38 protein-coding genes and 1 pseudogene (2 of these 39 running past the window's edge) are annotated in these 57,671 nt (G+C 41.2%); 8 read left to right on the forward strand and 31 right to left on the reverse strand.

Annotated elements, in window-relative coordinates; all coding sequences use genetic code 11:
• The 16 genes from PBAT_RS09125 to leuC form a co-directional block, all read right to left on the reverse strand.
• Nucleotides 1-1,207 carry the 5' portion of a sensor histidine kinase gene (locus tag PBAT_RS09125; protein ID WP_084402947.1) on the reverse strand. Its footprint begins 500 nt before the window's first position, so the window shows 1,207 of its 1,707 coding nt (coding positions 1-1,207); the start codon lies at nucleotides 1,205-1,207; its stop codon lies off the left edge, out of view.
• A gap of 100 nt (nucleotides 1,208-1,307) precedes the next feature.
• Complete coding sequence (locus PBAT_RS09130) at nucleotides 1,308-2,993, reverse strand: response regulator (RefSeq protein ID WP_068649062.1); 1,686 nt, start codon at nucleotides 2,991-2,993, stop codon at nucleotides 1,308-1,310.
• A gap of 161 nt (nucleotides 2,994-3,154) precedes the next feature.
• Entirely contained in the window at nucleotides 3,155-3,610 is a 456-nt protein-coding gene (locus PBAT_RS09135; protein ID WP_246168266.1) for a GNAT family N-acetyltransferase, read from the reverse strand.
• The gene (gene purT, locus PBAT_RS09140) at nucleotides 3,600-4,790 is read right to left on the reverse strand and encodes a formate-dependent phosphoribosylglycinamide formyltransferase (protein WP_068649064.1); all 1,191 of its coding nucleotides are present in this window, start codon (nucleotides 4,788-4,790) and stop codon (nucleotides 3,600-3,602) included. Before purT ends, PBAT_RS09135 begins: the two co-directional genes overlap by 11 nt.
• Nucleotides 4,791-4,982: 192 nt before the next feature.
• Nucleotides 4,983-6,848 carry an ABC transporter ATP-binding protein gene (locus tag PBAT_RS09145; RefSeq protein ID WP_068648749.1) on the reverse strand — a complete coding sequence of 622 codons (1,866 nt, stop codon included), beginning with the start codon at nucleotides 6,846-6,848 and terminating at the stop codon, nucleotides 4,983-4,985.
• Entirely contained in the window at nucleotides 6,845-8,617 is a 1,773-nt protein-coding gene (locus PBAT_RS09150; protein ID WP_068648751.1) for an ABC transporter ATP-binding protein, read from the reverse strand. Before PBAT_RS09150 ends, PBAT_RS09145 begins: the two co-directional genes overlap by 4 nt.
• Before the next feature lie 261 nt (nucleotides 8,618-8,878).
• A complete protein-coding gene (locus tag PBAT_RS09155; RefSeq protein WP_068648753.1) occupies nucleotides 8,879-12,529 on the reverse strand; it encodes a dynamin family protein in 3,651 nt (1,216 codons plus the stop codon).
• Nucleotides 12,530-12,689: 160 nt separating this feature from the next.
• Complete coding sequence (locus tag PBAT_RS09160) at nucleotides 12,690-12,962, reverse strand: NAD/NADP transhydrogenase alpha subunit (RefSeq protein ID WP_068649066.1); 273 nt, start codon at nucleotides 12,960-12,962, stop codon at nucleotides 12,690-12,692.
• Between the two features lie 26 nt (nucleotides 12,963-12,988).
• Complete coding sequence (nth, locus tag PBAT_RS09165) at nucleotides 12,989-13,666, reverse strand: endonuclease III (protein ID WP_068648755.1); 678 nt, start codon at nucleotides 13,664-13,666, stop codon at nucleotides 12,989-12,991.
• An 89-nt stretch (nucleotides 13,667-13,755) separates the two neighbouring features.
• Complete coding sequence (locus tag PBAT_RS09170) at nucleotides 13,756-16,485, reverse strand: S-layer homology domain-containing protein (RefSeq protein WP_068648757.1); 2,730 nt, start codon at nucleotides 16,483-16,485, stop codon at nucleotides 13,756-13,758.
• An 86-nt stretch (nucleotides 16,486-16,571) separates the two neighbouring features.
• Nucleotides 16,572-17,189 carry a GerMN domain-containing protein gene (locus PBAT_RS09175; RefSeq protein WP_068648759.1) on the reverse strand — a complete coding sequence of 206 codons (618 nt, stop codon included), beginning with the start codon at nucleotides 17,187-17,189 and terminating at the stop codon, nucleotides 16,572-16,574.
• Between the two features lie 100 nt (nucleotides 17,190-17,289).
• Nucleotides 17,290-18,681: an N-acetylmuramoyl-L-alanine amidase family protein gene (locus PBAT_RS09180; protein WP_068649068.1), complete on the reverse strand. Its 1,392-nt coding sequence runs from the start codon at nucleotides 18,679-18,681 to the stop codon at nucleotides 17,290-17,292.
• Between the two features lie 253 nt (nucleotides 18,682-18,934).
• Nucleotides 18,935-19,603: a GerMN domain-containing protein gene (locus PBAT_RS09185; RefSeq protein WP_068648762.1), complete on the reverse strand. Its 669-nt coding sequence runs from the start codon at nucleotides 19,601-19,603 to the stop codon at nucleotides 18,935-18,937.
• Nucleotides 19,604-19,632: 29 nt separating this feature from the next.
• Nucleotides 19,633-21,126: an N-acetylmuramoyl-L-alanine amidase family protein gene (locus PBAT_RS09190; RefSeq protein WP_068648764.1), complete on the reverse strand. Its 1,494-nt coding sequence runs from the start codon at nucleotides 21,124-21,126 to the stop codon at nucleotides 19,633-19,635.
• 254 nt (nucleotides 21,127-21,380) lie between these two features.
• Nucleotides 21,381-21,983 carry a 3-isopropylmalate dehydratase small subunit gene (leuD, locus tag PBAT_RS09195; RefSeq protein ID WP_068648766.1) on the reverse strand — a complete coding sequence of 201 codons (603 nt, stop codon included), beginning with the start codon at nucleotides 21,981-21,983 and terminating at the stop codon, nucleotides 21,381-21,383.
• Nucleotides 21,984-22,010: 27 nt separating this feature from the next.
• Entirely contained in the window at nucleotides 22,011-23,432 is a 1,422-nt protein-coding gene (leuC, locus tag PBAT_RS09200) for a 3-isopropylmalate dehydratase large subunit (RefSeq protein WP_068648768.1), read from the reverse strand.
• 240 nt (nucleotides 23,433-23,672) lie between these two features.
• Between leuC and PBAT_RS09205 the strand changes: the two genes are divergently transcribed.
• Nucleotides 23,673-24,584 carry a LysR family transcriptional regulator gene (locus PBAT_RS09205; protein ID WP_068648770.1) on the forward strand — a complete coding sequence of 304 codons (912 nt, stop codon included), beginning with the start codon at nucleotides 23,673-23,675 and terminating at the stop codon, nucleotides 24,582-24,584.
• A gap of 43 nt (nucleotides 24,585-24,627) precedes the next feature.
• Here PBAT_RS09205 and PBAT_RS09210 read toward each other — a convergent pair whose 3' ends face one another.
• Nucleotides 24,628-25,431, reverse strand: coding sequence for a carbon-nitrogen family hydrolase (locus tag PBAT_RS09210; protein WP_248912423.1), 804 nt, complete (start codon nucleotides 25,429-25,431; stop codon nucleotides 24,628-24,630).
• Between the two features lie 164 nt (nucleotides 25,432-25,595).
• Between PBAT_RS09210 and PBAT_RS09215 the strand changes: the two genes are divergently transcribed.
• The 7 genes from PBAT_RS09215 (at nucleotide 25,596) to mtnB (ending at nucleotide 33,338) form a co-directional block, all read left to right on the forward strand.
• Entirely contained in the window at nucleotides 25,596-26,807 is a 1,212-nt protein-coding gene (locus PBAT_RS09215; protein WP_068648774.1) for a pyridoxal phosphate-dependent aminotransferase, read from the forward strand.
• A gap of 344 nt (nucleotides 26,808-27,151) precedes the next feature.
• Complete coding sequence (gene proB, locus PBAT_RS09220) at nucleotides 27,152-28,255, forward strand: glutamate 5-kinase (protein ID WP_068649070.1); 1,104 nt, start codon at nucleotides 27,152-27,154, stop codon at nucleotides 28,253-28,255.
• 392 nt (nucleotides 28,256-28,647) lie between these two features.
• Nucleotides 28,648-29,901, forward strand: a complete 1,254-nt coding sequence (locus PBAT_RS09225; protein WP_068648776.1) for a glutamate-5-semialdehyde dehydrogenase — start codon at nucleotides 28,648-28,650, stop codon at nucleotides 29,899-29,901.
• A gap of 22 nt (nucleotides 29,902-29,923) precedes the next feature.
• The gene (proC, locus tag PBAT_RS09230) at nucleotides 29,924-30,790 is read left to right on the forward strand and encodes a pyrroline-5-carboxylate reductase (RefSeq protein WP_068648778.1); all 867 of its coding nucleotides are present in this window, start codon (nucleotides 29,924-29,926) and stop codon (nucleotides 30,788-30,790) included.
• Nucleotides 30,791-32,002 carry a 2,3-diketo-5-methylthiopentyl-1-phosphate enolase gene (locus PBAT_RS09235; protein WP_068648780.1) on the forward strand — a complete coding sequence of 404 codons (1,212 nt, stop codon included), beginning with the start codon at nucleotides 30,791-30,793 and terminating at the stop codon, nucleotides 32,000-32,002.
• Entirely contained in the window at nucleotides 32,002-32,685 is a 684-nt protein-coding gene (locus PBAT_RS09240) for a 2-hydroxy-3-keto-5-methylthiopentenyl-1-phosphate phosphatase (protein WP_068648782.1), read from the forward strand. The genes PBAT_RS09235 and PBAT_RS09240 overlap by 1 nt, the downstream gene beginning before the upstream one ends.
• Nucleotides 32,682-33,338 carry a methylthioribulose 1-phosphate dehydratase gene (gene mtnB / locus PBAT_RS09245; protein ID WP_068648784.1) on the forward strand — a complete coding sequence of 219 codons (657 nt, stop codon included), beginning with the start codon at nucleotides 32,682-32,684 and terminating at the stop codon, nucleotides 33,336-33,338. The genes PBAT_RS09240 and mtnB overlap by 4 nt, the downstream gene beginning before the upstream one ends.
• 181 nt (nucleotides 33,339-33,519) lie before the next feature.
• Here mtnB and PBAT_RS09250 read toward each other — a convergent pair whose 3' ends face one another.
• The 14 genes and pseudogenes from PBAT_RS09250 to PBAT_RS09310 form a co-directional block, all read right to left on the reverse strand.
• The gene (locus tag PBAT_RS09250; RefSeq protein ID WP_068648787.1) at nucleotides 33,520-34,398 is read right to left on the reverse strand and encodes an NAD-dependent epimerase/dehydratase family protein; all 879 of its coding nucleotides are present in this window, start codon (nucleotides 34,396-34,398) and stop codon (nucleotides 33,520-33,522) included.
• 30 nt (nucleotides 34,399-34,428) lie between these two features.
• Nucleotides 34,429-35,571 carry a hypothetical protein gene (locus tag PBAT_RS09255; RefSeq protein WP_068648789.1) on the reverse strand — a complete coding sequence of 381 codons (1,143 nt, stop codon included), beginning with the start codon at nucleotides 35,569-35,571 and terminating at the stop codon, nucleotides 34,429-34,431.
• A gap of 23 nt (nucleotides 35,572-35,594) precedes the next feature.
• Nucleotides 35,595-36,053, reverse strand: a complete 459-nt coding sequence (locus tag PBAT_RS09260; RefSeq protein WP_068648791.1) for a hypothetical protein — start codon at nucleotides 36,051-36,053, stop codon at nucleotides 35,595-35,597.
• Nucleotides 36,050-36,598, reverse strand: coding sequence for an RNA polymerase sigma factor (locus PBAT_RS09265; protein WP_312036699.1), 549 nt, complete (start codon nucleotides 36,596-36,598; stop codon nucleotides 36,050-36,052). The genes PBAT_RS09260 and PBAT_RS09265 overlap by 4 nt, the downstream gene beginning before the upstream one ends.
• A gap of 217 nt (nucleotides 36,599-36,815) precedes the next feature.
• Complete coding sequence (locus tag PBAT_RS09270; RefSeq protein WP_068648793.1) at nucleotides 36,816-37,730, reverse strand: EamA family transporter; 915 nt, start codon at nucleotides 37,728-37,730, stop codon at nucleotides 36,816-36,818.
• Nucleotides 37,731-38,052: 322 nt separating this feature from the next.
• On the reverse strand, nucleotides 38,053-38,355 hold the full coding sequence (locus PBAT_RS24720; protein WP_476739344.1) for a four-helix bundle copper-binding protein: 303 nt from the start codon (nucleotides 38,353-38,355) through the stop codon (nucleotides 38,053-38,055).
• Nucleotides 38,356-38,463: 108 nt separating this feature from the next.
• On the reverse strand, nucleotides 38,464-38,931 hold the full coding sequence (locus tag PBAT_RS09275; RefSeq protein WP_068648795.1) for a 2-thiouracil desulfurase family protein: 468 nt from the start codon (nucleotides 38,929-38,931) through the stop codon (nucleotides 38,464-38,466).
• A gap of 82 nt (nucleotides 38,932-39,013) precedes the next feature.
• Nucleotides 39,014-40,459: a DUF4179 domain-containing protein gene (locus tag PBAT_RS25560; RefSeq protein ID WP_420848749.1), complete on the reverse strand. Its 1,446-nt coding sequence runs from the start codon at nucleotides 40,457-40,459 to the stop codon at nucleotides 39,014-39,016.
• Nucleotides 40,442-40,946, reverse strand: a pseudogene (locus tag PBAT_RS26370) (sigma-70 family RNA polymerase sigma factor); the annotation flags it as partial. The gene PBAT_RS25560 and the pseudogene PBAT_RS26370, both read right to left, overlap by 18 nt.
• 80 nt (nucleotides 40,947-41,026) lie before the next feature.
• Nucleotides 41,027-41,497 (reverse strand): GNAT family N-acetyltransferase, encoded by a 471-nt coding sequence (locus tag PBAT_RS09290; RefSeq protein ID WP_068649071.1) that lies wholly within the window; start codon nucleotides 41,495-41,497, stop codon nucleotides 41,027-41,029.
• Nucleotides 41,498-42,169: 672 nt separating this feature from the next.
• On the reverse strand, nucleotides 42,170-46,258 hold the full coding sequence (locus tag PBAT_RS09295) for a beta-N-acetylglucosaminidase domain-containing protein (protein ID WP_068648801.1): 4,089 nt from the start codon (nucleotides 46,256-46,258) through the stop codon (nucleotides 42,170-42,172).
• Nucleotides 46,259-46,349: 91 nt separating this feature from the next.
• Nucleotides 46,350-50,477, reverse strand: a complete 4,128-nt coding sequence (locus PBAT_RS09300) for a beta-N-acetylglucosaminidase domain-containing protein (RefSeq protein WP_068648803.1) — start codon at nucleotides 50,475-50,477, stop codon at nucleotides 46,350-46,352.
• Nucleotides 50,478-50,592: 115 nt separating this feature from the next.
• Nucleotides 50,593-56,178: an Ig-like domain-containing protein gene (locus tag PBAT_RS09305; protein ID WP_068648805.1), complete on the reverse strand. Its 5,586-nt coding sequence runs from the start codon at nucleotides 56,176-56,178 to the stop codon at nucleotides 50,593-50,595.
• Nucleotides 56,179-56,246: 68 nt separating this feature from the next.
• Nucleotides 56,247-57,671 carry the end of an alpha-L-fucosidase gene (locus PBAT_RS09310; RefSeq protein WP_068648807.1) on the reverse strand. 2,367 nt of this gene lie beyond the right edge of the window, so the window shows 1,425 of its 3,792 coding nt (coding positions 2,368-3,792); its start codon lies off the right edge, out of view — the gene reads right to left on this strand; its stop codon occupies nucleotides 56,247-56,249.

The raw sequence follows: 57,671 nt of genomic DNA on the forward strand, positions 1-57,671 counted from the left end.
TAAGACTGATTCGGAATAATTTAGACAATGATGTGATCGCAGTCACGACCTCATCGGTTTTCCCTCGCTCCACAAGCCTAATGACAGAGTTCAGCGTATTATATAAAAAATGTGGATTTATCTGCGCTTGAAGCACATCTAATTCACCTTTTCGTTTCGCTTCTTGTTCATGTATGATCTGAACCATCAACTGACGAATCCTATGTAACATGAAATTGAATCTTTTGGATAATTGCTCTACCTCATAGGCTCCCTTCACATCAATAGGCGTATTGAAATCACCTTGTCCTACCAATTTCACTGCTTTCTCTAATCGACGAATGGGCTGTGATATTTTGGCAGATACGAAAATGGAGACCAATAGAACTACAATAATAACGATGCTTAAGAACCAGAATATAAATACTTGAAGGTCCTTTTTTGTCGTAACAATTTCATCGGGATAAGCTACGCCGACAATTTTCCAACCAATAGGATTCACTGTTCGAACCGTAATATATCGTTGTTCTGCGGTAGAGCTATCGATGTAACTTCCGAAAGAATAATCAAATACCGGTTCAATATTCTCATATTTAAGACCTGCATAGATTAATTGCTGTTGTGGATGGTAAATGATATTTCCTAACGAATCAATAATATAGGCATATCCCTTTTTCCCAAGAATAACTTTACTGCTAAGCTCATCAATTGTCCGAAAGTTGACATCGACCAAGAGGATGCCCTGTTTCAAGACACCGTCCGCTTTGTAAGAGATCATTCGACTTAATGATACTACCCATTTATATTGACCCTTATATAAGTTCTGAATATGTGGTTGAGAAAAGGAGACGGCTACAGGTTCCTTAAGTGCTGTTAGAAACCAACTTTGTTCCTTCAACTGTGTATTGCGTCGCATGATTGCGTCCGGAACATCCAGTACCATTCGACCTTCCGGTGTAAACAGAGCCACGGAGACCAAATCTTCACGTGTATGAAGAAGTGTCGTCAGTTGTTCTTTCAGTAATGACTCAGAAATATTATCCGTCTGACCAATCTGATCTTCTACCACTTCATAAATATCTTGCATCCCTTTGACATAGAGCTCTAAGTGGGAATTAACCTGTTCTATAATTTGTTGAATGTTAAGATTAGCGTTATCTTCTGCGGATTTGGCAAACTTGTTGTAGAGTAATAGACTGACTAGTAATACTACGATGACCGTAATCATCGTAAAAGAAATGGTAATAATCACTTGAATACTTCTCACATTAAAAGAGAGCGGGACTTTAGTCTTTTTAGTGAATTTGAATGACCTTGAATGTTTAGGTTCAATGTTCACTCTTAACCGCCCCTCCCATGTTGTTCCGATAATCTTTTGGAGTTAATCCAAATTTCTTACGGAAGCAGAAGCTGAAATAATTGGGATCGATAAACCCTACCTTATCAGCTATTTCGAAGGACTTCATGTTGCTTGAACGCAGTAGATTTTTGGCTGATTCCATCCGAAGTTGCAGGACATAATTGACAAAGGTCATCTTAACTTCTTTCTTGAAAATACCACTGAAGTAGCTTGTACTTATGTGCAAATGTTTGCATACTTTGTTAATTGAAATATCACTTTCGTGATAATGGATGGCTATATACGATTTGGCATCTTCCACCAATTGATTGTAGCTAGATTGCCGCCCCTTCGAAATATGATTCATGAGCTTGATACAAATACCAGTGATCCACAGCTTTACTTCATTTAAGTTATTAAACTTCGTTATTTCAGCAAAGGGATATTCATTCAAACCGAATATTTCATCAAACTCTAATCGGAACTCCTTGGCTACCTTCATAATGGAAGTAAGAATCTCCAAGACATAGACATGGCAATCCTTTACCGTAAGTTGTGTCATCTCTAGATCTGAAAATAGACTAGCTACTGTATCCACTACATCCTGAGCCGTCTCTACTTTAATGGATCGAACTAACATCTGTTGTTTCAATTCATCATAATGGAGGGGTTCGTAAATCAATCGATAATGACTAGTCTCCACATCATAAATCCAAATCACACGGTTGTTCCCTAATAACAATCGATAATCCAAAGCTTGCAGTGCCTCATTATAGGAATGGTGTACATTTTCAATGGAGTTCGTCATCGTGCCAGCACCTATCGTCACCGTGAGCTTTAAGTATTTTTCCACATTCTGTCGAACCTCTTCAAGTATTTCAAGCATTTGCCCACTTGTCTTCTCAGAATCCTTATCTTTATCCATAAATAATAGGACAACATCATCGTTATGAGGAAACACTTCGAAAGCATCGTACTTATCACTTATTTCCGTTGTTATATTCAATACGGCGAATAATTGTAACTGCCGATCTTTGGTGCCTTTCATAGACTCTGGTGAAAAAGAGAGCAACTTCTGCTCCACTTCCTGCAAATCTGAATGTGTATAGTCAACTCTTGCAATTGATACCATATATGAAATTGCCTTCATATTCAGCTCATAACTCTGGCTTTTCTCATTAATTTCTGAAATGGGTATACGTCTTGATACTAAAGAAGAAAGGAACGTCCCTCTCAGGACAGGAAGACTTTTACGATAATGCTGAATTAGACTCTGTAAGTTATCTTTATTAGAGGCCTCTTCATCTAATTGATGCTTTACTTTAAGCAGAATATCGACGAGTTCTTTCGAAGAAAATGGCTTTAGTACATATTCGTCTATATGTAATTTTATCGCCTTTTGGGCATATTCAAACTCATCATACCCAGTTAGGATGATAATTTTGGTATTGGGATAATGATTACGAGTCCATTCAGCGAGTTCTAGTCCATTCATAAAAGGCATATGAATATCCGTAACAATAACATCTGGAACACATTTTTCAATTAATTCGGTCGCTTCTCGACCATTCTCCGCCCTTTCTATGACTTGAAATCCATATTCTTCCCATGAGATTTCATCAAGTAGACCTTCTCTTACATCCTCTTCATCATCTACTAAAATAAGAGTATACATATTCATCCCTCACCACTTTTTTGTAAACGCTTTCTAAAATAACAATAGAAAAAACTTACGATTTATGCAGGTATTGTATATCAATCCTTACATGATGTAAACATAAAAAAATCCCAACCCTAAAGGGGATGGGAAAGAAGTTTCTTCATATCAGAAAGATTCTATAATTTCTTACTAAAACGATAACCTGTCTTTGTAAAGCCGATATGCTCATAAAATGCACGTGCAGGTGCACGCTCCACACGGTTTCCACTGGTTAGGAACAAAAGTGTACTCCCTTGTCCCTTGCTCCAATCTTCCGCTTGCTGAATCAATCTTTTACCTAAACCTTGGCCTTGATATTCTTTAGCAACAATGATCGCCATGATCTGGGTTGTAGGTACTGACCTTGAAAAGGAAACAATGTGGTGCAAACTGATTTTGCCTACTACAATACCATCTACTTCAGCTACTAAAGTACAGTGTACAGGACTGGTTTCCATGTCCTCCATACGTTCTCTCATCACACTGAGTGTTGTAGGATAGTTAAGTTCTCGCATTAACGCAGTAATAGTCTCCAGGTCATCCCATTGAAATCTACGGATGCTCAATGTAGGAGCAGACAAACTACTGTTCATGATCATATACCTCCACTTTTAAAAGACTGGCAGCATGTTTTGCTGTCTCACGAGCAATCTCAACATTATCAGCACTACTTAGAGCAACAGCCATTCTTCGACCTGGTTTACTCTCACCTTTACCAAATACTCTCACTTGAGTACGAGGCAATGAAAGAGCCTCAGCCACGCCACTAATTGCAAAATTTGAACTATAACTTTGGGCTTTCAATGTCGCCGATGCCCCCGGTGCCAGAAGTTGTACTTCCTCAATAGGTAAACCTAATATGGCTCTCACGTGCAAGGCAAATTCCGACAAATCCTGTGTCACCATTGTGACCATTCCGGTATCATGAGGACGGGGTGAAACTTCACTGAACAGAATTCCATCAGGCGTTACGAACAATTCAACACCAAAAACGCCGTATCCACCTAATTCATCCGTAATAGCTCTCGCGATGGCTTGTGATTCTTCAAGTTGTGCAATACTCATCTGATGCGGTTGCCAAGACTCCACATAATCGCCATCTTTTTGAATATGGCCGATCGGTGGGCAGAACAGCGTACCGGATACAGAACGTACCGTAAGAAGTGTAATTTCACTGTCAAACTGAACAAAGGATTCGATAATGACTCGTGTACTTTTAGCTCGTCCACCTTCTAAAGCGGCGCTCCAACAAGCTTCAGCATCATTTAAGCTCTTACAAACACTTTGCCCTTTACCAGAAGAACTCATAATTGGTTTAATCACACATGGTGTTCCTAGCTCAACAACAGCAGCCTTCAATTCTTCTAGACTGTCTGCGAATCGATATTCAGCCGTTGGTAGAGATAACTTCTCTGCAGCCAAGCGCCGAATTCCTTCACGATCCATCGTTAGATGCGTTGCGCGTGCCTTTGGAACCACATGGTAACCTTCCTGTTCTAACTCCAATAACACATGTGTTGCAATAGCTTCAATCTCAGGAACAATGATATCAGGTTGTTCTTGTCGAATAATGCTTTTCAAAGCTTCAGCATCGAGCATATCGATTACATGGGACCTGTGTGCCACCTGCATAGCAGGAGCATCCGTATAGCGGTCCACGGCAATGGTCTCTATACCCAAACGCTGGGCCTCAAGTACCACTTCTTTACCCAATTCTCCACTGCCCAGCAGCAACATTTTCCTGGAATATGCAGAAAAAGGAGCACCCCACACCACTTGCCATCCCCCCTATAGTTCTTTCATCTCTATTTTCAGGGTTTGGCAACAATAATGCAAGCGTACTCCGATAATTTTCATCAAATTTCACATTTTATTTGACATAAAAAATCATAAAATAGATACATTCAGTCAAAACACATGTTTTAATTTGAATAATTTGGAACCGTTGTGTAATTTTATAAAACGCTAAATAAATCGATATTGCGCTTCAATAAGACCGTTATAAATTCCTTTGCGGGAAATGAGTTCTGAATGACTACCCTCTTCTTTTATTTCCCCATGATCTAGCACAACAATTTTGTCGGCATGTCGTATCGTTGATAATCGATGAGCCACAATAAATGACGTACGTCCTTGAAGTAGAACCTTCAATGCTTCTTGAATACGAAGTTCTGTCTCCGTATCAATACTCGCTGTAGCTTCATCTAGGATCAATATCCGAGGATCCGCTAGTAGCGCACGGGCAAAGGATAACAATTGACGTTGACCCATGGACAACATATTCCCACGCTCTTCTACTTCCGTCTCATATCCACGTGGCAGCTTCGCAATAAATTCGTGTGCATTCACAGCTGTAGCCACAGCTTCAATCTCTTCATCTGTCGCATCAAGTCTTCCGAACCTTATATTATCTCGAATCGTACCTGAGAAGATGAAGGTATCCTGTAGAACGATACCAATCTGGCTACGTAGACTCTCTACTTTTACATCTCGGATATCATATCCATCAATCTTAATCTGTCCGTCCGTAATGTCATAGAAGCGACTAATCAAGTTAATAATGGTACTCTTCCCTGAACCCGTATGACCCACTAATGCTATGGTCTGACCGGCATCAACATCTAAGTCAATACCCTTTAAAGCTTGACGTCCCTTCTCATATTCAAAGACGATATTCCTGAAAGTGATATCTCCTTTAATCTGTGGAAGAGTCGTCGCATTGGGTTTGTCATCGATATTGGGCTTCTCATCCATAAATTCGAATATCCGTTCTGATGAAGCCATCGCAACTAACAGTTGGTTATACATTTGACCTAGACGGTTAATTGGATCCCAGAAGTTCCCTACATAACTGGAGAAGGCTACCAACAAACCAATTGTTAGTTCACCTTGTTGAATCAGATAGGCACCCAACCAGAACAGGATCAATGTACCGAATCCACCTGTAATTTCAATAAGTGGACCAAATCCCTGGTTCATGGTTGTCGCTTTATCCCATGATTTCTTTGCTTCCTTATTCATCGTATCAAAGAACTCCATATTTTCCTTCTCTTGCGTATACGCTTGAGTAACCCGAATCCCTTGAATGGATTCGTTCAAATGTGAATTGATACGAGATCCTTTCATACGAACATCCTGCCAAGCTCTACGAATCTTCACACGCAATTTCGTAGAGATCAGGAACATTATCGGTACCGTGATGATAACTGCAAGCCCAAGCTTGAAATTGATGAGCAACAAAATAATCACAATGCCCACCAACTGTACACAGTCAATCATTAAGTTAACGACACCATTCGTAAAAAGTTCCTGCAACGAGTTCACATCATTTGTTACCCTTACGAGAACCGAACCCGCCGGTCTTTTGTCAAAAAAGTTAAACGATAATTTCTGAATATGCTTGAACAAATCCGCACGCAGGTCATAGATAACTCTCTGACCAATAATGTTCATATATTTTATCCGATAGGCAGTCGCTACCCATTGCACTACATAAAGTACCAAGATACCCGCAGCTATCATATACAACAACTTCAAACTAGGCTCAGAAGGTGAGATCGCCTTATCAATAGCCATACTCGTTAAAAATGGAACCGTTAATTTGGTGATCGTCCCCAATATCATCATCAAGCCTATCAGAGGTAGTAATTGTTTCGCATATGGTTTCATGTATGCAAATAATCGACGAAATTGCCCCCAATCAAAAGCTTTATCGATCACATCATCATCTTTGTATACAAATCGTTCCCCGCCTGTACTTATACCTATCGGCTTTTTAACAGTCTTACTTGAAGTGTCATTATGCCTATCTTCATTTACATGAGTACTCATGATTTCACCTGCTCTTCTGCTTCACTGGATATCCGGGCAATATGATCTGCGTACTGAATTTGGTAAACATCTCGATAAGGACCTGGCACCGTAATTAATTGCTCATGTTTACCTCTTTGCACAACTTTACCTTCATCCAATACGAGTATTTCATCTGCATGACGTAAGGAAGAAATACGATGAGCAATAATAAACGTTGTCCGCCCTTTCATCACTTCTTGGAATCCCGACTGAATTTCATGCTCTGTCTCCATATCGACGGCACTGGTTGCGTCATCAAGAACAAGAATTTTGGGATTCTTCAGAAGCGCACGTGCGATAGCGATCCGTTGCTTTTGTCCCCCAGAAAGCCCCATACCACGTTCACCCACGACCGTATCATAACCATCCGGCATTTCCATAATAAATTCATGAGCCTTCGCAAGCTCCGCAGCACGAATAATTTCTTCCATAGAAACATCCTTTAAGCCGTATGAGATATTATTCTGAATGCTCGACGAGAACAGAAATGTCTCCTGAAATACAGAAGCCATCTGACTACGCAGACTATGTACCGTAATATCTCGAACATCCACTCCATCTAACTTAATGGTACCTTCATTCACGTTATATGCGTGCATAAGTAACTGAATAATCGTTGATTTACCTGAACCTGTTCCACCTAAGAAACCAATAACAGAACCGGACGGTGCTTCAAAGCTAATATCTTTAACTGCTGCTAACTTATTGCCATAAGCAAAAGTGACGTTCTCAAAAGTAATGTTACCTTTCACTTCTTCTGTCACAAGTTCCTTCGCATCGTCACGATCTTTAACGTCGATAGGATGATTAAGAAGTTCTAACACGCGTTCTCCTGAAGCTTCCGATTGGGTATAGTTATTAATTAAGAACCCAATGTTCCACATCGGACCAATTATGTACCAAATCAAGCTAAAGAAAGCAACCAATTCTCCTAAGGAGAGTGAACCATTAATAACAAAGGTTCCACCTACTGTAAGAAGCAAAACAACAGTAATGGATGCTAAAAATTCCATGAGTGGGAAAAAGCGACTCCATAATGTCGAGGTGAAGATTTGATTCGTCTTATAACGTTCATTACGAACGGAGAACTTCTCTACCTCATAAGGTTCACGTGCAAAAGATTTCACCGTTCTTACACCGGTAACATTCTCTTGAACAGCCGTTGTCAACGTACTTAATGCAATTCGCATTTCTTGAAATGCGGGATGAATGACACCTTCAAATCTTAGAGCCACAATGATTAAGAACGGTACACTAATCATGGTCACTAACGTCAACTGCCAATGAATAGAGAACATCATTATCGAACCAAACGTAACCATGAGTATCGTGTTCATCATTTGAGCTAGACCGAAACCAATAAAGTTACGGATCGCTTCCAAGTCACCCGTAAGCCGTGACATTAAATCCCCTGTCTTCGCGGTATCATAATACCGAAATGATAAAAACTGCAGTTTCTCATAACAAGCATTTCGTAAACGGTATGCCAAGTGGTTACCAAGCCTTCCACCTAGGGTTCCACTTAGAAACTGCATAATCGCTTTGGCAATGACGACAAGGATAACCGTCAGGGCAAGCATAGGTACTTTGTCGAACTGCCTTGGAGTGATGACATCATCAATCAGAATTCGAAGCAGGTTGGGCGTGACTAGCCCTAAAGCAGTAGAAATTGCTAAGCATAGGATCGAAAGATACAAAACCCTTCGTTTGTCCCAGAAGAAGCCCTTTAGTTGCCTAAGTACATTCATGTTTCTCCCCCTTTGGATGTGTTAGATCCATTTCATTCATATTTGTGAATATTAATGAAGTTTAACACCGTCTTCAGAAGGCGGCAAAGCTCATAACTCATCATAAACAGGCGCGATACGCAACCATCGGTCAATTAATGGAAACAATCAGGAATTGTTTATGTATTGTTGCGAATTCCTCCATATCTCTAGGGTACTCAACTCAAAAAAAAGAAAACGCTATCACAGCGCTCCCTTTACCTAAAATATTTAATTTGAAATTTAGTTAGATATCCCTTCATATGACTTCAGAAGATCCGCTAATTCAAGCCAAGTGACGGATTGCTCCGTTAATTGTAATGTACTTTCTAGCGCACCTTGATTTTCTAACAATTGTTCTTCTAGCCATTTAGCTTGACGTACTAAAGCTTCACTAAATTCATGAATATAGAAATCATAAAGTAATGGCTCCTGTACAGTTGCTGCATCCGTAATATTCTCTCTGAGTGTCGGTTCAACGCTTTCCTTCAACTTCTCGCGTCCCTTACCTTCAAAAAACGACTTAGGGGATTTGAAAGTAGACCAGAATCCATTCCATTCCACTGTCTTGTTAAATTTACTTCCTTGTAGATCAGGAACATGCCAAGACTGCTCTTCTTTTACAGGTGTTAGCAATATTCCTTCATCTACCGCATTGACGTGATCTGTCAATTTCTGTGATGCTTCTTGAAGAATCCATTTCGCCTTTAACTCAAGTCGTAATGTAGTCGCCCATAGTTCTTGATCAAGCTCTTTCAACAGAGATTGTTCTAGCTCACGTCCACAATCGCTAAAGATCTCTTTCAATGATCCTGTACCATCACGAAGTAATGAAGGATGAAAGGCTTCATTAAAAAATGCACCCAAATTATACTCGATCCGCTTTCGCACATGGAACAGTAATTCTTTCGTTTCCTGTTCAATTACTCTATCTTGTTCTGATAGTAGCGTGAATTGGCTCAGCATTTCCTTCGCCTTAGCAAAAGTCTTCTGCAACTCAACCCGACGTAGGCCTCGAGTAGCTTCATCTTGCCTTGATATGCGATCCCATTCTTCTGCACGTTTACGTGCAGTCGTAATCTCTTGTCTCGCAGCTTGAATAGATAATCCAGGGAGTTCTTTGCCTGCGAAATCATTCAGTGATTCTTCAAATGATATAAATCCAGAAGATAACAACAATGACTCTTGGTTTGTCGTCTTGCCTTCTAATGCTTTCATACTGGATAAGGCATAAATATGAGGTGAAGCAATGCCGCTACTGCGCAAGTTCGATTTCACATGACTAACCACTTGCTCTAGCTCCTCATTGGATCCTGCTAAATCCGCCGCATTGATGATAAAGAACATTTTATCCAGTGCAAAGCTATCTTTCACTCTTCCTAATTGGGAGAGGAATTGTCGATCTCCTTTAGAAAAAGCATGATTATAATAGGTGACGAATACAAGTGCATCTGCATGTTTCATGTATTGAAAAGTTACACCCGTATGACGTGCATGTAAGGAATCGGCTCCGGGTGTATCCACAAGAATAATGCCCTGTTCCGTTAGATCACAACTGTAGAACAAATCTATACGTTCAACAAAACAAGATTTCGTCTCGTCAGCTACAAATGAGCGATACTGTGTAAGGTCTACCGTTTGCATCGTGCCTAGGATCCCTTCTGCTTCCCTCCAACCGGCACTAGCAGCTTTCAAGAATCCATAATGAGGTAAACCGGCTGGATGTATCCCATCTGATGTTAATTCGTGTACAGCATCACTCCAGTGGTTCAGATCCGGTTCACCTAAATGGAGGATCGAGAATGATATTCTCAGATCTTCCATCAGCGTCTCACGGGACTTCATGACCACCTGTGCTGTTCCATGCTTAAAGTCATCATGAGGTGCAAGAATGCGATTAATAGCCGCCGTGGTAGGATGCGGCGATACCGGTAGCACTTCTTCGCCAAGCAAAGCGTTAGCGAAGGAAGATTTCCCGGCGCTGAAAGCTCCAAACAGCGCCAGTGTGAACGTGCCACCCTCAAGCGCAGCGGCACGTTCACGAATTCCCCGCGCGGCAGATGCCATCGCGGGATACAGCTCTAGCAGCGCTGCTGCGCCGTGCAGCTGCGCAGCAGCACTTGCTAGCCGCTGGCGGCGGCCTGTGGCCGCACCGCCGTGCCTTGCCCCGCTGTAGCACGGCGGGGCAAGAGCTTTCGCGGGTGCAGCGCGAAGCGCACCCGCTTCGGCCGCTACCGCAGGAGCGGGCGGCCGTAAGGGCCTCACCGCCGGCAGGAGGCCGGGGGTGAGGCTTACGCGCGGCGGCAGCAGCTCAGCTATCGCTTGCGCACGCGCAGCTTCCTCACGCTTGAGCGCAGCGTAGCGGGAGCCTTGCGCCGACTGTTGCTCCAAGTCGGCCATCGCAAGGCTTAAGCGCTGCAGCTCGCGCGCAGCCCTCTCTTCTAGCAGCACTAGAAGTTGCTCAGTGAACTCCGTTACGCTACGGCGATACTGGACTTTAATCTGTTCAGCAATACTACGACAGTAGTTCAAGACATACTCTCCTGATAGAATAGCATCGGTCTGAAGTGTCTTATAAATAATATCTTCATCCATCACTGGGATGAAGATATCCATCTTTCTCTGCCATTCCTCACTCCACAGATGATGCTTATCAGCCCAAGTAGCTACTAACTGTCTAACATGCCATTCAACTTGCGATGAAACCTGCTCCTGAAGCTTTTGGAGGAATACAGCTTTTCTTTGCTCTTGTTCAACACGTGTCTTATTCCCAGCCAACCATAGACCCTTCTTAAACCCTGGCTTACGACTTTCTACGAAATCATGAGCTAAATCTCGCATTTCTGCAGGCATAAGATTAGCATTATCCAAGATCGCGTTGATATCCAGACGTAACGTAGCCCTTTCTTGTTGTGTAAGTCCACGTACTTGATCCTGTTCTCCTACCAAAGACAATCTTTCATCTTCCATCTGAGTCAATTGTTCTATACCGCCCAGTTCTTCTAAAAGACGTTCCTTCTCTTCGGCCAAAGAAGCTGCATATTGAAGTACATGATCATCTGCCACATGATTTGCCGAACAAGAAATACTGTACTGTACTAACTCCTCCTTCTTACCTATTAATCCCATGATTAATCCCTTAAGACTATCATACTGATTATAAGGATGATCCGCTTCTTTCAAAGAACTAAATATGAGCCCTTCGTAATGCACTTGCCAACGGTCAAACGCTGAGACGACTTCATCCCGGTAAGACTGAAAAGATAGTTCTTGTTCGCGATGTTTATCAATTTGGTTCACAATGAGATACAATGGTTTGCCCCAATCCGATAGACTCTTCGCAAAAACCAAGTTATTCTCCGACTGAACATGGTTGTAATCCATCACATACAGAACCACATCTGCTAAGTGAAGCGCCGAGTGCGTAGCTTTCTTATGCCCATCATCTGTAGAGTCAACGCCTGGGGTATCCATCAACACACCCGAGGAGCCTAGGAACGGGATCTCCTCCCACACTTCTACCGAGGAATATGTACCCCCGTTCGTGCAATATTCATTTAGTTCGTCTGTTGTTACCTCCATAGGTGCTTGCGCATCATCTTGTGAATAAATCACAGCCCGGGCTGATCCATTACGAATCGTGACCACATTCGCGCTTGTCGGAACGGGACCCGAAGGTAATACTTTCATACCGCATAATGAATTGATTAGACTCGACTTCCCCGCAGAGAAATGACCACACCACGCGATCGTTAATTCACCAGATTGTTCTTTATGTAATAAATCATCAATTGTTTCTGTTGCTTTTGTATCTTCCCAAGATGACAGTTGGCTCATAAGAGCTTCCAAATACAATACTTCATTCTTTTTCTTGCTATCTGTCGCTACCATCATGGATCTACTCTCTCCCTTGTGATCTATCTCATTGAAATAACTTTATTTATTTTAACATCTCCATGGTTTTAGTGAAATCCCTTTATCTTTGCAAAAAAAATAAAACCGAAGAATATCCTTCGATTTTATTAGACAAAGACAACACCAATGTTTCAAGACCCTACGCTAATACAGACTCATGGTCAGGCATCAATATTTCAAACACAGAACCATGTTGAAGTATTGTAACACCACGTGATTTATCTTTCATAACCACAACTTCTGGTTTCTGTGACATACGCTCCAAATAAAACTCAGGTACTTCGCCAGAATGGCTGACTGTAATGCCATCCACTTCTTTTTCTTCATGCTCTTCAAAAACGGTTTCCACAACATTCTCAAAAATATCGGAGAACGCTTCAAAATTATTCGTGTATACTGATATGCACTTCATCTGACATCCCATCCCATCTCTAATGTTCATAATCCTATATTATCTTTATCTTTCCTGATTTGGGTCATCTTCATACGTTTTTTGCCTTCACGACATACATCAAGAAGCGGACAAATTGGGCACTGTGGATTCTGAGCCTTACAATGATAGCGGCCAAAAAAAATAAATCGATGATGAGTATCCGTCCATTCGTCTCGCGGAACTTGTTTCATCAGCTTTTTTTCCACTTCAAGTACGGAATCATCCCATCCTGCCAATCCTAGACGTTTGGAGACCCGTTCCACATGTGTGTCAACCGCAATGGCAGGTACGCCAAAAGCATTAGACACGACCACATTTGCTGTCTTACGTCCCACGCCTGGTAGTAAAACCAATTGTTCATGTGTTTTAGGAACATCACCATCAAATTGTTCTATCACCATTTTGCATAAATTATGAATATGCTTGGCCTTATTTCGATAAAGTCCAATTCGACGAATATCCTGCTCCAACTCTTCAAGTGGAACCTCGATATAATCTTGAGGTGATGTGTACTTTTGAAACAAATCTTTAGTGACCTTATTTACCATCTCATCTGTACATTGAGCAGAGAGAAGTACCGCAATCGTCAATTCAAAGGCGTTACTATGGACAAGCTCACAATGCGCCTCAGGAAACATAACACGCATTGTATCCAGAATATGGCGTACCGTTACAGACTTCATGATGAATTCCTCCTGCAAAAAAAACGTCTTGATACAGGAACTACCTCCCGTATCAAGACGGTGTATTTCATGACTATTCCCAAAACAGATTACGGTTTGCGTACTTCCACAATCACATCATTGTTTAAATACAGTACAATATTATCATTTTCTTTAAGAGATTGCACGAGTAATGTCGTGTCACCTTGGTGAATATATGCATTTGGTGCCAATACATAACGATTATTCTCTGTTGTATATTGTCGTTTTACAAAAAATTCTCTTGTAGAACTTTCATACTTCCAGAAATCACGGGTCACTAAATTTAGAACTTTAATGATCGTCGTTCCATCCACATCTTTACGAATTTCAACACGATCAGTAGCAACTAGACTACTTAAATTTGTGTTGACGCTTCCCGCACGTAGAATTTTAAGAGAACCGTTAATTTTAAAGACTTCTGTGCTACCATTATAATCTTTAACGGTGACACTCGAAGTTGCCGTATCTACAGTAAGTACTTGACCTACCAGTAGTTTGATGTTTTGGACGGTTGTTGCTGTGTTACCACTTAGCGTAATATTCAAAACCTGACCCATTTGTAAATCAGAAATTTTCAAGGATTGTCCGCTATCGCCAATAATAACTGCTTTGTCTAAATAAAGTTGATTCGTGCTTCCTTCTGACTTCACAATAATTCGATTGGCTGCCGTATCAACAGATACAAGCTCAAATTGGATAACCGATTTCATTAGGATGCTTTGTACAGTATCTTGATTATTCGATAATACTAGTGCTACGGAACTTCCGACTTTTACATCTGAGATACTAGCATTACCCTTACCATACATCTCAATTGTAGGATTCAAATAAGGCACAGTAATACTTTGATCACCAGACCCTTGAAGCGTTATCTTACGAGCAACGGTATCTATTGCAGTAATCGTTCCATCATATTTATAAACAACTTCTAATGATAAAGCTCGATTTCCGATATAACTAACATTAATTCTCCGGTTACTTGTTAACAGTGCTTCCATACCCGTTAATGTTGGTGTACTCGAATTATAGATTAACTTCGTCTTGTCGTCTAAAGTAAATACAAATGGCTTCTTATTGGCATCAAGAACGGTCAACAACTTTGTCTTTGCATCATACGATACAACCGTAGCAGATGGTTTTTGTTCCATTTGTCTATTTAGTACAACAATCTTCGTAACTAATTCATTTGCGTCCAACGTCAACTCTACTTGATCACCAGCCGATTTATCCCCTATTAGGTCAGACAATAGTGGTTTATCGATCCCTTTGATGACGATCTCAGGTTTATCGGATAGAAGTTTCACTTCCAATGAACCGCCATCTCTCTTATAGGTAAGCGTGGTACCATTTGTTCCGACTTCATATATCGAACCACGAAGTGTCCGTTCAACAGCCTGAGTAACTTCAATAGACTGAATGATATTATTCTGAATTGTATATTTAATGGCAGAGCCATTTCTCAATTCTGCAGGGTTCATAATTTCGTTCTGATAACGAATGATCAACCCATCATCCCATTTGTAGCTTTCCGTCGTACCCAGTGCATTCTTAATAGTAACCGTCTTGGTATTCGTCTCTACGGTTTCTAATGTTCCTGTACCATTCTTATTCACAACACCTGTCTTCACTTGAACCATCACTAGACTCTTATTGGCAGTGAAATTCTCACGTTTAATAACAATCTGGCTACCCGCAGTTAAATCTTTCGGCTCAATCTTATTTCCATTTATATCTTGGAAAAGCGTGTTGTTATCATAAGTATATGAAGCAAATGCTGTATTATTAGAAACCCCTATTGAATTCCCCGGGAACAAACGTTCAAAGGTTGTCTCAATATTCTCTAATTGTTCTTTTGGATCCGTTACCTCTACGTAAACGGCCTTACCACTATTCTCAATAACCATAACCTTAGCGTATAATTTCACATCGGTTAAAGGAATCTTCGTTTCGGAATCACTAGTATAATATGAAGTTGTATTATTTAATGAATAACTACGTACACTACCGTTAACAAACAAACTAATAGATTTGTCACTTACTGCTGTAACAATACCTTCATTAGCATTTGCATATTGCGTATCCATTAAAGCTTCTCCACGACTAAAGAACGTCGCTAGTTGTCCACGTGTCACAGATCCTAGCGGATCAAATCGGTTACCGTCTACACCTTTAGTTAATCCCATCTCGATCGCAGCATTAACAAATCCGAGCTTAGAAGCAGAGATTTTACTGTTATCCGCGAATGTTGTAGCTTTATTCGCAGAAGAGGCTGCATCAGCTTCCTTGCCAATAGCACGAACTAACAATTCAGCAATCCATTCCCGATTGGCTTTCTTCTCGCCCCATGCTGTTTTCGATTTAGCATCATCTGTAACGAGTTTTGTATCCAACAATTTCTTCTGGAAGGCTAAAGTCACATAAGGTTTAAAATAGTTGCCCACCGTAAAATTAGTAGGCCAAGTAACCACCGGACCTGAGTTCATTTGGTCCTGGATATTCATGAAACGAATAGCCATTGTTATCGCTTCCTGTTGTGTTACACCATCATTAGGTCTAAACAAACCTTTATCACCCAAGAGAATGCCTTGAGCAGCTAATTTATAGATGTGTTTTTCTGCAAAGAATCCACTCTTCACATCACTGAATACGCTACTTGTCGTCACCACTTGGTTAGTGACAGTAGACGTCGTCTCAGCAGCAAATGCTGCGGTTCCTGAGCTTAAGGCCACCATACTTACAAGTAGGGCTGATACTACTTTTTTGGAATTAATAGAATGATGACTACGTTTGGACTGCATTTGGTTACCCCTCTCTACTTAGCACAAATCATAAATCCTTGATATAAACAGTTTATTCGACATAAAAGCGCTATTTCCTGCTTTTCTTATTTCTTCGTCATTGGGTGCTCTAAATCGGCGTGTCCCATCAGACTTTCAACTTGTTGGCCATCTACGAGAAGTTCAATAGACTTTACTTCATCGAATTGAAACAACGTGTTTTGAAGAGATTCTAGTGCGAACATTTCCCCACCCGAACCAAGACGCGCTTCGTCTGGAAGGTGAATATCCATCGTAATGGCACCATCCTTCATATCAAGTGATTTCAACTCTACTTTTCCCCATAAAGGAATGAGTTCATCATTGTTGCTACTTTGAAGAGCTTTGAATGCTGCCTTATACTTTTGTAAATCATCTTCAAATGTAATTTCTAGTTTAGATTGTTTCAATTCCATCTCTTGTGGATCCGTATAATAGACAGAGATTGTTTCTTTCTTGGATGATACTTGTTCCACTTTACCCTTGTCTTTATCAACGTCTTCAGCACCTTCGGCACCTTTATCGCCTGCATTTGTAGCAGGAACTTCCTTTTCAGGTACAGTAACGACCTCTGTTGGAGCTTCGTTTGTGCTGTTGCTAGCTCCAGCCTGCGGTTTATCCCCACATCCAGTTCCAATTACTACAACTAACGCAAGTAGCCCAGTACACCACCATTTTTTATTCATATTGTTGTTCCTCCTAAAATTATTGAAGCGTGACTTCTACTTATACCCCATTAAATGTATTTCGAAAGCACAAGCAGAAGTTTTGTAGCATTACTTCTTGTTAGTTCAAGCCAAGATATTCCTTAATTCCGTCCACGATACCTTGAGCAACACGATTTTGCAAGCTTTCTGTGAACAAGCCTGCTTCATCTTGCTTATTACTAAGATATCCCGCTTCTAGTAGGACAGCAGCCATATTCGTCTCGCGAATAACATGGAAGTTTCCGTAACGAACCCCGCGATCCTTAAATCCTGTTGCTCTCACTAAATATTTATGCATGACATTGGCTAATGCTTTACTACGGTCATTCTTGTAGTACGTTTCAGTACCCGTTGCTGCTGACGAACCTGAGCTGTTAGCATGGATAGATATAAATACATCCGCTTTTAAATCATTAGCTATCTTAACGCGTTCTTTAAGTTCTAAGAAGATATCATTACTACGTGTCAAAACTCCGTCTATTTTAGGTTCTTTTTTCAACAATTGATCCACTTTTAGAGCAACTGCCAAATTGAAAGCCTTCTCCTTTTTACCAGTGACACCAATAGCTCCAGGATCTTGATTACCATGACCAGCATCAATAACTGCTATTTTTTTGCCGTTACCTCCGACAGATGTTCCTGGATTAGAAGTATCGGACGTATTTAATGCTACAAAAAGTAAGCTGCCCTCAGCATAAACCGTATAATTCTTAGCATAATTCAAATCCATCACAATTCTCACTGTTGATGGCGAATTGTTATATAGAGAGTAACGTACTTGATCTAAATCTGGGTAACCAACGACATGAAAACTACCTTGCAAATTGCTATCTAGTTGTTGGCTCGTTCCAAATGTTTCGGAGAACTTCGCATAGGGTATATCAATTACAATACGATTCGGTGAGGTCATTACTGACACCTTAGGCTCTATGCTACCCGTTGTAGAAATCATGAGACGATTATCGCTATAGCTCAAACTATTAATGAGTGCTAATTCAGGCGTAGGTTCTGGTTTCGTTTCTGGTTTACCACTCCCCGTATCCGAGGAAATCAAATATACTTTTTTGGATGCATTATCCCAGTTGACCTGAAGACCTAGTTGCTCACTTACGAAACGAATAGGCACTAATACAGTGTCTGTCTTTAATGCCGGCCCGATAGGAAGTGTAACTTTACTTCCATTCACATAGCCACTCTTGTTGTTAACAACAAGATGAATAACTGTCGAATCATTATTAATAGTGACCGACTGATTATTTTTATCCCATGCAACTTTAAACCCTAGGTTTTCCACGACTACACGAACGGGAATCATAACATTATTCTGAATCGTTTCAATTTTGGCATTCGTTGCTAAGACAAGTTCCGTACCGTCCAAATATATATTTGAATGCCCTGAGGCAGCTTGTCCTTTACCTGGAAACACCATAACGAAGATGATAATCATCATCAAGAAGCTAAATTTCTTCATCATTCACCCTACCATCCTTATTGATTTTGTCGTATAAAATTGAGTTAGTCCTAGATTCACTTCCTTTCGATGGACAACTATTAGACGCAATTTTTCGCTAAAGGTTGCGAATATATTCCTTTTAATGAAAAAAAGCCCCCCCACTTTATAACTAGAAGGAACCTGCGTATTTACGAATAAAACCTTCACTCCCAATTATCGGAAATGAAGGTTTTGTGTCAAATAACATATAATCATCTACAAATTATGAATCCTATCGAACCATCGGATGCTCTAAATCAGCATGTCCCATTAAACTCTCAACAACTGCACCATCCACAAGCAGTTCGATACTTTTCACTTCTTCAAATTGAAATAACGTGTTCTTTAAAGCATCTAATGCGAACTGCTCGCCACCAGCTCCTAATCTTGCTTCATCAGGCATATGAATATCCAAAGTTACTTTTCCACTATTAAATGATACAGTCTTAAGCGTAATCTTACTCCATAACGAGATAAGTTCAGGATTACCATCCACTTGCAAAGCTTTGAAGGCAGATTGATACTTCTCAGTGGCATTCACGAAATGAATCTCTTGCTCTGATTTTTGAAGTACCGTGGCATCTGGATTCGTATAATACACCAGAATCTTTTCATTTTGCGCTTTCGTCTTATCTTCATTAGTAGCAGTTTCCGCTTTGACATCCTCTTTCACTAATGCAGGTTCAGATACCTCTTTGTTGTCGGATGTAAGCCCCTTTGCAGGTGTAACCTTCTCTGTAGTTGTAACTTTATCCTTTACTAATGTTTCAGTATCATTCGTAGTACTAGCCGTATTCTCAAGCACTTTGGTGCCCGCGTCACTTAGAGGTTTCTGCCCACATCCCATTCCAATAAGCATCAATAGAGATAGTACTATTGAACATCCTAGCTTTTTATTCACGACATCACATCCTTTTCAAGAAATCCTCTTTATTTAACACCTAAATATTCTTTAATTCCATCTACAACTGCTTGTGCCACTTTATTCTGAACATCATCAGATAACATTACTTTTTCATCCGAGCTATTACTGAGAAATCCAATTTCCAAAAGAACAGCAGGCATTTTAGTCTCTCTAATAACATGTAGACTATTATTCTTAACACCACGGTCTATTAAACCCGTAGCTTTAATTAAATACTTATGAATGACGTTTGCTAGATCTTTGCTGCTGCTTCTTTGGTAATAGTAGGTTTCTGTTCCATTCGGCTTAGAAGATGGATTACTATTACCGTGAATCGATACAAATACATCCGCATTTATTCGATTAGCCAACTGAGCCCGTTCAGACAGCGTAGGATATGTGTCGCTATCACGAGTCATTACAACATCTATATTGGGTTCCTTAAGTAACAAGGATTGTACTTTCAGAGAAATCGCCAAATTAGTATCCTTCTCATATTTCTTACTAATACTTAATGCACCTGGATCTGAACCTCCATGTCCTGGATCAATAACAACAATCTTATGTCCCGAAGGGATCACTGGAACAGGTATAGGAAGCGGAAGCGTACTACTATCTTCCGAAACATTCAAATCGATAATTAGCATCTTAGAATCCGGGTCTTGACTTAGCTGATATGCATTAGCAGTATTCAGAGCAATGACAATTCGAACTTTGTATGGATCACGAGTAAACAACGAATATCTCACTTCCGACACATTTGGATACCCACTGAGATCCAACTTCCCTTTCAATCCAGTATCCAAAGGTTGCATGGTTCCAAAAGAATCTGCAAATGTCGTATTCGGTAAATCAATGACAATCCGATCAGGATTCGTTAATCGTGAAATTTCTGGTGTTATTACACCATCTAAAGATACAAGTAATTGGTTATTAACAAAACTGAGTCCATTCAGACGATTCAAAGCATTAGTCTGAGCATTTCCATCTATACCAGGAACTGATGTAGGTGGGGTAGGAACATTTGGTGTTGGCGTCACCACACCTGTATCAATGCCTGCTTGTCCATCATTTATTGACTCTTTATTACTACTCGTTAGATAAACTGTCTTATCTAGGTTATCCCAACTAACCAAAAGTCCCATTTGTTCACTCACGAACCGAATTGGAACAAACACCGTTTCGTTCTTCACTTGCGGTGCAGTATTCAATACGACTTGTTTGCCATCAACAGTCGCTGCTTGTTGATTGACCGTTAACGTAATAACCTTGGTATCTTGTTGAATTATGACACCTTGTGATTTCTGATTCCAGTCTACCTTGAACTTGAGGTTCTCAACAACGACACGAATAGGGATCATTACGTTATCATTTATGACCTGAACCTGAATTCCAGCAGGCATAGTTATTTCCTTGCCATCAAGAATAATCTTCGACTGAACAGCAGCAGCACTCCCATCGCTCGGATACACGATAAAAAAGAATGCACATAAAATTAATAAAAGACTAAATTTCTTCATTATTCACCCCAGTTGTAATTATTTCTCGAAAGAAGAACATCTCTTCAACCCAATTTTCTCATTAAGAACATTATTCTACCTTTAGGTAGCCAAATCCTGCTCAACCTACAATATATTTAGAGGAAAACACTATTTTTTTGATATTTCCTGCACTGTAGTCGTTTGGTGTCATTGCATGAATAAAAAAAGCCTCCATTCCCTTGATGGGAATAGAGGCTTAGTAAATTACTAATTGTAAACTACTTAGCTACTTACTAGACAAGAGCAAGACTAACACGCTTTTGCTCATAAGCCGTAATGTCTGCTTCATGTTGTAGTGTAAGACCGATATCATCTAGACCTTGTAGAAGGAACTGGCGACGATGCTCATCAATGTTGAAGTCAATGTGTAAACCATACTCATCCGTTAGAGTCTGGTTCTCAAGATCAACGTTCAACTGATAACCATCATGTGCAGCTGTACGTTGGAATAAATCTTCTACTTGCTCTTCTGACAATTTAATAGGCAAGATACTATTCTTGAAACAGTTATTATAGAAGATATCTGCAAAAGAAGGTGCAATGACACATTTAAATCCATAGTCTAAAATCGCCCATGGGGCATGCTCACGTGATGACCCACAACCAAAGTTGGCTCTCGATACAAGGACTGACGCACCGTTGTATCTCGGCTTATTCAATTCAAAACTATCAATGTCGTTACCTTCTTGATCAAAACGCCATTCATAAAATAGAAATTGACCAAACCCCGTACGTTCTATTCTTTTCAAAAATTGTTTAGGAATGATAGCGTCTGTATCTACGTTAACACGATCTACTGGTCCTACAATCCCAGTTAATTTAGTGAATGCTTCCATTTGATTAGCTCCTCTCTTTTTGATTTCTTAGTTAACAGCTTCGGTCTTGAAATTCCAGTCACGCACATCCACGAAACGTCCTTTGATAGCTGCAGCTGCTGCCATAGCAGGAGATACTAGATGCGTACGTCCACCACGACCTTGGCGTCCTTCAAAGTTACGGTTCGAAGTAGAAGCACAACGTTGTCCTGGTTCAAGAACATCCGGATTCATCGCAAGACACATACTACATCCCGCATCACGCCATTCAAATCCCGCTTCTGTGAAGATTTTGTCTAATCCTTCTTCTTCGGCTTGAATTTTCACTCGTCCAGATCCCGGTACAACGATAGCTGTGACTTTATCCGATACTTTATGCCCTTTCGCTACTTGCGAAGCTGCACGTAAGTCTTCAATTCGGCCATTCGTACAAGAACCGATAAACACATAATCAATCTCAATTTCAGTAATTGGTGTACCCGGTGTAAGACCCATATATTCCAGCGCTTTCTCAGCAGCTTTACGTTCATTTTCTGTTGGCAATTCTGCAGGTACAGGAACTTTAGATGTAATATCTGTTCCCATCCCAGGACTTGTTCCCCAGGTCACCTGTGGAATCAATGAATCCACATCGAATTCCAATACGAGGTCAAATGCAGCACCTTCATCTGTAAGCAATAGCTTCCATCCTTCAACAGCTTTATCGTAAGCTGCATCTTGAGGTACATGTTGGCGTCCACGTAGATATTCAAATGTCGTCTCATCTGGAGCGATCAAACCTGCTCTAGCGCCACCTTCAATAGACATGTTGCAGACCGTCATACGCTCTTCCATCGTCAACGACTTGATGGATTCACCAGTGTATTCAATAACATACCCCGTTGCGAAATCAGTACCATACTTAGCGATAACACCTAGAATCATATCTTTAGCAGTAACGCCTGCTTTACGGTTACCTACAAAACGGATTTCCATCGTCTTCGCTTTGGATTGTTGCAAACATTGCGTAGCAAGAACGTGTTCCACTTCACTTGTACCAATTCCGAAGGCCAAAGCCCCGAAAGCACCATGAGTAGAAGTATGGCTATCGCCACATACGATTATTTTACCAGGGTGCGTAAGTCCAAGCTCAGGACCCATAACGTGAACTACCCCTTGATCAATAGAATCAAGATCATATAATGTTACGCCGAAATCACGACAGTTCTGTGAGAGCGTATCGATTTGTTGCTTGGAGATAGGATCCTTAATGTTAAAACGATCCTTTGTTGGTACGTTATGATCCATCGTAGCGAAAGTTAACTCAGGACGACGTACTTGACGTCCACTAAGACGAAGACCTTCAAATGCCTGCGGAGATGTCACTTCATGGACAAGGTGCAAATCGATATAAAGAATACTCGGCTTGCCCTCTTCCTGATGAATGACGTGATTTTCCCAAATTTTCTCGAACATTGTCTTTTTACTCATCATATTCACCCCATCTTAAAATTCGAACTTTGGAAGAAATACTACGGTGCCGTATTTCTTGAATAAAATCATGATAACATCGATCTCTTAATTGTTCCAAGATATAATATCTATAAATGCTATAGGTTTCAACTATAAGGTGTTAGAATGAAATTAGAGAAACGGGTACAATACTTATATATTTATAGTATATGAAACGATAAGACTTTGTCCCTACTAACTTCAAAGGATGATTATTTAATGGAACTAAGACAATTACAATATGCGTTACAAATCGCTGCTGAGCGTAATTTCTCAAGAGCCGCAGAGAAGTTACATATCGCCCAACCATCTCTCAGTCAGCAATTAGCCAAGCTTGAGAAAGAAATTGGTGTGCTTCTTTTCCAACGAAATACGAGCAGTGTTGAACTCACACATGCAGGTGCAGCGTTCATGGAACAAGCACAGAAAATCATAGACGCTGTAGAGTTATTACGTCAGGAAATGTCCGACATATCACAACTTCGGGGAGGAAAGGTTGTCGTGGGGAGCATGCCAATTACAGGTTCTCATTTGCTACCTTATGTACTTCCAACTTTCAAACTCACTTTTCCAGATATAGAAATCACCCTGCTTGAGGATTCTTCTATGAATCTGGAGAAACTGACGGCTCTTGGAAAAACAGATTTAAGTCTACTCTCTCTCCCACTTGTGGAACCTTCTCTAGCCTATGAGATCATCGGGAAAGAATTAATTGATCTAGCTGTACCTCCTAATCACCCATTAGCTAAAAGAGCAACCGCTAGCGATACGCCTGTAGCGGTTCAATTAGAGGAGTTAAAAGGTGAGCCTTTTATCGTGCTAAAGAGAGGACAAGGATTTCGTAAAATGACCTTTGAGCTCTGCCAACACGCTGGGTTTGAACCTCAAGTCGTATTCGAAAGTAGCAATATGGAGACGATCCAATCTCTTGTTGCCGCTGGTATGGGTGTGACACTCGTCCCGCGATATATTGCTCGTGCACCCCGATCCGAGTTCGTTCCTGTGTACTTACCTTTAGCTGAACCTGTCCCCTTCCGAACACTTGTTGTTGCATATCGAAAAGGACGTTATCTTTCTAAGGCAGCTGAAGCTTTTATAGAAACATTCAAGAAATCGATGGCAGGCATATAAGCAACCTAATTTGTCCCCAGATTAGGTTGCTCACTTCTTCTTCCTATTTATATAGGTCAGGTCGACGATCTTGAAAGATTGGAATACGGCTTCTCACTTCGTCTACAAGTGACAACGAGATTTCACCAGTCACGATTTCTTCGCCTTCTCCACCTTCAGCAACAATCTCACCCCATGGATCAATAATCATGGAATGACCGAAGAATGAAGCTTCACCGTTATCCCCAACTGTGTTACAAGCAACTACATACATCTGATTCTCAATAGCACGTGCCATCAGCAGTGTACGCCAATGATGCAAGCGGGGATGCGGCCATTCAGCTGGAACAAACAGTATCTTAGCGCCATTTAATGCAAGACTACGTGCCATTTCCGGAAAACGTATATCATAACAAATAGACACCCCAGCTTTAAAGTCATCATTCACGGGAAAAGTAACTAACTCTTGACCTGGAGCTAAATACTTCTCTTCATTCATCAAGCAGAACAAATGGATCTTCGAATATTTAGCGATCTCGTCTCCTTGACGGTCGAACACATACATAGAATTCGTAACCTGATCTCCATTTGCTTCAGCAATCGATCCGCCTACAATGAAGATATGATGTTCCTTGGCAAAAGAGCTCAACCAACCCTTACTATGCTCACCGCGCTCATCAGCAATATCTTGAATTTGTTCCAAGGCGTACCCTGTATTCCACATCTCAGGTAACATAAGAAGATCAGGTTTGGGCGTCTGTCCCACGGCCTTCTCAATTAAAGAGCGGATATGTAACACATTCGCTTCAGGATCTCCTAATTGAATAGGTGTTTGAATTAATGCTATGCATAATTTGTCTTTGTTCATTAGATTTGTCATGATCCTCGCCTCTATTCAAATTGATATATATCATCTTATCTTGTTGAACCATTCCCATGCAACACTTCCATATGTTAATTCAACCTATACAGCTCGGTTAAATGATGATAAATTAAATTTACTATATTTTTAAGAGAGTAGTGTGATTAAGGATGACAAGTCACCCAAACAACCAGAATACCGTTTCAGCCTTTCACATCGAACCGGCCGATGTTATCAAGGGGCTACCTAGCCAATTTTTTGCTAATTTAGTTCAGAAAGTCAATCGTGAAATTGCCGAAGGCCATGATGTTATTAATCTAGGACAAGGTAATCCAGATACACCAACACCAGAGCATATCGTGAAAGAGTTACAAAGTGCAGCAACAAATCCGCTTTATCATAAGTACCCTCCTTTTACAGGCTATTCTTTTCTAAAAGAATCTATTGCGAAACGGTATCTCGATGATTACGGTGTTGTTCTTGATCCTGAGACTGAAGTCGCTATTCTATTCGGGGGTAAAACAGGACTTGTAGAATTACCTCAGGTCGTTCTTAATCCAGGCGATCTCTGCCTTGTACCAGACCCAGGATATCCAGATTACTGGTCGGGTGTAGCACTGGCACGTGCTGAAATGTCCTTCATGCCTCTTCTCAAAGAGAATAAATTCTTACCTGATTACAATCAGATTAGTGAAGATGATAAAGCTCGTGCTAAGCTCATGTTCCTAAATTATCCTAACAACCCAACCTCCGCAACGGCTCCATTATCCTTCTATGAAGAAACCGTAGAATTCGCTACAAAGAATAAGATTATCGTCGCTAGTGATTTCGCTTATGGCGCTATCGGATTCGACGGTAAGCAACCTGTTAGTTTCCTTCAAGCACCAGGCGCTAAAGAAGTTGGAATCGAGTTATATACCCTTTCCAAAACGTATAATATGGCTGGATGGCGTGTAGGATTTGCTCTTGGTAATGCGGAAGTGATCTCACACATTAATTCGCTTCAAGATCATATGTATGTCAGTCTATTCGGAGGTATCCAAGCTGCTGCTGCCGTCGCACTAACTTCGTCTCAGGATTGTGTTCATGAATTAGTAGCTCGATATGAATCTAGACGAAATGCACTTCACACGGCATTAGATGAAATCGGTTGGCACACAGATCGACCGAGTGGATCATTCTTTAGTTGGTTACCTGTTCCTGAGGGGCATACGTCAGTCTCTTTCTCAGATCTTCTTCTTAAAGAAGCTAAAGTAGCTGTTGCGCCAGGTGTAGGATTCGGTAGCTGTGGAGAAGGTTATGTACGTATCGGCTTACTTAGCTCCGAGGCTAGACTTCAAGAAGCAGCCGCACGAATCGGGAAACTTGGTATCTTCTCTTAATCTTTGCAAAGGGTTCATTTACATGGTATCCTATTTGAAAATAAACCTATCTTTATATATGAAAACGTGTTGACGGGACCATTAAGTAAGGCTGTGCACGCTTATAGAGAGTAAATTCCTTGGCTGAGAGAGTTTACCGTGAATCCTTATTGAACCTACCCCTGAGCGGCCTGCACCATCATGCGGGACAGTACCTTCTGTTACAAGGTTATTAAGTTGGATGATCTACTCATCAATAAAGGTGGTACCGCGGAAGCTATAACTTTCGTCCTTTGCTCGTCAAGGATGAAGGTTTTTTTGTATTTATTGTTGTAAAATTGATATTGAATGAGGAAGTGATTATTGTGTCGTCCCGTATCGTCGTCAAAATCGGAAGTAGCTCCCTTACCTCTGTCGAAGGAGCATTGAACCGAGAAGCCATCATATTTTTCGCTAGAGAAATGGCAGGCTTGAAAGCGGCAGGTCACGAAGTTCTATTAGTCACATCAGGTGCGGTTGCAGCAGGCTTCCGAGAGATTGGTTATAATGCTCGCCCTCGATTACTACATGAGAAACAAGCTGCGGCGGCGGTAGGTCAGGCACTGCTTATGCAAGCCTATCAACAAGCCTTCTCTGCCCATGGCATTGTCACAGCTCAAATACTACTTACACGAACGGATTTCTGCAGCCGCAAACGAATGAATAATGCTGGAATGACCATTGAGGAGTTATTAAAGCAAGGTGTCATCCCTATTGTTAATGAAAATGATACCGTGTCTGTGGATGAGCTTAAATTTGGTGATAATGACACCTTATCCGCCCTAGTTGCCAATCTAATGAAAGCACGCCACCTCTTGATCCTCACGGATATGGACGGTCTTTATAGTGGTGATCCTCGGAAGCATCCAGATGCTGTTCGTTACAGTCATGTGAGCGAAATAACGGAGGAAATTTACGCTATTGCAGGTGGTGCTGGTTCCTCCCTCGGGACAGGTGGTATGCGTTCCAAAATAGATGCTGCCAAGATAGCAACACGAGGCGGTGTCCCTGTCTTCATAGGTAAGGTTACTACGCATGGAGATCTTCAAAACGCTGTAGACGGCCAAGGTCGTGGAACTTATTTCGATACTAAACTCTCTTCCCTATCTATGAAAAAACAATGGCTCGGCTTCATGTCAACACCACTTGGTTCGATTATTGTAGATGCAGGTGCAGAAAATGCTTTAATCCACGGCGGTCACAGTCTACTTCCTGTAGGTGTTAAACAAGTAGAAGGTCATTTCCATGCAGGTGATGTTGTGGAAGTACTAAATGCAGAAGCTGTAGTCATCGGACGCGGCGTCATTAATTATGATGATGATCAATTACGCCTAGTCTGTGGCATGTCCAGTTCAGAGGTATATCAGAAGATTGAAAGTATTCATCGGTTAGAGGTTATTCATCGGGACGAGTGGATTACATTGAAGTAGAGGCTCATTTCGGAACGGCTACGGTGACGGATTGTTCTTCCGATCGCTGTTGCCACCAATTTTTTTGAATATATCGCTGTTAGCGAAATAATTCGGGAACAAGATTATGCTTCCGAAGTAGCTTTCCTACGGAAAGCTTTTAGGCGAACGCTACGCTTCTCCAGAACAATTCCGTCACCTTCGCAAGGTTTTACGCATGATCCATTTTAATGCGAGTGTTATTAGAGAAAAAACAATGAAGTAACATATGAAACATAAATTTATACTTAAAGATGCGAATTTTTTGCGAAGGCAATCTGATGTTAATGCTAACAAAATCTCATGCTTCCGAAGTCCTTTTTTCGAAGCAGTTCGACGAAGTTATCCTCAAAAACTATTAGGAGGTTATCCCAATGAACCAAAGTGAAGTAAGAGAAAAAGCAACCCTTGCCAAAGCTGCTGCTACTGTACTGAATCGCTTGGATACTCAGCAGAAGAATGAAGCGTTACAACTGATGGCTCAAGCGCTAAGACAGGAACAAGAACTTATTTTAACTGCGAATCTTGAAGATCTTGAACGTGGACGTCAGCAAGGTACAGCCCCTTCTCTACTCGACCGATTGGCATTAAATCCGGAACGCATCAACGCTATGGCTGAAGGCTTAGAGCAGATTATTGATCTTCCAGATCCTATTGGTGACGTACTAGAAGCGTTAGATCGTCCTAACGGTCTTACGATCGATAAAGTACGTGTTCCACTTGGCGTAATCGGTATCATATATGAAGCTCGTCCGAACGTCACTGTCGATGCTGCTGGTCTTTGTCTTAAGACGGGTAACGCGGTTGTATTACGCGGTGGATCTTCCGCTATCTCTTCCAACCGTCAAATTATTGAAGTGTTGCATCGTGCTCTTGCTCTATCAGCTATCCCTGTCGATGCGCTACAAATTATCGAAGATCCGAATCGTGCATCTGTTGATGAAATGTTGAAGCTCAAAGGATTACTAGACGTTGTGATTCCACGTGGTGGCAGATCGCTCATCCAAAATGTTGTCGAGAACGCCACTGTCCCTGTCATCGAAACCGGCGCTGGTGTATGTCATACGTATATAGATGCTTCGGCTGAGCCTGTTATGGCATCAAATATTAGCTTAAATGCAAAAGTACAACGTCCATCTGTCTGTAATTCGATGGAGACTCTTATTGTTCATACTGATTTCGCTGGACTCCATCTTGCATCTCTAGCAGAACAATACAAAGAATCCAATGTAGAAATACGCGGATGTGAGGCTACACTCGCAATCATCCCTTGGGCTACACTGGCTACCGAAGAAGACTACTCTACGGAATATAATGATTACATTATGAATGTTGTCATAGTCAACAACATCCAAGAAGCACTTGAACATATCGCGCGACATGGAACGCAACACTCTGAATGTATCGTTACGGAAGACAAAGATCAGGCTGCATTCTTCATCCAAGAGGTTGATGCTGCTGCTGTGTATCATAATGCTTCCACTCGATTCACGGACGGATTCGAATTCGGATTTGGTGCAGAGATTGGAATTAGTACACAAAAGTTACACGCTCGGGGCCCAATGGGACTCCCTTCTCTTACTTCTACGAAATATAGAATCTACGGTAACGGACAAATTCGTCGATAATTCCGACATGGAGGATTGAATCATGGGACAAATGAGTCAACAACAGTACGCAATTCAGAATAATATTACTTTTTATGGTGCAGGATCGATGGCAGAAGCTATCGTACGCGGTCTTATTGCAAGATCCATTATTCTGCCTTCCAATATTATGATGCTTAATCGTAGTAATACTACACGACTTGAAGAATTACAGAAATCATATCAAGTTAAGACCAGCAATGATGAATCCGCCAAGATTGGTATCCTGCAGAATTCTTCGGTTATCGTCCTAGCAATGAAGCCCAAAGATGCTGCTGCGACTCTCCGACAAATAGGGCCCTTACTTACAGAAGATCAGTTGATTGTATCTGTTATCGCAGGTCTATCGATCAGCACCATGCAGCGCCTATTAGGTCGCAATCAACCTATCGCTCGTACGATGCCGAATACTTCTAGTTCAATTGGCCTTGGTGCTTCTGGAATTTCATTCTCAACTGAAGTGACTGAAGATCAACAACGTATAGTTACCACTTTATTTGAAGCTGTTGGTACGATTACAATTATAGAAGAGCAAAATATGGACTTATTGACTGGTATTTCGGGCAGTGGACCGGCCTATATCTACTACATGATGGAAGCCATGATCGCTGCAGGCGTTCGCGGTGGTCTAACCCCAGAACAATGTACAGAATTGACGGTTCAGACCGTACTTGGTGCTGCTCGAATGGTACAACAAACGGGAGAAGCACCTAGCGCTCTGAGAGCGAAAGTCACTTCTCCTAACGGATCTACCCAAGCCGCAATTAGCGTACTAGACGAAGGTGATTTTTTCGAAGATGTTATTGCTGCTGTCAATCGTTGCAGTGAACGATCACGTGAAATGGGCGCGGCTCTTGAGGAGGAAATTTAAATGAGTTATTGCACAGCTACGTATAGATTACATGATCCGAAAGCGGATTTTCATAAAAAGGCAGAATCAATCGCTGTTGGATTAACGGTAGGAAGTTGGACCGAACTACCTCAAGCGAAACGCGCCGCCATGCAAAAGCATTTAGGCCAAGTCTTACATGTCGATGTACATGAAGATTTATCAGACGCAGAACGTTATGCAGATATCACTATTGCTTACCCTGATGTGAATTTCAGTCGTGACATTCCAGCACTTCTTGTCACTGTATTTGGTAAAATATCAATGGATGGTCGAATCAAATTAATTAAGTTGGGTTTCTCAGAGTCATTTCTATCAGCTTTCCCCGGTCCTAAATTTGGCATTGAGGGCATCCGCCAACAACTTGATGTATACAATCGCCCACTCCTCATGAGTATCTTCAAATCCGTCATCGGACTTAATCTAGATGAACTTCGTGAGCAATTTACCCTTCAAGCTTTGGGTGGTGTTGATCTCATTAAAGATGACGAAATTTTGTTCGAAAATGAACTAACACCTATTGAGAAACGTGTTGAGATCTGTGCTAGAGCAGCGGAAGAAGCAAGTAAAGAAACAGGCAAAAAACTTCTGTATGCTACGAACTTAACTGGACGTACGTCCAATCTGAAACAACAAGCGCTCAGAGCTATTGATGCTGGGGCAAATGCCTTACTATTCAATGTCCTTTCTTATGGCTATGATGTCCTACATGAACTAAGTAGTGATCCAGAGATTACCGTTCCCATTGCAGCACATCCTGCATTGGCAGGGGCAATGTATCCCTCACCACACTATGGTATTTCAGCGTCTGTACTCCTTGGACAGTTGATGCGCCTTGCTGGTGCGGATCTGGTACTTTTCCCTTCTCCATACGGATCTGTGACGATGCCACGGGATGAGAATCTAGCAATCCAAGATGAATTAATAAGTTCAGATTTAAATATCAAGACAAGTATGCCTGTTCCTTCTGCTGGGATTCATCCGGGGCTTGTACCGGTAATCCTTCAAGATTTCGGCATGGATGTCGTAGTCAATGCAGGTGGAGGTATTCACGGACATCCAATGGGTACAGTTGCTGGCGGGCGTGCATTCTTACAAGCCATTGATGCAGCTACACAGAGCATCCCTTTAGCTGACTATGCACAATCTTTTCCTGAACTTCAAACAGCTTTAAACATCTGGGGAGGAAAATAATGATATCACCTAAGAAAACAGTCATCTTTTGCGATTTCGACGGGACCATCACAATTACAGATAATATTGTTGCGATTATGAATCAATTCAAGCCTACTGGTTATGAGGCGATTGTCGAAGATACGATTAAACAACGGTTAACGCTGAAAGTAGGTGTAGGCGCTATGTTCGCTCTCATGCCTTCTAGCCAAAAAGAAGAACTCACTTCTTTTGTACTTACTCACGCTGGAATACGCGAAGGTTTTCAAGACTTTCTTCACTATCTTGAAGTTGAGAATATTGAATTCAATGTCACAAGTGGTGGTATGGATTTCTTCATCCATCCTTTGCTTGCGCCATTCGGCATTCCTGAGGACCATATTTATTGCAATGGCGCTGACTTTACAGGTGAACAAATTGAAATTACTTGGCCTAATCCATGTCTTCCTCCTTGTGAAAGTGGATGCGGTATGTGTAAAACAACGGTGATGCGAAAGTTTCCAGAGGAATCTTATTTCCGAATCCTTATTGGGGATAGCCTAACCGATTTCGAAGGTGCCAAAATTGCTGATCTTGTCTATTCCCGCTCCCATCTCACTACGAAATGTGAAGAGCTTGGTGTAGATCATGTTCCTTATGAGACTTTTCATGATATTTTGAAAGATATGCAACTGAAACAAGAACAAGGAGTGCTGAAATCATGAGCTTTGACAATATCACCTTAGAAGAAAAACAACAGGCGCTCGATGACCTACGAAAAGTAAAAACCCTATTTGCTGAGCGTAATTGGTTCCCTGGAACAAGCGGGAATCTATCGATTAGAGTTGGGGAATTTCAAGAGGATGATTTTCATTTCGCGGTAACAGCAAGCGGTAAAGATAAATCTGTGAATACACCTCAGGACTTTTTATTCGTGGATCAGAACGGTCAAGCATGTGAAACAACGACACTTAAACCCAGTGCAGAAACACTGATCCATTGTGAAATATACCGATTGACTGGATGCGGTGCGGTGTTCCACGTCCATACCGTATACAACAACCTGATTAGCGAATGGCTTGGTCAGACTGGGGTTGTTAAAGCTCAAGGTATTGAACTGATTAAGGCTTTCAACATCTGGGAAGAGAATGCTGAGATTGCTATTCCCGTTCTCGCCAATTATGCACACATTCCTAGTATTGCAGCAGAAATTCCAGGTGTACTTAATCCTGAAATACCAGGAATATTGTTACAGAATCATGGTATATGTGCATGGGGTAAGAATGCCTTTGAAGCTAAGAGACACCTAGAGGCATTTGAATTTATTTTTGAATATTTGTATCGTGGTTTACTGCTTAATAACGTTCCTAAGAGATAGTTCTCCTTTGGGTAAATACATGTGAACCCATAGTGTTGTCGTAAGTCTATTACGGTGAAGAACTGTCGTTAAGCGCGCTGTTAGATTGTATCTACGTGTATACTATCCTATATCGTCACACATAAAAAACAATCCCAGTCCTATTATTAGGATTGGGATTGTTTTTCAAATTGAATATTTCTTAAGTTGTTCGTACCAACTGACGAATTAGAGCTGGAAGCCATTCATTTAATGATGTGAAGGGGAATCCTGCTTCAACTGCCTTAGCATTACTACTGAAGAACGACTGTTCCACACCATAAGGTGAGTGATTTGAATCCTCCGTATGTTGATCTATAATGGCTGTCTTTCCCACTTCTTGTTCCATTAACGCGATCATCTCTGCTAATGATATCTCACCTGTAGCACAGGCATTTAGAGGTCCAGTAAGCGATTGATCCTTCAACCAGCATAGTAATGATGCCGCTTCATCCGAAGCGATGAAGTTAATCTTTGCATCTAAAGAAGGAATACGTATCGGTGTCCCATTCTTAATTCGATCGATGTGAAATTCAAGACGTCTAGTATAATCATCTTCGCCTACGACAAAAGTAAATCGAACACTACACACAGGGAATGTGGCATGTTGGGCAAATACGGCTTCAGCTAGTCTTTTCCCCATACCATAGTCGAAATCTGAGCGCGTTCCCATCTGTATAGGATACGTACTTGGATCGATTTCTGTTTCTATGTGTTCATTTGGATTGGATTCATATATGGAGATGCTGGATGTATTAATATATCTCTTCACCTTACCTGCAAATACTTCACAGGCATTCCATGCATCTTGTGGAGAATAACAGATGTTATCGTATATGACATCCCACTCTAAACCTTCAGTAGCTTGTAATAAGGAGTCATACTTTTCTCGATCTACGACAAGACGTTGTACTCGATCTCCAAAAGAGTCCGAAGTAATCCCTCTAGTAGCGATCGTTACCTCTACCTCATCTTCTAAGAGGAGCTCCACTAATCTCTTTCCGAAGAATCGTGTACCACCTAACACCAATGCTGTTGTCATGAAATTCCTCCCACATCTATATCGAATACATTAACGACGAGCTCGAGCCTGATCCGATTTCTTATTTAATTTCTTATTCCCAAGCGCAAGTTTCAGTCCACCACCGATAAAGAGTAATGAAACTATAAAGGTCTGGATATACATACGGAATCGATAGTCAATACGGAATTCAGGGAACCTTGCATCTACTATAGGAATAATGAATTGCGTACCTAAATAATACAAGCCAAGTAATAATAATGCTATACCTAACAACCCACGATGATTGTCAATTCCTTCAACAAGCGGTCTATCAATAAGAGGTTCTTTGCCATAACGAGATGCCTGCTGTAGTCCATCAAAGAAACTATAGAACCAAATCACAGGAATGAGAAACATGAACAATGAAAGTCTGAGGATATCTAGTATATAGATAGATCCCAAGAACAATACCATCAGTTGTAACCCTCTCTTTTGCAATCCAAGATACATATGTCCTGCACCAGGAAAGGCAGACAACAATGTCACTAATGTTTTACTACGTTTACCATCTTCTCGTCCTTCTTCAAATTCCTCAAATAATGTGCGATCGACTAGCGGCTCCCCTGCCTGCTTCCTATTCATCTGTTGTACCGTATCAAACATACAATATAACCAAATTATCGGGAGCACACCGAGGAACAACATGAATACTGATGAACTTGTAATCCCTGTAACGAACATCATGATCGTCAACAACCCGAAGAATGCGATTAGAAAAGATAAACCACGCTGCATCAAACCTAATTGAAAATGTCCTAATCCGGGAATAAATGATAGTAAAATTGTATAAAAGCGCTCACTATGCTCGCTTTTCGAAACGGATGGTTCACTTATTAAGTGTCCTTGTTCATCAACTGCATGACCGAGTTCATTTCTCATTTGTGTTGCGATCTGCGGTAAGGATGGTCTTCTTAGTAAAAATATTATTAAATCAAGCATGCTAATACACCAGAAGAATAGTCCACTGACCGCTCCAACACCTATAAATCCATCCTCATTACTAGCAATAAACAATAATAAACTGACACCCATACATCCAAAGAACATTAAGGGATATAGAAATCCTCTCGTTTTTCTTCCCAAGAAATAATGCCCTAATCCAGGGATCATATTTAATATAAAAGCATAAAATCCATTTCGTTCATTTTGCACATAGATCCATCCTCTCAATTCAGTTATCGTTTCAATTGGTCAAGCCAAGTCACTGTAATATTCATCATCTTTTCACTGTAAGGCATCGTTTGTTTCGGTTCTTTAGCTATAAAAGTTAAATCCCCAGTACCTAATTTATCAAACAGCCCTGTAGACAAGAACAACAAGGTTAGGCATGCAGCCACCGTATAATGGAAAATGGGATGCTCGAACCACCGTCGACGTCGTTGCTCCATGTTGCTCTCTTCCTTCTCGTAGAGATGAACCGGTATGCTATTCATAACGTCATCCGTAAATTGTATCGAATCCATCATATCCGGCATACTTAGTTCCACGGAAGATAGAAGTTGGATATGTATATCCATCGCTTCAGCATCTTCAAGTAGTAGCATTTCCCAAGACTGCTCTTGTTCCATCGTACAGCCACCATTGATATATAGTTGTCCTAGTCTCCGCTTATCTTCCACGCTTAAATGTTTCATTTCCAATCTTCCTCCTTCCATTTCTTCCGAATCCACTCTCTTGCCCGATACAATTTAGATTCTACCGTCTTCGGTTTAACATCTAATTCTTGGGCGATTTGTTCGTAGTTCTTCTCCTCTAAGTAAAAAGCCGTAAGTACAACCCGATGGTTATCAGGAATCGTCTGTAACTTCCGCTTAAAGCGTTCTTTCTTCTCTTTGCGAATCGTACGGTTTAAGGGATCTTCCTCATCTGAAGGAATCAATTCCATATCAAACACAGGGTATTGCTTATCTTCGCCTCGCCGTGTTTTCTTTCGCTTCAGATCAATAGCCTTATTCATTGCAATACGCGTAATCCACGATTTAAACCCTTGGGATCGATATTGAGAAAGAGACTTATAGATCTGGATAAAGGTCTCTTGGGCAACATCTTCTGCATCTTTAACATCGCGCAATACGGAGTATGTCGTATGGAATATATGTTTACTATATTGATCTACAATGAATCGAAATGCTGTCTCGTCCCCTTGAAGAATATCTTCTATGATTTTATCCTCGTCAATAGTTCTCCTCTCCTTCCCCTAATCTTAGACGTCTATTTTATCATGCACCCTGCACTTCTTATGAAAATATTATTTCCATGCTGCATTTCGCCGAGCCTTAAGCTAATGTTACAACATAAAAAGACTGAACAAGGATTCCCTTGATCAGTCTCTTCGTAATACAAAATCATAACTTACACATCTATGAATGAATATTATATTTTATAGAACATCATCCTTATCTATTGTAAGGCAGTAACTTTTCCCCTGATCGGTGCGTGACTGACATCCTCTTTAATATTTCTGGAGCCATGATTCCTAGTACAATCAAGAACATCCCGCTCCATTGCAGAGGTGTAACTAATTCTCCCAAGAATATGACAGAGACTACCATGGCAGAAGGTAATTCTGCTGCACATAGGATCGTACCTAGACCTGCTCCTATTTTAGGCATACTAATTGCAAATAAGAAGAATGGAACTACGACACCTAACACCCCAAGTAGCAAACCATATCTCCAAAGATTGGTCTCTGTTAGTTGGGTAACAAGATGTACCGGATTGGTTGTTAGGGATATCGTTAAGAACGCTCCAGTACTAATAAAGAACAATCGTTTTGGAGCCGCTTCATGCGTTGCCACTTTTGAAGAAAGTACCATGTAAAGTGCAAAGAATAAGGCAGCAAGTAGCCCAAACAACACGCCCTTCAGACTCAATGAAGATAAAGATTGATTAAAGATAGCTCCCGCCATCAATGTACCTATTACTAATAAAAGAATAGCTACTAATTTACTCTTACTTGGCCATGTTCTGGTCATGATACTTTCAATAACAACACCAATCCAAGTGAATTGGAACAGGAATACAACCGCTATTGAAGCAGGCAATTCAGATACAGAGACCGCGTAGGTTATACCTACTAGAGCGGTCATCAAACCCGTAAACAACAATTGCCCCGCGTTCTTCAATGAAATCTTATAATTAAATGAGAACAAATAAATAGCAGCAATAATAACCCAACCGACAAGGTATTGGCTACCGATTAATTCTCCTGAACTAAAACCATCCTTAAATCCAAGCTTAACCATCGTCGACAGTGTACCATACGATATTGCACCCAATATCGCAAAAATTGAATATTTCAATACATTCAAGCTTAACACTCCTTCTAATAAAAAATAAAAGTCGCCACCTGTCCTAAGGACAGATGACGACTGAAAAAAAGGTTTCCCTTTTAAAAATTTCGTCTCTCAAAAAACTGAGTTTGTGATATTTAAAAATAATTCTTGTAAAGCATAATTGAAATAAGCATTGCTGTCAATGGGATACATATCCTTCACCTTATAATAAAAGGCACATATTACTCTTGTACTCTCTATTCATTTCCTAAGCAAAGGTCATTCTCAAATCAAAAACAGCTCTACCCTATGCTTAGGATTGAGCTGCTAATAGTGATTATCCGTCAATATTAACTTTTTAAACTGCCATAGCCCTACAAGCTTTCGCACAGGAAAAACATGCTTCCGCACATCGTTGACAGTGTTCATGATCGTGATTTTTACATTCATTCCCACATGCTTCACATACATCGGCACAAATTTTACAAAGCTCTTTTACATAAGAACTGTTTTGTGACATCGCTTGCGCAGTAAAAGCACAAATATCAGCACATTCACGATCCAATTGAATACAATCTCTCATCATAGAGAGGTGTTCTTCTTTCAAACATGATGCATAACAATGATTACATGCCTGCATACACTTTAAGCATTCATCAATACATAGCTGAAATTGCTAATGTGTCATAGTTGAGCCCTCCTCTTCAAAGTGACTTACCTCTTCTATTTAACCAAAGTATGTCCATTTGATTCGGATCCAACTCTTTCATCAAGTGATTTCATCAAGAAAATCCGATAAGTTCTCTTCCGAAATCACCCTAAACCCGTTTCTGATAAGTAAAGCAGTCGTTAGACCATTTCCAACGATTCTCTCACCTTTAAATGCACCATTATAAATCATTGAGCTTCCGCAAGAAGGACTATATTCCTTAAGAATAATGATTTCCGCATGAACTTCTTGTGCTTGTTTGAGCGTATCGTAAGCTCCTTTAATGTACTGCGCTGTGACATCTTCTCCTGATTTATCAACCACTCTTGCATGTCCATTAAGGACATCTTCCCCATCTCCACCGACGATCTCAGCGGGCTCTCTTGGTGTCGAGAACCCACCTAGCAACTCAGGACAAACGGTCATAGCTTTATTATCTTCTATCAATTTCTGGATTCTATGATCTAAACGATGTGTTCCGTTATACCTTACCTGTAACCCCGCTAAACATGAACTCACTAGGATCAATGATTCCACCTCTATCTATTAGAATAAGACATTCGTTTGTATGATGATTTCATCATATCTTGTTCAAGCTTGCTCTGCTGTTTTATTTTATCCGAATCTTATATGGATCACGGATATATCCTGGATAGTTAAATATTTTGAAGGTAAGTGGTTGTTTATAGATTCTATTATCCATATATTGAATATTGTGTTGCTCTACCGGTCCGGACTCACTAAATCTACTAGTAGTACTTTCCTTAAGATTTTCCCGTTGATGCATGTTTCCATCTGCGTCAGTAAACTCCCCTTCAAATAAAGAGTAAGCCATATTGTCTGTTGGATCGAGTCCTTTGAGGACAAAATCCAGTTGCAGATATTTATCGATCATCTCTATCCCTTGAAGGTCAAGTTTCTTGTCTGGTGCCATAAGCAACTGCCCTTTCTCTGTATCAATAATGACAGACATTTGATCTTTGCTGAGTGCACGAAACCAGCTACCTTCGATAGTCAAAGACTTAGGGGATTTGAAATAAGGACTCTCAAAATTAAGAACTTGCCTTAGAGGACCCATACTACCTGATATACCTTTCCAAACCGTCCCTTGATCATCAATTAACTGCATATCTCCGGGCCCAAATATCTGTTTGGAATTATTGTTATCATAGTCTACATACAAAGAAACGCGTAATGGGGAGATGATAGCTTTTATAAAAGTGATACTCTGTTCTTCAATCTGAATGGTTTCCCCGATGACATATTCTTTTTGAAGCCCTTCAAATTTCTCTCGATCAATCGGAATGGTGACTTTAAACTCCGTACCACCCTCATTATCCTTTGTGGTTAAACCCTCCCCATCGCCTGCGAACAATTCTCTTTTCACATGGTCCGAATTCGATATTGGTGATTTAATAAGCACGACTTTGAATAACACTGCACTAGGCAGTGACTTCCCTTGCGTGACATCAACTACTATTGTCCCACGCTGAATCCCAATTTCTTGAACGTCTGGCTGCTTCTGTTCTTCTACATTATTGTAACTGAGTGAGGCCAATATTTTCTTACCTGAGATATTCGTTAGAGATACATCTTCTAAATCGACAGAGGTATCCTTATCCGTCAATTGAATATCGTAGAACACAACCATTCTAGAGTCATCTGCGATGATGCCTTGAACTGTGAACTTCATGCCCTCATGCTCGTCAGATACGCCGATAGGCTGGATGAAGTCGTTATCTAAAGCGAGTCGTATGCCTTTATCCGATGTAGTGTTGATTAGATCAACGAACTTATTCAGTCCAGGAATTTCCCTGACCATCGCGGCGAACACCGGAGATACTTTAATTGTGAACATGCAAATGAAGAGCAGCACTGTCGTAAGGATCACGCCTGTAAATCGTCTTCGTCGTTGTTTGCTGCGACGAGTTGTCTCCATTTGCCCTCTCCGAATGCCATCCGTAATGGCAGCCTCAATCCGATCATCTAATCCACATGCTATTTCATGCTCAGTTGGGTTGGACATATTCGTACTCCCCTCCTTCGACAAATGCATTCGAAGTTCTTTTAATGCTTTGTTCAGCCAAGTCTTCACTGTACCTTCCGGTTTCTCTAATAGATTAGCAATCTCAATTAGTGTCATATCCTCATAGTACTTAAGAATGATGATATGACGAAGCTTAGGAGCGAGCAGATTGATTGCCATTTCCATACTCATTTTAAAGTCTAATTCAAGATCCGCAGCAAGCGGTTCAGTCACAAGGAATAATGGCATCATTTTACGTTTTCTTTTTTGTTCGTCAATACAACATCGGATAAGAATACGTATTAACCAAGTCTGAAAATATTTTAGGTTCCTTTAACTTTGCAAGCTTGGTGTAAGCCCTGCACGTCGTCTCTTGTATAGCCTCCAATGCATCATTCTCATCCTTTAGATACGCAATGGCTATGGAGTAAAGTTTCTGCTTATTCGCACTTACTAATTGATGAAATGCTTCATGGTCATGCGCTTGCGCGGCCATCAGCAGTTCTTCCGTAGACAATCCCCCACCCCGTTCCTTTCCATAATTAGACTGCCGAACAGGCAAAAGGGTTTTAGTAAAATGAAAAAAATTTATTTATTCTATAGATTTTTAACCATCTTGAAGTTTTCTAATACCACACCCCTGCGTTCAACAACTTGCGATTCCGTTATTTGATACCCGTGATGTTCAAAAAATGGTCGTGCCATGATACTTGCTTCAGTATCCATTACAATAAGACCCTTTTGTCTCGCTTCAGACTCTAAATTGTCCACCAAAGATGAAGCTATCCCTTGTCTCTGGAAATCTCTATGTATATACAATCTATCCAAATGACCTTCTTGAGTCATATCAGCGAACCCGACAATATTACCGTTGATCTCTGCTATATAAGTGACATTGAGATTGAATGAATCTTTCCAAGTTGTCTGTTTAAGCATTTCTTCATCTCTGGGTGCCCAGACGTCAAGTTGATTTTGTGTATAGTGTTGTTTATTGACCGAATGCACTGTTTCATAGAACAAAGAGACAATCTGCCTCACATCCGAATCATGGAACTTTCTTATTATCATCATTTCATATCCTCCTTATAGAATCTACGCTCTACAAGTGTAGCACTTTATAACTCAACTTTTATTTACATATTCATACAATTTATACTTTGATATTCGTGATTTTATCCAATGGATTTAAGAGGATTATCCCCGCTACTCATCCAAGTAAGTGACCATGAGGTTTTGTTAAGCGACGCTACTGCGTTTGCTGACCTCGCCCTATCCGCAGGGTCGACGTTTCGCTGGAAGTATGGGAAGAGATGTGGAGTGTATTCCACTTCTTAGCCTACATGTTACTTGAAGCACAACTTGCCATCACGAATATCGGCGAATATGTCAAGCCAACACTCGAAAGAACGTTGTTTATCAAAAAATAGCACTAGTATTTCAGAATTCTATGTATCCCATATCAGTCCATAGTCCTCCAATCTAACGCATGAACAAAAAAAAGCGATTGCTTAAGCAACCGCTTTTTTCACTAGCTTTTCTCTCTCAGCATCATAATTGCGCACATGATTTAAGGCTAAGTTCTTTTTTCTTTCAGCAGTACTGAATCCATGTAAGTATCTAATTGATCTAGGACTAAACGCATCAGTTCAAACTGATCTGGAATCTATGCAAGTCTGTGTGACAAAATAGCCATTGAATATGAATGTAGTAGACCATCTTGTAAATACTCAAGCTCTAGGATTACTCTACAATCTTCCTAGCCACAAGCGCTAGATCCACAATATTGATCAGACCATCTCGATTAACATCCGCGTTCTTCACTTGCTGCCAGTCCGGACTGCTGGAGTCCTTGCCGTAATGGACTGCAACAAGCGCTAGATCACCAATTGTTACTTTGTTATCCTGATTCACGTCACCCAGAATGCCGTTCTCTTTTGTAACTTGTATTTGAGCAGACGACACTGCCGCTTCGGTTTCCTTCCCCTCACCATCAGCAACTATAGCACTCGATACTGAAATTGAACTCGTTATCTGTTGGGTCAACATCTTCGCCTCAAAGCTCAGTTCAAGCAGTTGCGCATCGCCAGTAACGGCATGATCAGGGCCTTCACTAATCACAATAAATCGAATTTGACCAGAAGTATCTTCGTTCATTGTTACTAATTTAACACCATTCTTTATTGACTTTACAGACTTAAACTCCAGTACTTCCGGGTCATGTTGGATCGTAATATCCTGTGCATATACCGAGTTCGTCACACTTTTCAGTCCGAATTGAACATCAAACGGTGTGCCGCCAGCAACAATGGTTGGTGCCGATAATACCGTCGTCAGCAATGTCGGCAGAACGACCTCAACGTCTCGTTGAATTGGAATAATCTCATGGACAATGGGTTTCACCGGCCCTGACCATTCCAACTTCAATTCTAGTACATGTGCATAAGCAGTAGTATTAATCGCGTTATAGCCTTGCGATAGTTGACCAGCTTGGTGCCACCCCGCTTCATCCCGAACCGATACGGTAGCATTGGAAATAGCCGTTGGACTTTGCAAAACAATAATTTGACTCAGTTCGGTATGCTTGAACACCTGATAGACCAATGACCCTGATTGTGAATTATCTTTAGGAGTATAGTAGGTTGATAATTGCTGATCTGCTGCATAGACTGCCTCATTACCCGAAGCCCCAAGCGGCTGTGACTGTATGACGGGACTTTCCGTTCCCGGCTTCTCAATACCCTCGTTGACCAGGATTTCATTCAATGAAAGCCATCCTGCTCTGTCAACCGTTGTATACAATCTGATAAACCTGGCTGGTTTATGATCAACCTGTACTCTCTTATAGCGATATGGAGCGACATGTTCAGGGAAATTCAAACTTATATCCCCTGGGTTTCCAAAGGTATGAATCGTCTCCCAAGTAACTCCGTCAACCGATAACTGAAGGTTGCCCTGGCGGAAATAATCCGCTTCACCATCATTGATAACAACAGCAGCGTTCTGCACATCTACAACACCACCCATATCTACTTGAACAAATCTACCAGGCGTCTGTCTCCCTCTGAACCATACTTTCGCGTCTATCTTTCCGTCATATACCCCGGCCAAGTTACCTTCATATACACTCTCATAATTATGAGTGATAACAGGATCGACGAACTTTTGAAATTTCACCTGCAAAGATGTTAAGTTGAAACTGAAGACCTGGTCACTTTTATTAATAAGTCTGATGTAAGATGCACTCGGATATATGCTGCTTCCCGGTGACACCACCTGCCATTCCACCCCGTTCTTGGACGATTCCAGTACACTCCCGTCATCGGAGCTACTAACGGTAATACCCGAAATATTCTCAATAGAGGATAATTTAATCCCAACATATTGGGATGGTTCCAATGTAATATTGCTCACATTAGAAAGATCAACACCCGCCGCTGATGACTCAACGGGCACTTCGGCTAGCGCAAGTACATTACTGTAAATCCCCGCTTTACCATGATCTGAATTCACTGTAAATTCTCTTACCGCTGTCCATAGGTCAGGCTTACCTCCAGGAATGCCGGCATGCGTCAATCGATATCTAACATATCTAGCATCCACATCAAGTTCTTTTACAAATATTCGATAGCCAGATCGTTCCTCACCAATAGAAGTCCAACTTTTCCCGTCTATAGAGTATTCCAACACACCCCGTTGAAAAATATCCTGGTCTGTATCGGTTCTACCTTGGATAATTCGAAGATCGTTCACTTTGACAGACTTTCCAAAATCAATTCCATACCAATCCCCATTCTTTTGAATCGTCTGATTATAGTAATAAGTGCTTAGGTTTCCGTCTACCATGTTCTTTATTGCCGCGGGGGCCCCATAAGAACTCATCGCTAGTGACGTGATAACCGTCGGATCTAACGAAGAATAAATTTCCTTATCCAGCTTCTGGATCAATTCATTAGCAAAAGGTACTAAGCGCTTCGAGCCCGCTTCAACGATTTGAGGCTTATCGTCAATTACAGCCCTCGTGAACTTCTGCGATTCGGTCATGGCATTTGTCGCTTTGGCTAGTGCCTCCCATGCGCCATTCTTATCATCGTTCTGCAGTGCTATGGCGGACTGAACCACGTATTTATTAGACAGTACGACAAGCTTCAGACAATTGAGCCAAGGATCGATCTCATCCAATAAGTTCTGATTCTTATTCTTGACTTTAAACCCTTGAATGGCAGTTACAATTTGATCGAACTCTCCTATGAGCTCACTTCCAATTCCAGACACGGAGGCTCCACTCGAATAAGTACTTAAAAACGTCTCCAATTTAGCTTTCAAATTCTCCGTTTCATCAAATACAACACCACGCCCATTCGGAGACGGATCACTCATATGATGTGCAATGATGTTGTACTCAGAAGCAACCTCTGGCGAAATATACTTGAAGGAATCAAACCAACTTTGTTCTTTATTGAAATCATCTACATTCCATGTGTAATCTGCGACTCCGAACAAGGCTACCTTCGATAGCTCCGCCTGTTCCAGCGGATTGGAAACAATACCTGAGAAATTATGAGTGTTCGGTTGTAACATCTCCACCTGACCTAGTAAAAGCTTGTTCTTCTTATAACCGTTGACCGGATAATTAAGCCAAATATAAGGATCTCTTCCGATTTCATTCTTAGCCCACTGATTATCCGTAACGTTAACGCTTCCTATTACATCTTTTCCTGTCCACATGATTTCCACATTGGCTGGGACAGCTCTTAATGCTTGCAAATAAGGCTTTCCACTTTCTCCTGTCCATGCCTGATTATAAAATGGGGGACAATAAATTAATGACTTCACATCAGCTTTGGAAGTAACCCAGTTCGCCACATCGGTAACAAGTTTGACATGTTTATCTTTATCCGTTAACGATTGCGAGGTACTAATGTCATCCATGAACAAGCCGAATTGACGAACGCCAACACTGTACAGTTGGTCCAGCTTAGTCAATAAAGTCTTTAACTCTGCATCATAATTGTTCCAATTAATCATGCTGAAACCAGGATGAATCGCCCAAATAAATTGCGTTTTGGATTCATGTCCAACATCGACTAGCTCCTTAACCTTCGCCAATTCTGCTGCTGGATATAGCGTCCTCCAAGCTGAATTATGATACGGGTCATCTTTAGGAGCGAATATATATGAGTTCATTTTGATTTGTCCGCCAAATCGCATTAAGCTAATACGATCCTGATGAGACCATGGGAATCCGTAGAAGCCTTCGATGAATCCTCTCCATTTCGCATCAGCATAATCTTCATATTTTACAGATAACAAATCTTTGCCAGACATTTGATCGAAGATCATCTTTAATGTTGCCAGGCCATAATAAGAGGCATCTGTTGACGCTCCGAGTATGGCTATAGTACCGTTCAATGCCATATTGTTATCAATTGCTAGTACATAAGCATCCTCCTTATTAAAGATCTCTGCATTATAGGTTATATTTGCTCCAAAATAAGAATCAACAATACCCTTGGAGCCCTTCGTTCCAATAAGGATATTTGTTTTATTTGCTACAGTCGCTTGCGATACAGTGGCATCAATAGATTTGGAATCTAGTATTTTGTATAGAAAATTACGTGTGGACTCATCGATATCATCTTCAATCACGAGATTCACCTCGTCAGTCATGACAAAATGAGTACCAGAAAAAGTCTGTTCGTGAGGTATGGGGTAAATTTCATACCCTGCATTGTCCGTTCCAGCAGCATCTACTTTCGATGAACCTATACCGTAAAATGCACCAGTAAAAATAACCATGGATATCATAAGACTAAGTATCCTTTTGGACATGATCTAGTCGCTCCTCTATCCTCTTATTTAAAGCAGCAACGAATGATCCTATTGGACCCACTCATTGCTGCTTTTATTGTGATTCTTCTATTTATAATCCTGTTGCAGCAGGTTCTATAATTCTTTTAGCGACAAAAGATAAATCGCTAATATCAATCGTGCCACTTCCATCAATATCCATATGCTTGATTTGCTCCCAGTATGAACTTGTGGAATCTTTGCCGTAATTGGCTGCAACGAGAGCGAGATCGCCGATCGTTACTTTACCGTTATGATTCACATCTCCCGGAATACCAGCAGAAACAGCAGTTACCTGAATTCGGAAGGAAGATGTGGCAGCCTCAGACTCGACTCCCTGATCATCTCCCATTGTAGCTTTAGTAATCGTAATCATACCATCCGTCGTCTGTATTACTGCCTTAGATTCAAAAGTCAACTTCAATAATTTCATATCGCCAGTGATTGCGTGAGTAGCTCCCTCACTGACCACAATCATTCGGACATGACCTGGTGTATCTTTCGTGTTAATTAATGAGATCCCCTCCTGTAAGGATACAGCGGATGCGAGACTCATTACATTCGAATCGTATTCCAACGCAATGTCTAGCGCATATACACTATCTGTTACGCTCTTCAATTCCAACTGCATTTCGAACTCCTGACCCCCTACGACGGAAACCGGACCAGATAACTTCGTTGTAGGTTCCCCTGGTGGTATCACTTCTCCACCACCTTCACCCATCACAGGTATGATTTCATGGATCATAGGTTTTATAACTCCATCCCATTGGAGCTTAATCTCCAGCACATTCTCATAATTAGAAGTATCAATCGTGTTATAGGATTGTGATAAAGTACCTTTCTGATGCCATCCATTCTTGTCTCTTACCGAAATGCCTGCATTTGAAATTCCTAACGGACTCTGCATAATAATCACTTCACGCAGCTTCGTTTCATTCGAGAATTTGTAATTAAGCTGCCCCTGTTTCGATTCCCCAGACGGGGTATAGAAGGTTGCTAGTTTATGATCAATTGCAAATATCGCTTCACTACCCAGAGTACCCTGTGGAATAGCTTGAAGAGATGGATTATCCGTACCCGGTCTAGCTATGCCTTCATTCACAATGATTTCATTAAGTGCCAGCCAACTATTCATGTTCTCAGTTGAGATCAGTCTTACGTATCTAGCTTGTTTCTCGTCAACTTGAACTCTCTTATATCGATATGGAACTTCATGTTCAGGGAAATTAAGACTACGATCATTTGGATTATTGAAGCTATGAATCGTTTCCCAATTCTGACCATCCAAGGATAGCTGAAGATTCCCTTTTCTGAAATAGTCCCCTTCACCGTCACCGATGACTACAGCGACATTCTCTACATTAACGATGCCGCCCATATCGATCTGAACATACTTCCCAATGTCTTGCATTCCGTTAAACCATACTTTAGTATCCAATTTTCCATTATAAACATTTGCAAGTTCGCCTTGATAAATCCCACCATAATTATGCGTAATAACAGGCTCAGAGAACTTGTTCATCTTCATCATTAGTCGATTTAAATCGAACGAAATATCACCTTCCTGATTATTTATTAATCTGATATATGCAGCATTACGATATGGCCCACCAAGGGTTACCTTCTCCCACTCAACACCATTTTCTGATGACTCGAAAGACAATTCTGTCGTTGTACTATCAAGCGAAATCTCTGCGATCTTCTCAATCGTCGGCAGTTTCATGCCCACATATTGTGAAGGTTTCAATGTAATATTGTTGATGTGTGATAATTCAACGGATACTTCTGTAACATTCACACCCGTCTCCGCCAACTCTGCCACGTTCGTATATATTCCCGCTTTACCCCGATTCTCGTTGACCGAAAATTCTCTTACTGCTGTCCATAAATCTGGCTTACCTCCAGGAATCCCTGCATGTGTCAATCGATATCTGACATATCTAGCTTCAAGGTCAAGGGCTTTTGCAACGATCTTATTACCCGATCTTTCTTCCCCTATTGCCGTCCATGTTTGCCCATCTACGGAGTATTCCAACATTCCTCTTTGAAAAATATCATGATCCGCGTCATTCCTACCCTGTGTAATAGAAACATCTTGAACCTTCGTTGTTTTTCCTAGATCAACGCCATACCAATCGCCATTTTTTTGAACTACCTGGAAATAGATATTTGTGCTGATATCACCATCAACCATTTTATCTAATCCAGTAGGTGATCCGTAAGAACTCGTAGGTAGCATAGTTACCAACTCAGAGTCGATCGATTTGAGGATTTGCGTATCTAATTTGTTAATCAATTGCTCTGCGAAAGGCACTAAGCGCTTCGCGCCTGCTTCTACTGTTACATCTGGATAGTTTAATTTCTTGATCTTAATCTTCTTGGATTCTGACAACGCATTTGTAGCTTTGGCAAGCTCCTCCCAAGCTGAAGATAGCTCACCGTTGTGAAGTGCCATAGCTGACGCGGTTGCATATTTGCTTGATTCAACCACATACTTCAAACTGTCTAACCAAGGGGTGATTTCCTCAACCATACTTGCGTTATTGCTCTTTTCTTTAAATGATTTAATGGCTTGCAGTATTTCATCAAAATCAGTTATCAATGTATTTCCAGTATCTGCAACAGGTTGTTTATTGGTAAATTGACTCATAAAGCTCTCAAGTTCAACCTTCACATTCTCTGATTCTCCAACTACAAGACCATGTCCGCTTGGTGATGGATCACTCAGATGGTATGCAATGGTGTTAAGTTCGGAAGCCACCTCAGGTGCAATATAATCAAATGAGTTCAGCCAGCTCTCATCACTATTGAAATCGTCCACATTCCACGAGTAATCTGCAACGGCGAATAAAGCAATTTTGGATAACTCTGATTGACCCATCGGATTGGATACAACACCTGAAATATTGTGCGTTCCTGCTTTCAATACCTCTCCTTTACCTAGCATAAGTCTTGAATCCTTATAATCATTAACCGGCCAGTTTAACCACACATATGGATCTCTTCCCGTTTCGTTCTTTACCCATTGCATATCTGTCGTATTTACTGTCCCAACAACACTTTTTCCTGTCCACATGATTTCTACATTAGCAGGAACATTTCTTAATGCCTGTAGATAAGGTTTCCCTGGATCTCCAGTCCAAGATTGGTTGTAATACGGAGGACAATACACTAACGATTTAACATCGCCTTTGGAAGTAACCCAATTAGCGACATCCGTGATCAACTTCACGTGCTTATCCTTATCCGTAAGCGATTGAGCTGTACTAATATCATCCATGAATAAGCCAAATTGACGTACCCCAATGCCATACAGCTGATCTAGCTTAAGCAACAAAGTCTGTAGTTCAGCGTCATAGTTATTCCAATTGATCATGTTAAATCCAGGATGAATCGCCCATACAAACTGTGTTTTGGATTCATGTCCAACATCGACGAGTTCTTTGATTTTGGCTAATTCATTTGCTGGGTAAAGTGTCCGCCAAGCAGAGTTATGATACTGATCATCTTTAGGTGCGAATATATAGGAATTCATCTTCATGCTTCCGCCAAATCTCATCAAGCTCATACGGTCCTCATGAGACCAAGGAAAACCATAGAACCCTTCGATAAATCCTCTCCACTTCGCATCGGAATAATCTTCATACTTTACAGTCTGAATGTTCTTTCCAGGCAATTGATCCACGATCATCTTTAAAGTTGCTAGACCGTAGTACGCAGCATCTGTATCTGCCCCTAAAATAGCGATATTACCTGCTTGTGCTGACTTATTGTCTATATCCAAAACATACGCATCTTGGTTGTTAAATGTTGTTGCATTATATGTGATATTAGCCTTAGTATAAGTATCCACATACCCGTTTGAATTGTTAATGCCGAGTAAGACATTCGTTTTATTTGATACTACTGCATTCGATTTCGTAGCACGGATCGATTTGGATGACAGAATACTATTAAGGAAATTTTGTGTAGATTCATCGATTGCACCTTCAATAACAAGGTTTACCTCATCGGTAATGGTAAAACTACTTCCTCCATAGGTTTGACCCTGAGGTATTGGATAAATTTCATAAGGACTAAGTGCTGTTGCAACATTAGATTGTGTATCTGTACTTGATGCATCGACACTTACGGGATTGGTGTACATACTTACTAAGATAAAAATGACTGTTAACAAACTTATTAACCTTTTACCCATCGAAACGTCACTCCTCAAGTTCATATTCATCGAATCAAAGGTGTTACTCTATTATGTTCCCGTCAGCCATAATTTGAGGGAAGAACAACCTAAAACAGCCATCTTCCCTCGTAGATTATTCCAATATTTTCTTAGCGACGAATGCGAGGTCAGTGATATCAATTTTGCCATCACCATTGACATCTGCGCGCTTGACCTGATTCCAATCCGAACTATCCTTCGTCTTACCATAATGAGCGGCCACGATACTCAAGTCACCGATGCTCACTTTGCCATCTCCGTTGACGTCAGGTGTCCCTGGAATAATGATCGATGATATATCAATCATGATTGAAGCAAGAGCAGCATTCGTTTCATTACCCTCCGCATCACTGATGATCGCCTGTGTCGTTTCAACTTTACCTGAATCCTTCTGCGTAAGTGCCTTCGCACGCATGGTCATCTCGATAACTGCTCCATCTGTGGTGATCGCATGCTCTGCCCCTGTGCTCACTACGAGCAAATGTACCTGTCCAGACACGTTAGTACTTGCCTCGATGATTTTTACATGTTCCAGCTTGGATTGAGCTAGAATGAATTCAAATTTCTCTGCATCATATCGCACGATGATGTCTTGAGCTTGTATCGGTGTTGTAACATGATTTAGACCAACGTTAACGGTAAATTGTTCCTCAGGTTGCACGCCAACCGGTCCGTTTAATGATATACTCACTTGTTCCGGTGTGCCTTCATCTTTGAGACTGTAATGAATGTTATAAACAATCGTCTTCTTGCCATCTTCCGATTTGGCAATTACTTTAGCCGTAGATGGGATATTAACAACCGGTACGATGGTAATACTCGTGTTATCACCGCCCGTTGCCGTAACTTCAGGTATTTCATTACCTTTGCTGATCTGTATGCTAGCTTCATAATTGCCGTTTACTTGTGTAAATTGATTCAATATACTGCTGCCGTCTAACTGAATATCACTAACGACGGGCTCGCTGTTAAGCACAGCTGATTTGTTCAAAATGTTAATCTCCGTAATGGCTAAACTCAGCCCCGCTCGTGCAGTCATATCTACCCTTAAAGCTGAAGTCCTCACGCTATCAAAAGTATAGAGATTCGCTTCCCCCACTGTCGGAGTCGATGGATTACTTTGTAGATTCGTAACATCAATCCAGTTATCCCCGGATTTATATTGAATCTTGAGTGATGCTGGGTACGAGGTTCCGCTGTCTGCGAACCAATGAATTTCCATGTTGTCTACATCGTATTCAACAGGTTCGAAATCACCAAAGGTGATCGATACCCAGTCGCTATTCCGCGGCGTTCTTTGCCAGTTGGTCCAACGGTTTTGCGGCGCATCTCCATAGGAAATCACCCCATCATTAATCGATTCTATTGTGTCTTTGGATGTCGCTTCATTGTTGGTGAAGGAGGCCTCGGCTTTCGGGTACTCATAACCATTTTTGGCTACGCTTATATTTTTCTCCTTACCTGCTTCATCCGTCACTCTAATCGTTGCCTTCGCATTCAATTCAACACCCTCAACTGTACCAATCAGATCAAATATTCCGATAGTATCTAAACGCTCAGATGGGATGTTTGCCCAAGAAACAACCTTTTGTTCCTCTGTACCATCGTTGAAATACACCGTCAACTTTTTCGGTAAGTCAGGCTTTTGTTTAAGCAATACGGCCTTAGTTATATTCTCCACGGCTAGTGCACCCTTTACAGTGATCTTCGCACTGGCCTTGATAGCGGTTCCATCTACGCTACCAAATACCGTGAATTCTCCGTACTTCCCATAGAGTGCAGGGTCAATGGCATCCCATATCACCTTTACGTCCCCAAAGCTTCCATCGTTATAATGGGCAACTACCGTTTTAGGGAGTACAGGTAATACACCCTTATCAACCACCTCAGTAATAGACTCTAATCTATCAATTTCCTTTGCTGCAGCCTCCATTTTCATGTGAATGCTATATTCATTACTAACCATCCCGTTCTCTGAAGTCACCATAATTCTGGATGTACCTGGGAAGGACAGTGCCGGCAGTATAGTAACCGTAGAATGATCGGCTCCTATTGCCTCAATCTTAGGAAGATCACTACCAAACGGGAGCGTAAGCTCATAACTCATCTTCGCAACAGCGAAATCAGATAAAATCTTTCCATTGACGGTAATCCCACTAAGATTAGCTGTCGTCCCCATGATGATCTGATCAGTATGAATTTCTACCTCCGTCAAGGCAACATATTTCCCCGTTTGTGATGGAGTCATGTGAAATTTCAATTTTTCCGTCATTACAGAGTCAAATCTAATCTCGTTTTTCTGCACGACATATGGCGTTGGTTGCGTAAGATTCTGTACGTCTACCCATGCCGTTCCATTCCAATACTGAACCGTTACTGTCCTTGGCACTACGGTACCTGAATCTGTAAACACGAATAAGTCTAAGTTGTTAATCGAGTACGTTGTTCCAAAGTCGACCGTAATGGAATCTCCGCTATCACGAGGAGTTCTAGTCCAATTTGTCCAACGGTTAACTGGCGTCTCTGTATAACTCTTTATCCCATCGTTTATATGATTGAGATTATCTGCTGGATTCGTAAATGTCGCTTCAAGTTTAGGGAAAGAAGATCCCCCATTGCGTAGCATAATATTTACCGATTGGCTTTCGTTCGTAACTCTAATATTTGCCTGTGCTTTAATATCGGTCTCAGTTACGCTACCATGGATGACAAAACTTCCTGCTTCACTCACTTTACCTTCTGGGATTACTTCCCATGTGACTAAAGCATTCTTCTCTGTATTATCACTAAATAGTAAGCTTACTTGAGATGGTAAATTAGGAAGAACACCGACTTTTGTTACTACTGCAATCGGCTTCACCGCAACAACACCCTTAACCGTTACATTGGCTGAAACCTTCTTAGTAATACCTTCCACAGTACCTTCCACGGCAAACTGACCGATTTGAGCATAAAGGGAAGAATTGATCGCAGACCAAGTCACAGTCTTCGTTGCAACCGATGCATCGCTGTAATAGACTTTAACTGATTCAGGTAATACAGGTTCTTTATTCACCTGTGTGATAACATTAACCGGTTCAAATCCAACAACGGTTTGTAGATTTCCTTCACCATTCGCAATAGTGAACACCTTCACCGTGTCTCCTGCTAACCCGGCGGAAGATGCACTCAGCACCATTTCCCCTGTCTGTTTATCTGATTGGATAATTGCCAATGCTTTGCCGCTGAATACCTTCCGCTTATTATCCTTGTATCTTTCAACACTTGCCCCGTCACCATTATCTACACCCACCAACTGACCATTGCCTGATAGTGTGAAATTCACAAGATTGTTAGCCGTAGGTACGATATTTCCTTCACGATCCACCACATCAACCGTTATGAAGGATACATCCTTCCCATCCGCTGTAATCACTTGTCTATCCGCAGTTAATTTCACAGAGGCCGGCTCTCCAGCGGTAACCACCTTATCTCTTGCTATAACTTTGCCTGCTTCATCCTTGGCAATGGCTTCTAACGTACCTGCTTTGAAAGGCACAGCCCACTCAAGATACGTCTTGCCTTCTGTTGTTTCTTTATAAGGAGCTCCCCAAGAAGTGGTTTTGTTCACATAGCTTCGCACTCCAAGTGACGTGCCATTCAGTACTAATTCAACCGTGTGAGCATTCGTATACGCTAAGACTCTAACCGATTCTCCTGCTGTCCAATTCCAATGAGGTAGTAGATGAACCATCGGTTCTTTCTTCCATTGACTCTGATAGTAATAGAAGATATCCTTTGGAAATCCTGCCGTATCCACAGCTCCGAAATAAGAACTCTTAGATGGGAATGCATTGTAGTAAGGAGTAGGCTCTCCTATATAGTCGAAGCCGGTCCATATAAATTGTCCTGCTACATTCTTTAAATCTCTATCTCGTTTCCATGCATCTTCTGCTGTTCTTCCCCAGCCTACATAATCATTGTCGTAAGAAGATTGCTGCATATCCGCATATTTCGTACTTTGATTATAAGAATAAGGATGTGTGTAAACGCCCCTTGATCGTGTTGCGGACGAAGTTTCAGCGCCATAAATCTTCCATTCTGGATTCTGTGTGTGGTATCCAGCATAATTATTCTCACTGTAGTTGAGTCCAACAATATCAACCGCATTAAAAATTTCCTTCACATAGCTGTTAATCGGCGTAACATTAACCTTATCGCCTCTCGTTTTGTCCTCACCAATGGTCGTTGGTCGGGTAGGATCTACCTCTTTTATCCATCGAACTAGATTACGAGCAGTAGTGACTCCGCTAGCCGAGGTCGTATCATATATTTCGTTACCTATAGACCACATAATAATGGATGGTTCATTCTTTCCTCTATCAACCATTTCCTTGATGTCGTGCTCCGCCCATGTGGAGAAGAACCTGCTGTAGTCATATGTTTTTTTCCCTTGATTCCATGCATCAAAGGCTTCCTCAACAACAAGTAATCCTAGATTATTAGCGGCCTCCAGTAGCTCAGGCGAGGCAGGATTATGAGTTACTCTGATGGCATTCACACCCATGTCCTTCATAATTTGCAATTGCCGTTCCACAGCCCTAGCATTCACCGCAGCTCCGAGCGAACCCAAATCATGATGCATCGAGACGCCGTACAGTTTCATATATTGTCCGTTTAAAGAGAATCCATCATTACTGTCAAACTTGAAATACCTTACGCCAAAAGGAGTCTCATACGTATCCACCGTTTGCCCACCCACAATGACTTCGGTGACTACCTTGTATCTGTATGGATTGTCGGTACTCCACAATGTCGGATTATGGATGACCGTGTTGTCTTCGAACATGGTGAGCGTGTTGGCCATTGCCGTTCTGGTCTCCGATTCAACTGTCGAAACAGCTGTTCCATCGGCATTGTATATCGTCGATTTCACTTTTACTTCCGCTGATTTCCCTGATGCATTATTAATCTCAGTCTTCAAGTTCACATCTGCTCTCCCTGCTGTGTAAGCGCTATCCAGATTCGGTGTCGTCACATATGTACCATATCTAGCAACGTGAATGGGATCCGTCACCGTTAGATATACATTTCTATAGATTCCGCTGCCTGAATACCAGCGACTACTAGGCTGCGTGTTATTCACTTTGACAACAAGCACATTTTCTCTGCCGTCTGTATACAACTTGTCAGAAATATCGTATGAAAAAGCATTATAACCATACGGATACGTCCCTAACAATTGACCATTCAGATAAGTCGTGCTGTTCATATACACGCCATCAAAGTCAATCGAAATACTCTTTCCCTTCATCGTTTCGGGAGCCGTAAACGTTTTGCGATACCAGCCGATTCCACCGTCTAAATATCCTCCCTCATGGGTTGCTGGAGAATTCGCATTGAAGTCGAGTTCAATACTCCAGTCATGAGGCAGTGTCAATTGGCGCCATGCGAGATCATCAAATCCCGGAGCTTGAGCTCCTGAAATGCTACCACTTGTTTCTCTTTGAAAACGCCAGTTATCATTAAAATTAATCCTTCTATTTAAGTTGTTGCTAACTACGTCGTTAGTTGGGGATACAATCTTATTCTGGGAGTTCTCCAATTGTTGTGCAGATACCGGATGAACAAAACTTGATAATAGCAATCCTGTAATTAAACACATTCCGACAGTCTTTCGTAACCATTCTTTTTGTCTCATTGGATGAACCTCCAGATTTATGATTCGAGTGAGAGAATGGCTAAGCCACCCTCTGCACTCTTAAGAATCTACTCCACAATTTTACTTGCAACTGCCGCAAGATCTGTAAGGTCAATGATGCCATCTTTGTTAATATCAGCATGCTTGATCTTCGCCCAATCTGGACTTGTCGAATCTTTACCGTAGTTCGCTGCTACAATAGCGAGATCTCCGATGCTCACTCTACCGTCATTATTGATGTCACCTGAGATGCCTACCGCTATCGGTGTCACTTCAATCATCATCTCAGCAGCTGATGCGACTTCTTCTACACCATTGTTATCCGCGAGCGTAACATCAGAAGATGACACCTTCGCTCTTAGCGGTACTGCAACTTCCTTGGCGACAAAGCTTAACTCAACGATTTGCACATTACCTGTTACCGCATGCCCCTCACCCGTACTTGCAATAATCAGCCGTAAATTTCCTGACGTGCTCGACTGCGTCTCTACCAGGCTAACGCCTTCGATTAACGATTTCGCAGAGCCAAAATCCATAGCTGCTTGATCGTAAGTAATCGTGATATCTTGAGCGTAAATATTACGTTTCATATTGCTCAGACCCAATTGGACGGTGAAAGGATTACCCGCTTGCACAAACTTGGGACCAACTAGCGTAGTCAATAATAAAGATTGATCATTTACCGAAGCTACAAATGTATCGAACGCAGTTTGTAGCGTTGTCAACGCAGCGTTCACTTCCGTTTGTACGGCATTTGGATCTTGAGACACTTCTCTTGCTGCAACTATAGCAGCTGCTAACGTTTGCTTAGATCCAGTAGGATACTGTCCTATGTTCGTTCCTTGTATTGCATTGTCATGTACCATTTGTGTTTCAACGACAAGAGAGTCCAGTCCTGTTTTATCCACAAACTGTGATCCGGTTAGATAAAGACCAACTTCAGCTAGATGCACAACGCCTCGCGAGCTAAGAATACGAATACGGAATTGCTGACCAGTCGTAACTTTCGAGAGTAAGACAACCCTCTTGTATCCTATGACCCCGCTAGTAGCGATTTGCTCCCATTCACCATTTGCTTTAAGAACATCAACCGCGAAGGTTTCTACTTGCTGACCATGGCGAATATCCTCCTGAAGCATAATTTTATCCACATTGACTGACTTTCCAAGATCAAAGGTTAGGCTACTAGGCGCCGACGAGGCAGATACCCATGATGTATCGTAGGAGCCATCACTAACGTTATTCGGATTCCCACCTGATGCACCATTCTCTGAGCTTATACTCGCTGAGACCGTCTGATTAACGGCAAAATCACGCTTCATTTCCTGATACCATTCCTTTAATCTGGATACATCAGCATCAGGTAGCTTCCCTTTTTTATCAGGTGGTATGTTTAATAAAAGGACCGAGTTACGCGCAACGGATTGGTAGTAAATATTCTTGAGCTGTGCGACTGATTTCGGCGATTGATTGGCGTGATAGAACCAGCCAGG

Origin of the sequence: Paenibacillus antarcticus (assembly GCF_001637225.1) — a bacterium.
Classification (GTDB): Bacteria; Bacillota; Bacilli; order Paenibacillales; family Paenibacillaceae; genus Paenibacillus_AQ; species Paenibacillus_AQ antarcticus.

Coding starts and splice junctions, on each gene's coding strand:
- PBAT_RS09130 (WP_068649062.1), bottom strand. CDS start 2,993: ATGTATACTCTTATTTTAGTAGATGATGAAGAGGATGTAAGAGAAGGT.
- PBAT_RS09135 (WP_246168266.1), bottom strand. CDS start 3,610: ATGAACAGTAGTTTGTCTGCTCCTACATTGAGCATCCGTAGATTTCAA.
- PBAT_RS09145 (WP_068648749.1), bottom strand. CDS start 6,848: ATGAGTACTCATGTAAATGAAGATAGGCATAATGACACTTCAAGTAAG.
- PBAT_RS09150 (WP_068648751.1), bottom strand. CDS start 8,617: ATGAATGTACTTAGGCAACTAAAGGGCTTCTTCTGGGACAAACGAAGG.
- PBAT_RS09155 (WP_068648753.1), bottom strand. CDS start 12,529: ATGATGGTAGCGACAGATAGCAAGAAAAAGAATGAAGTATTGTATTTG.
- PBAT_RS09160 (WP_068649066.1), bottom strand. CDS start 12,962: ATGAAGTGCATATCAGTATACACGAATAATTTTGAAGCGTTCTCCGAT.
- nth (WP_068648755.1), bottom strand. CDS start 13,666: ATGAAGTCTGTAACGGTACGCCATATTCTGGATACAATGCGTGTTATG.
- PBAT_RS09170 (WP_068648757.1), bottom strand. CDS start 16,485: ATGCAGTCCAAACGTAGTCATCATTCTATTAATTCCAAAAAAGTAGTA.
- PBAT_RS09175 (WP_068648759.1), bottom strand. CDS start 17,189: ATGAATAAAAAATGGTGGTGTACTGGGCTACTTGCGTTAGTTGTAGTA.
- PBAT_RS09180 (WP_068649068.1), bottom strand. CDS start 18,681: ATGAAGAAATTTAGCTTCTTGATGATGATTATCATCTTCGTTATGGTG.
- PBAT_RS09190 (WP_068648764.1), bottom strand. CDS start 21,126: ATGAAGAAATTTAGTCTTTTATTAATTTTATGTGCATTCTTTTTTATC.
- leuD (WP_068648766.1), bottom strand. CDS start 21,983: ATGGAAGCATTCACTAAATTAACTGGGATTGTAGGACCAGTAGATCGT.
- leuC (WP_068648768.1), bottom strand. CDS start 23,432: ATGAGTAAAAAGACAATGTTCGAGAAAATTTGGGAAAATCACGTCATT.
- PBAT_RS09205 (WP_068648770.1), top strand. CDS start 23,673: ATGGAACTAAGACAATTACAATATGCGTTACAAATCGCTGCTGAGCGT.
- PBAT_RS09210 (WP_248912423.1), bottom strand. CDS start 25,431: ATGAACAAAGACAAATTATGCATAGCATTAATTCAAACACCTATTCAA.
- PBAT_RS09215 (WP_068648774.1), top strand. CDS start 25,596: ATGACAAGTCACCCAAACAACCAGAATACCGTTTCAGCCTTTCACATC.
- PBAT_RS09225 (WP_068648776.1), top strand. CDS start 28,648: ATGAACCAAAGTGAAGTAAGAGAAAAAGCAACCCTTGCCAAAGCTGCT.
- proC (WP_068648778.1), top strand. CDS start 29,924: ATGGGACAAATGAGTCAACAACAGTACGCAATTCAGAATAATATTACT.
- PBAT_RS09235 (WP_068648780.1), top strand. CDS start 30,791: ATGAGTTATTGCACAGCTACGTATAGATTACATGATCCGAAAGCGGAT.
- PBAT_RS09240 (WP_068648782.1), top strand. CDS start 32,002: ATGATATCACCTAAGAAAACAGTCATCTTTTGCGATTTCGACGGGACC.
- mtnB (WP_068648784.1), top strand. CDS start 32,682: ATGAGCTTTGACAATATCACCTTAGAAGAAAAACAACAGGCGCTCGAT.
- PBAT_RS09250 (WP_068648787.1), bottom strand. CDS start 34,398: ATGACAACAGCATTGGTGTTAGGTGGTACACGATTCTTCGGAAAGAGA.
- PBAT_RS09260 (WP_068648791.1), bottom strand. CDS start 36,053: ATGAAACATTTAAGCGTGGAAGATAAGCGGAGACTAGGACAACTATAT.
- PBAT_RS25560 (WP_420848749.1), bottom strand. CDS start 40,459: ATGCATTTGTCGAAGGAGGGGAGTACGAATATGTCCAACCCAACTGAG.
- PBAT_RS09290 (WP_068649071.1), bottom strand. CDS start 41,497: ATGATAATAAGAAAGTTCCATGATTCGGATGTGAGGCAGATTGTCTCT.
- PBAT_RS09295 (WP_068648801.1), bottom strand. CDS start 46,258: ATGTCCAAAAGGATACTTAGTCTTATGATATCCATGGTTATTTTTACT.
- PBAT_RS09300 (WP_068648803.1), bottom strand. CDS start 50,477: ATGGGTAAAAGGTTAATAAGTTTGTTAACAGTCATTTTTATCTTAGTA.
- PBAT_RS09305 (WP_068648805.1), bottom strand. CDS start 56,178: ATGAGACAAAAAGAATGGTTACGAAAGACTGTCGGAATGTGTTTAATT.